Source organism: Microcoleus sp. S36a_B3, assembly GCF_036700745.1.
In the GTDB taxonomy this organism is placed as follows: domain Bacteria; phylum Cyanobacteriota; class Cyanobacteriia; order Cyanobacteriales; family Microcoleaceae; genus Microcoleus.
The window spans coordinates 58,730-116,400 of sequence record NZ_JAUBPN010000014.1 but is presented as its reverse complement, the minus strand read 5'-3'; the positions used below and the strand labels follow the sequence as shown (position 1 = coordinate 116,400).

At 45.4% G+C, this 57,671-nt stretch carries 53 protein-coding genes, 1 pseudogene and 1 riboswitch (2 of these 55 running past the window's edge); of the genes and pseudogenes, 24 read left to right on the top strand and 30 right to left on the bottom strand.

Annotation, left to right across the window (positions count from 1 at the left end; translation table 11 throughout):
* Both panB and QUA01_RS16770 read right to left on the bottom strand, forming a co-directional pair.
* Positions 1–54, bottom strand: partial view of a 3-methyl-2-oxobutanoate hydroxymethyltransferase gene (gene panB, locus QUA01_RS16775; protein WP_333091088.1) — the 5' portion only. 723 nt of this gene lie to the left of the window's left edge; the window shows 54 of its 777 coding nt (coding positions 1–54); its start codon is at positions 52–54; its stop codon lies off the left edge, out of view.
* A gap of 140 nt (positions 55–194) precedes the next feature.
* Complete coding sequence (locus tag QUA01_RS16770; protein ID WP_333091087.1) at positions 195–611, bottom strand: aspartyl protease; 417 nt, start codon at positions 609–611, stop codon at positions 195–197.
* Between the two features lie 392 nt (positions 612–1,003).
* Between QUA01_RS16770 and QUA01_RS16765 the strand changes: the two genes are divergently transcribed.
* The 7 genes from QUA01_RS16765 (at position 1,004) to QUA01_RS16735 (ending at position 7,201) form a co-directional block, all read left to right on the top strand.
* Complete coding sequence (locus tag QUA01_RS16765) at positions 1,004–2,158, top strand: FIST signal transduction protein (protein ID WP_333091086.1); 1,155 nt, start codon at positions 1,004–1,006, stop codon at positions 2,156–2,158.
* Positions 2,058–3,254 (top strand): sensor histidine kinase, encoded by a 1,197-nt coding sequence (locus QUA01_RS16760; RefSeq protein ID WP_333091085.1) that lies wholly within the window; start codon positions 2,058–2,060, stop codon positions 3,252–3,254. Before QUA01_RS16765 ends, QUA01_RS16760 begins: the two co-directional genes overlap by 101 nt.
* A 429-nt stretch (positions 3,255–3,683) precedes the next feature.
* Positions 3,684–4,589 (top strand): D-hexose-6-phosphate mutarotase, encoded by a 906-nt coding sequence (locus tag QUA01_RS16755; RefSeq protein ID WP_333091084.1) that lies wholly within the window; start codon positions 3,684–3,686, stop codon positions 4,587–4,589.
* A gap of 198 nt (positions 4,590–4,787) precedes the next feature.
* Entirely contained in the window at positions 4,788–5,024 is a 237-nt protein-coding gene (locus tag QUA01_RS16750) for a hypothetical protein (protein ID WP_265236273.1), read from the top strand.
* On the top strand, positions 5,021–5,368 hold the full coding sequence (locus QUA01_RS16745) for a type II toxin-antitoxin system PemK/MazF family toxin (RefSeq protein WP_333091082.1): 348 nt from the start codon (positions 5,021–5,023) through the stop codon (positions 5,366–5,368). Before QUA01_RS16750 ends, QUA01_RS16745 begins: the two co-directional genes overlap by 4 nt.
* Before the next feature lie 31 nt (positions 5,369–5,399).
* Complete coding sequence (locus QUA01_RS16740; protein WP_333091081.1) at positions 5,400–6,932, top strand: phosphomannomutase/phosphoglucomutase; 1,533 nt, start codon at positions 5,400–5,402, stop codon at positions 6,930–6,932.
* A 41-nt stretch (positions 6,933–6,973) separates the two neighbouring features.
* The gene (locus tag QUA01_RS16735) at positions 6,974–7,201 is read left to right on the top strand and encodes a hypothetical protein (RefSeq protein WP_194011858.1); all 228 of its coding nucleotides are present in this window, start codon (positions 6,974–6,976) and stop codon (positions 7,199–7,201) included.
* A gap of 310 nt (positions 7,202–7,511) precedes the next feature.
* Here the strand turns inward: QUA01_RS16735 and QUA01_RS16730 are convergent, their stop codons facing one another.
* A complete protein-coding gene (locus QUA01_RS16730; RefSeq protein WP_333091079.1) occupies positions 7,512–8,786 on the bottom strand; it encodes an alpha/beta hydrolase in 1,275 nt (424 codons plus the stop codon).
* Between the two features lie 175 nt (positions 8,787–8,961).
* Positions 8,962–9,106, top strand: a riboswitch (cobalamin riboswitch).
* 519 nt (positions 9,107–9,625) lie between these two features.
* Between QUA01_RS16730 and QUA01_RS16725 the strand changes: the two genes are divergently transcribed.
* Positions 9,626–10,615, top strand: coding sequence for a methyltransferase domain-containing protein (locus QUA01_RS16725; RefSeq protein ID WP_333091078.1), 990 nt, complete (start codon positions 9,626–9,628; stop codon positions 10,613–10,615).
* Between the two features lie 274 nt (positions 10,616–10,889).
* Here the strand turns inward: QUA01_RS16725 and QUA01_RS16720 are convergent, their stop codons facing one another.
* Positions 10,890–12,644 carry a serine/threonine protein kinase gene (locus QUA01_RS16720; RefSeq protein WP_333091077.1) on the bottom strand — a complete coding sequence of 585 codons (1,755 nt, stop codon included), beginning with the start codon at positions 12,642–12,644 and terminating at the stop codon, positions 10,890–10,892.
* A gap of 899 nt (positions 12,645–13,543) precedes the next feature.
* Between QUA01_RS16720 and QUA01_RS16715 the strand changes: the two genes are divergently transcribed.
* The 3 genes from QUA01_RS16715 to QUA01_RS16705 all read left to right on the top strand — a co-directional run bounded on the left by QUA01_RS16715 (position 13,544) and on the right by QUA01_RS16705 (position 15,903).
* The gene (locus QUA01_RS16715) at positions 13,544–14,974 is read left to right on the top strand and encodes a form I ribulose bisphosphate carboxylase large subunit (RefSeq protein ID WP_194012734.1); all 1,431 of its coding nucleotides are present in this window, start codon (positions 13,544–13,546) and stop codon (positions 14,972–14,974) included.
* A gap of 137 nt (positions 14,975–15,111) precedes the next feature.
* Positions 15,112–15,522, top strand: coding sequence for a RuBisCO chaperone RbcX (gene rcbX / locus QUA01_RS16710; protein WP_194012735.1), 411 nt, complete (start codon positions 15,112–15,114; stop codon positions 15,520–15,522).
* A gap of 45 nt (positions 15,523–15,567) precedes the next feature.
* A complete protein-coding gene (locus QUA01_RS16705; protein WP_333091076.1) occupies positions 15,568–15,903 on the top strand; it encodes a ribulose bisphosphate carboxylase small subunit in 336 nt (111 codons plus the stop codon).
* Positions 15,904–16,177: 274 nt separating this feature from the next.
* Here the strand turns inward: QUA01_RS16705 and QUA01_RS16700 are convergent, their stop codons facing one another.
* From QUA01_RS16700 to QUA01_RS16690, 3 genes are all read right to left on the bottom strand, one after another.
* Complete coding sequence (locus QUA01_RS16700) at positions 16,178–16,813, bottom strand: restriction endonuclease subunit R (RefSeq protein WP_333091075.1); 636 nt, start codon at positions 16,811–16,813, stop codon at positions 16,178–16,180.
* 122 nt (positions 16,814–16,935) lie between these two features.
* Entirely contained in the window at positions 16,936–17,169 is a 234-nt protein-coding gene (locus QUA01_RS16695) for a hypothetical protein (protein WP_194065700.1), read from the bottom strand.
* A 9-nt stretch (positions 17,170–17,178) separates the two neighbouring features.
* On the bottom strand, positions 17,179–18,402 hold the full coding sequence (locus tag QUA01_RS16690; protein ID WP_333091072.1) for a hypothetical protein: 1,224 nt from the start codon (positions 18,400–18,402) through the stop codon (positions 17,179–17,181).
* A gap of 252 nt (positions 18,403–18,654) precedes the next feature.
* Here QUA01_RS16690 and QUA01_RS16685 point away from each other — a divergent pair, with 252 nt between their 5' ends.
* Complete coding sequence (locus QUA01_RS16685; RefSeq protein ID WP_333091071.1) at positions 18,655–18,924, top strand: hypothetical protein; 270 nt, start codon at positions 18,655–18,657, stop codon at positions 18,922–18,924.
* 90 nt (positions 18,925–19,014) lie between these two features.
* Here the strand turns inward: QUA01_RS16685 and QUA01_RS16680 are convergent, their stop codons facing one another.
* Complete coding sequence (locus QUA01_RS16680; protein WP_333091070.1) at positions 19,015–19,389, bottom strand: hypothetical protein; 375 nt, start codon at positions 19,387–19,389, stop codon at positions 19,015–19,017.
* A gap of 330 nt (positions 19,390–19,719) precedes the next feature.
* Here QUA01_RS16680 and QUA01_RS16675 point away from each other — a divergent pair, with 330 nt between their 5' ends.
* Positions 19,720–20,289 (top strand): Uma2 family endonuclease, encoded by a 570-nt coding sequence (locus QUA01_RS16675; RefSeq protein ID WP_333091069.1) that lies wholly within the window; start codon positions 19,720–19,722, stop codon positions 20,287–20,289.
* 88 nt (positions 20,290–20,377) lie between these two features.
* On the opposite strand, the gene ruvC is transcribed toward QUA01_RS16675, so the two are convergent.
* A complete protein-coding gene (ruvC, locus tag QUA01_RS16670; protein ID WP_333091068.1) occupies positions 20,378–20,911 on the bottom strand; it encodes a crossover junction endodeoxyribonuclease RuvC in 534 nt (177 codons plus the stop codon).
* Positions 20,912–21,001: 90 nt separating this feature from the next.
* On the bottom strand, positions 21,002–22,111 hold the full coding sequence (bchI, locus tag QUA01_RS16665; protein WP_442921558.1) for a magnesium chelatase ATPase subunit I: 1,110 nt from the start codon (positions 22,109–22,111) through the stop codon (positions 21,002–21,004).
* Positions 22,112–22,645: 534 nt separating this feature from the next.
* On the opposite strand from bchI, the pseudogene QUA01_RS16660 reads away from it, so the two are divergent.
* Positions 22,646–22,792, top strand: a pseudogene (locus QUA01_RS16660) (IS1 family transposase); the annotation flags it as partial.
* A gap of 140 nt (positions 22,793–22,932) precedes the next feature.
* Here the strand turns inward: QUA01_RS16660 and QUA01_RS16655 are convergent.
* Positions 22,933–25,404 carry an EAL domain-containing protein gene (locus QUA01_RS16655; RefSeq protein WP_228050395.1) on the bottom strand — a complete coding sequence of 824 codons (2,472 nt, stop codon included), beginning with the start codon at positions 25,402–25,404 and terminating at the stop codon, positions 22,933–22,935.
* Between the two features lie 370 nt (positions 25,405–25,774).
* Between QUA01_RS16655 and dapB the strand changes: the two genes are divergently transcribed.
* The 3 genes from dapB (at position 25,775) to QUA01_RS16640 (ending at position 28,513) form a co-directional block, all read left to right on the top strand.
* Positions 25,775–26,602: a 4-hydroxy-tetrahydrodipicolinate reductase gene (gene dapB, locus QUA01_RS16650; protein WP_194071140.1), complete on the top strand. Its 828-nt coding sequence runs from the start codon at positions 25,775–25,777 to the stop codon at positions 26,600–26,602.
* 423 nt (positions 26,603–27,025) lie between these two features.
* On the top strand, positions 27,026–27,733 hold the full coding sequence (locus QUA01_RS16645; protein WP_194071134.1) for a phosphate ABC transporter permease: 708 nt from the start codon (positions 27,026–27,028) through the stop codon (positions 27,731–27,733).
* A 225-nt stretch (positions 27,734–27,958) separates the two neighbouring features.
* Positions 27,959–28,513, top strand: coding sequence for a hypothetical protein (locus QUA01_RS16640; RefSeq protein WP_194071136.1), 555 nt, complete (start codon positions 27,959–27,961; stop codon positions 28,511–28,513).
* 190 nt (positions 28,514–28,703) lie between these two features.
* Here QUA01_RS16640 and QUA01_RS16635 read toward each other — a convergent pair whose 3' ends face one another.
* The 5 genes from QUA01_RS16635 to QUA01_RS16615 all read right to left on the bottom strand — a co-directional run bounded on the left by QUA01_RS16635 (position 28,704) and on the right by QUA01_RS16615 (position 38,338).
* A complete protein-coding gene (locus tag QUA01_RS16635; protein ID WP_194071137.1) occupies positions 28,704–29,327 on the bottom strand; it encodes a precorrin-8X methylmutase in 624 nt (207 codons plus the stop codon).
* Positions 29,328–29,367: 40 nt separating this feature from the next.
* Positions 29,368–29,526 (bottom strand): hypothetical protein, encoded by a 159-nt coding sequence (locus tag QUA01_RS16630; protein ID WP_333091063.1) that lies wholly within the window; start codon positions 29,524–29,526, stop codon positions 29,368–29,370.
* A gap of 1 nt (position 29,527) precedes the next feature.
* The gene (locus QUA01_RS16625) at positions 29,528–30,331 is read right to left on the bottom strand and encodes a TPM domain-containing protein (RefSeq protein WP_333091061.1); all 804 of its coding nucleotides are present in this window, start codon (positions 30,329–30,331) and stop codon (positions 29,528–29,530) included.
* Between the two features lie 280 nt (positions 30,332–30,611).
* Complete coding sequence (locus QUA01_RS16620; protein ID WP_333091060.1) at positions 30,612–36,092, bottom strand: nSTAND1 domain-containing NTPase; 5,481 nt, start codon at positions 36,090–36,092, stop codon at positions 30,612–30,614.
* A 914-nt stretch (positions 36,093–37,006) separates the two neighbouring features.
* Positions 37,007–38,338: a P-loop NTPase fold protein gene (locus QUA01_RS16615; RefSeq protein WP_194008789.1), complete on the bottom strand. Its 1,332-nt coding sequence runs from the start codon at positions 38,336–38,338 to the stop codon at positions 37,007–37,009.
* A gap of 338 nt (positions 38,339–38,676) precedes the next feature.
* On the opposite strand from QUA01_RS16615, the gene QUA01_RS16610 reads away from it, so the two are divergent.
* Together QUA01_RS16610 and ftsZ are read left to right on the top strand one after the other, a co-directional pair.
* On the top strand, positions 38,677–39,585 hold the full coding sequence (locus tag QUA01_RS16610; RefSeq protein ID WP_333091058.1) for a cell division protein FtsQ/DivIB: 909 nt from the start codon (positions 38,677–38,679) through the stop codon (positions 39,583–39,585).
* Positions 39,586–39,964: 379 nt separating this feature from the next.
* On the top strand, positions 39,965–41,236 hold the full coding sequence (gene ftsZ / locus QUA01_RS16605; RefSeq protein ID WP_194008792.1) for a cell division protein FtsZ: 1,272 nt from the start codon (positions 39,965–39,967) through the stop codon (positions 41,234–41,236).
* A gap of 103 nt (positions 41,237–41,339) precedes the next feature.
* On the opposite strand, the gene QUA01_RS16600 is transcribed toward ftsZ, so the two are convergent.
* Positions 41,340–42,119 carry an MBL fold metallo-hydrolase gene (locus QUA01_RS16600; protein WP_333091057.1) on the bottom strand — a complete coding sequence of 260 codons (780 nt, stop codon included), beginning with the start codon at positions 42,117–42,119 and terminating at the stop codon, positions 41,340–41,342.
* 233 nt (positions 42,120–42,352) lie between these two features.
* On the opposite strand from QUA01_RS16600, the gene QUA01_RS16595 reads away from it, so the two are divergent.
* Both QUA01_RS16595 and thiD read left to right on the top strand, forming a co-directional pair.
* On the top strand, positions 42,353–43,264 hold the full coding sequence (locus tag QUA01_RS16595) for a hypothetical protein (RefSeq protein ID WP_333091056.1): 912 nt from the start codon (positions 42,353–42,355) through the stop codon (positions 43,262–43,264).
* Between the two features lie 59 nt (positions 43,265–43,323).
* On the top strand, positions 43,324–44,142 hold the full coding sequence (gene thiD, locus QUA01_RS16590) for a bifunctional hydroxymethylpyrimidine kinase/phosphomethylpyrimidine kinase (protein WP_333091054.1): 819 nt from the start codon (positions 43,324–43,326) through the stop codon (positions 44,140–44,142).
* Between the two features lie 82 nt (positions 44,143–44,224).
* Here the strand turns inward: thiD and dndE are convergent, their stop codons facing one another.
* The 5 genes from dndE to dndB form a co-directional block, all read right to left on the bottom strand.
* The gene (gene dndE, locus QUA01_RS16585) at positions 44,225–44,626 is read right to left on the bottom strand and encodes a DNA sulfur modification protein DndE (protein ID WP_333091052.1); all 402 of its coding nucleotides are present in this window, start codon (positions 44,624–44,626) and stop codon (positions 44,225–44,227) included.
* A gap of 288 nt (positions 44,627–44,914) precedes the next feature.
* Positions 44,915–46,912 (bottom strand): DNA sulfur modification protein DndD, encoded by a 1,998-nt coding sequence (gene dndD / locus QUA01_RS16580; protein ID WP_333091166.1) that lies wholly within the window; start codon positions 46,910–46,912, stop codon positions 44,915–44,917.
* Positions 46,913–47,043: 131 nt separating this feature from the next.
* On the bottom strand, positions 47,044–48,759 hold the full coding sequence (gene dndC / locus QUA01_RS16575; protein ID WP_333091048.1) for a DNA phosphorothioation system sulfurtransferase DndC: 1,716 nt from the start codon (positions 48,757–48,759) through the stop codon (positions 47,044–47,046).
* A gap of 22 nt (positions 48,760–48,781) precedes the next feature.
* Positions 48,782–49,750, bottom strand: a complete 969-nt coding sequence (locus QUA01_RS16570) for an HNH endonuclease (protein WP_333091046.1) — start codon at positions 49,748–49,750, stop codon at positions 48,782–48,784.
* A 165-nt stretch (positions 49,751–49,915) separates the two neighbouring features.
* Entirely contained in the window at positions 49,916–51,028 is a 1,113-nt protein-coding gene (gene dndB / locus QUA01_RS16565) for a DNA sulfur modification protein DndB (RefSeq protein WP_333091044.1), read from the bottom strand.
* A 257-nt stretch (positions 51,029–51,285) separates the two neighbouring features.
* Between dndB and QUA01_RS16560 the strand changes: the two genes are divergently transcribed.
* The 3 genes from QUA01_RS16560 to QUA01_RS16550 all read left to right on the top strand — a co-directional run bounded on the left by QUA01_RS16560 (position 51,286) and on the right by QUA01_RS16550 (position 53,616).
* Positions 51,286–52,878, top strand: a complete 1,593-nt coding sequence (locus QUA01_RS16560; RefSeq protein WP_333091042.1) for a DGQHR domain-containing protein — start codon at positions 51,286–51,288, stop codon at positions 52,876–52,878.
* A gap of 93 nt (positions 52,879–52,971) precedes the next feature.
* Entirely contained in the window at positions 52,972–53,223 is a 252-nt protein-coding gene (locus QUA01_RS16555; RefSeq protein WP_333091040.1) for a DUF2281 domain-containing protein, read from the top strand.
* Complete coding sequence (locus tag QUA01_RS16550) at positions 53,224–53,616, top strand: type II toxin-antitoxin system VapC family toxin (RefSeq protein ID WP_333091039.1); 393 nt, start codon at positions 53,224–53,226, stop codon at positions 53,614–53,616. It abuts the gene before it with no gap.
* A 96-nt stretch (positions 53,617–53,712) separates the two neighbouring features.
* On the opposite strand, the gene QUA01_RS16545 is transcribed toward QUA01_RS16550, so the two are convergent.
* From QUA01_RS16545 to QUA01_RS16510, 8 genes are all read right to left on the bottom strand, one after another.
* Positions 53,713–53,979, bottom strand: coding sequence for a hypothetical protein (locus QUA01_RS16545; protein ID WP_333091037.1), 267 nt, complete (start codon positions 53,977–53,979; stop codon positions 53,713–53,715).
* Between the two features lie 29 nt (positions 53,980–54,008).
* Positions 54,009–54,224 carry a DUF6887 family protein gene (locus QUA01_RS16540; RefSeq protein WP_333091036.1) on the bottom strand — a complete coding sequence of 72 codons (216 nt, stop codon included), beginning with the start codon at positions 54,222–54,224 and terminating at the stop codon, positions 54,009–54,011.
* On the bottom strand, positions 54,211–54,399 hold the full coding sequence (locus tag QUA01_RS16535) for a DUF6888 family protein (protein WP_228049914.1): 189 nt from the start codon (positions 54,397–54,399) through the stop codon (positions 54,211–54,213). The genes QUA01_RS16540 and QUA01_RS16535 overlap by 14 nt, the downstream gene beginning before the upstream one ends.
* A 77-nt stretch (positions 54,400–54,476) precedes the next feature.
* A complete protein-coding gene (locus QUA01_RS16530) occupies positions 54,477–55,397 on the bottom strand; it encodes an endonuclease/exonuclease/phosphatase family protein (protein WP_333091035.1) in 921 nt (306 codons plus the stop codon).
* A gap of 148 nt (positions 55,398–55,545) precedes the next feature.
* Positions 55,546–56,016 (bottom strand): DNA phosphorothioation-associated protein 4, encoded by a 471-nt coding sequence (locus QUA01_RS16525; RefSeq protein WP_194067176.1) that lies wholly within the window; start codon positions 56,014–56,016, stop codon positions 55,546–55,548.
* A gap of 80 nt (positions 56,017–56,096) precedes the next feature.
* A complete protein-coding gene (locus tag QUA01_RS16520; RefSeq protein ID WP_333091033.1) occupies positions 56,097–56,417 on the bottom strand; it encodes a nucleoside triphosphate pyrophosphohydrolase in 321 nt (106 codons plus the stop codon).
* A 12-nt stretch (positions 56,418–56,429) separates the two neighbouring features.
* A complete protein-coding gene (locus tag QUA01_RS16515; protein WP_333091031.1) occupies positions 56,430–57,086 on the bottom strand; it encodes a Uma2 family endonuclease in 657 nt (218 codons plus the stop codon).
* On the bottom strand, positions 57,076–57,671 hold the 3' end of the coding sequence (locus QUA01_RS16510) for an AAA family ATPase (protein WP_333091030.1). Its footprint extends 1,471 nt past the window's final position; only the last 596 of its 2,067 coding nucleotides appear in the window; the start codon falls outside the window, past its right edge — the gene reads right to left on this strand; it ends in the stop codon at positions 57,076–57,078. The genes QUA01_RS16515 and QUA01_RS16510 overlap by 11 nt, the downstream gene beginning before the upstream one ends.

Below are 57,671 nucleotides of genomic sequence, written 5' to 3'. Positions count from 1 at the left end.
AATTGCACGTCCTTGCTGTTTCCACTGAATAAGTTGGTGTGTAGTTACTGCCATTTATTGCAAATATATATTGACTTTTTGGGTTAACAGTTTTGAACCCACGCATTCTATTGTAGGGTGCGCGGCGGTACATCTTAGCGCTATGATTAGCACGTAAACTCAATCATTTTTAGCCTTAGTCCTGACTGTTAAAACTACACCCGAATATAGCTTTGATTGCCTTCATTTGGTAAAACAATCAACCGTTGATTTTTCAAATCAGGTTCTAAGCCTAAATCTTCCAAAGGAATTAAGCCTATTAAAGGTTCTTGTCCTGCCGATAGTTCCACGCAATCATACCTTCCTTCTCTTCCCGCTAAGGCAAGACTGACATTTTTAAAGAGGCGAAATTTTCTAGATCCGATTACAGTATGTCCGTCAATTTCTCCAACTAGGGTTAAACCTAGCTGAGCGATAATTTCTTCTGGCAAACAGAGTCTAGTTGCCCCTGTATCAACCAATACGTTATCGAGAGTGATTGAACGTACTTGGTCTGTTGCTATAAACCCTCTCTCTACCAGCATCTTGTCTACTTCGTTGGTGACGGCGATTGTTGCAGTAACTCTGCCCATGTTTTTATCCTTCTGTTATGCTAGATAGTGCGATCGCGCATTTCTAAATGATATTTTTGCGATCCTGCTGGACGGCCATCTTACATTTTAGCAAAATATGTAGCTAAAAGGGCGATCGCCAAAGCTAAATCGTGCTCTGACTTACGCATCACCTAGGTAATTTTGTCATGATTCGCTGCCGTTGACAATCTCCAATCATTAGTCGATGGTTAAGCTGTCGTGCATTTAAATTGTCTGTCAAAAACCCATCAAACTATGAGTGTGTTTCACAGTCTTGGCCCGCCCCGAATATCCCAATTAAATCCACAACAGCTTAACAGTTTGCCCATAGGAATGAATGCGTCTAATTTACGCATTCATCTATTATCTCAACTACTTGATAAAGCAGATTTATGTTAAAAGTTGTCGTAGGTCATAGCAACGATCCTGACTCTCTAGAAGCAATAACAGAAGTCCTAGAACAATGCCATGAATCCCTATCAGGTGAAATTCCTCAAGCAGGCATCTTGTTTGCGGCCATTGATTTCGACTATCTCCTAATTTTGCAGCAAATCAATCAGACATATCCCGAAATTCAACTGATTGGCGGCACAACGGATGGAGAAATGTCTTCTGTTTTAGGATTTGAACAAGATTCAGTTAGCCTGATGCTATTTTGTTCCGATCGAATTACTATCCGTGCCGGCCTTGGACGAGGGATTTCTCAGGACTTGGAGGCGGCGGTTGAAACTGCTATTGTTCAAGCAAAAACCGGCCATCAAGAACCGATTAAACTTTGTATTACCTTCCCAGAAAGTCTCACCGCCAGCGCTGCTTTGATGTTAGATAGCTTGAATCAAGCTTTAGAAAAAAAAGTCCCGATTTTTGGCGGACTCGCGGCGGATCAGTGGCGGTTTCAGCAAACCTATCAATTCTTCGGTACAGAGGTTTTTAGTGATGCGATTCCCATTCTCTTAATTTCTGGAGACATTTTATTTTCTCATGGTGTGGCTAGTGGCTGGAAACCAGTAGGGAAAAAGGGCACAGTCACCAAAGCCTCTCAAAATATCCTGTACGAAATCGATCGCCAACCCGCTCTAGAATTTTATCATCACTATTTGGGGAAATTGCCGCCTTCCTCAGAATATCCCCTGGCCGTGTTTGATGTAGATGAAAGTCATTACTATATGCGAGCACCCAGTGGAGTTTGCGATGGGGTACTCGGAAGCGTAACCTTTTTTGGGGACATTCCCGAAGGGGCGATCGTTCAAATTACCGAAACTACCCACGATCGTATTCTGACTGCATCTCAAGTATCTATGATGCAAGCCTTAGAAAATTATCCGGGTAAAGTACCTGCTGCTGCTATGTATTTTTCCTGTGCTAGTCGGCGACAAATTTTAGGTAGTCGGACTCAAGAAGAATATGCGCTAACTCAAGCCTGCTTAACCGAGGCTTTACCGAGTTGTGGGTTTTACACCAATGGCGAAATTTCTCCTTTCAAGCATCAGAAAATCTCCTGTTTTCATAATGAGACATTTATTACTTTGCTACTGGGAGGAGAATAGAAATATGGAATTTAAAAAAACAGATAATTTAACAATTGAGCAGCTAGAAAAAGAAAACAGAATTTTACAAAAAAAGTTAGCTCGTTCCCAAAAAAACTGTTTGGAACTAGAACAAACTAATCAAAAAAAGGAGTCTTTGCTCCGACAAATCATCCACGAGCTAGAAGATTCACAGAGGGAAGTCAAGGAAAAGCGTCAGTTAGAAGCGACATTGCTCGAACTCAAACGAACTCAAGCCCAACTTGTTCATACTGAGAAGATGTCTAGCTTAGGACAGCTTGTAGCGGGTGTAGCCCATGAAATTAATAACCCTGTTAACTTTATCCACGGCAACCTCACATATATTCAGCAATATTCGCAAAACCTGCTGGAATTAGTGCAACTATACCAGCAGCACTATTCCAATCCAGTCGCTGAAATTCAAGCGAAAGAAAATGAAATAGATCTGGATTTTTTGCAGATAGACTTACTCCAAATCCTGAAATCTATGAATATCGGAACTGAACGTATCAGTCAAATTGTGTGGTCGTTACGGAATTTTTCGCGCATGGATGAAGCCGAGTTAAAGTCAGTAGATATTCACGAAGGGATAGATAGTACATTGCTGATTTTGCAACACCGTCTGAAGGAGAATCGAGGAGGCTCAGAGATTAAGGTGATTCGCAATTATGGCAAGTTACCGTTGGTGGAGTGTTATGCTGGACAATTAAATCAGGTTTTTATAAATATTCTGGCAAACGCTATTGATGCGATTGATGAGGTGAATGCTCAAAAAACTCAACAAGAAAGACAAGAAAATCTTAATCTGATTACTATTTCTACATCTATAATTAATGTAGACTGGGTGCAAATTGCGATCGCCGACAGTGGAGCCGGAATTTTAGAATCAATAAAAAAACAGATATTTAATCCATTTTTCACTACAAAACCTGTTGGTAAGGGAACCGGAATGGGAATGGCGATTTGTTACCACATCATCACCCAAAAACATGGTGGTCAGCTAATATGTTTTTCAACTCTGGGCACGGGGGCGGAGTTTGTGATTCGTATTCCTGTCCGCAAAAATTCTGAAATATCTCCCTTACAATTAGCATAAATCTGCCTCAAGCGCGATAGAGCTTGGAGTATATCAGCATCTCCTGCATTGAAAAAAGCGTTTTTTATTATAATCCTGTCCCTGCTGGCACGACCAAAGCAAAAATGAGATGCTTCCTCAAAAAAATTGACTCGTCGTTGCGATCGCATCTGTACAAGATTTTTGACAGTTAAACGATTATTTCAGTTTGTCTGGGATTTTGAGCTGTTCAATAATCCCAATTAAAAAAATACGATGCTTTTGCACGACTAATTGAGACGTGCTGTATATTGCAATACGGTTCACTTAAGACAGATCACCCTGGCAATAAATAGTGTTAAATGAACCGTATTGCTGTATATTGTACCCAAAAAATAGTGACTCAAGAATATCGTAAAATCTAGCCACATAATATCGGATAATTGTGAAGCAACCAACCAGGCAAATAGCATGAGTATTGACCAATTAAACACAGACTACGGCATTGCAGACAACCTCACCTTCGCTAGCGGAAACGGTGGTTTCCCGATGATTCACATCGACAACGGCCAAGCCAAAGCCGTGATTTCTGTGTATGCTGGCCAAGTGCTCTCCTTCCAACCAGCCACCGAAACCGCAGACGTGATGTTTTTGAGCGAAAAAGCTTACTACGCCGAAGGAAAAGCCATTAAAGGCGGTATACCCATTTGTTGGCCCTGGTTTGGCCCAGATCCCGAAGACTTGGGCCGCCCCAGCCACGGGTTTGTGCGGAATCGCCTGTGGAATGTGGTAGCAACTGCCACCACCCCAGAGGGCGCCACCAAAGTCACTCTAGGACTTCAGGATACCGAGGAAACTAGAGAAATTTGGTCTCAAGCCTTTGAACTGGCGATCGCCATTACCGTTGGCACCAGCCTCACTGTAGAATTAATCACCCGCAATCTGGGCGACAAAGCATTTCCCCTCACCCAAGCTTTGCACACCTACTTCCAAGTCGGCGACATCAACCGCGTGCAGGTTTTGGGTTTAGAAAATAGCCAGTATCTTGATAAAGTTGATGGTGGTGTAGAAAAAACTCAAGTAGGTGCAGTTGTAGCAGTCGGTGAGGTCGATCGCATTTATCTCGATGTCACCAATCAATTAGTAATTGACGATGCCGCCCTCAACCGTCGAATTCGTATTCAATCCTCTGGCAGTAAATCCGCCGTTGTGTGGAATCCCTGGGTGACAATTTCTGCAAACATGGCCGACCTCGACGATGCAGATTATCAGCGCTTAATCTGCGTAGAAACGACCAATGCGGCTACAGATATTGTGGAAGTCCCCGCGCATGGTGAGTTCTGCTTGCAAGCAATTTACAGTGTTGAACGCGACTAAAGAATGAGAGTCTAATCTCAGCGGTGATGGGGCTATAATTTTCATGATTGGATTTAAAAACTCTGTCACCGTAACGACGAAGAATGTCTTACCCTCAGAGATATTGCTATAATGATATCTCAAGAAAAGTTATAGGGAAATCAACAGCGAACATCCGGTATTGTGACCACAAATAAATTTGACGAGGAAATTTTATTTATGTCTTCCACTACTCGCGAACAACTACATCAACAGATTGATAGCTTACCAGATCATATTGTCGAACAAATTGCCAGCTTAATCCTATCTATAACCACCCAACAGAAAATACCAGCATCAGAATACACGGAATGGCAAAGTACCCAGTGGCAAGATTTTGCATTAACGCAACTTTTCGGCGAAAATGATGAAATTGAATATTCCTTAGAAGATGCTCAAGAAATTTATCAACCATGAAACCAGGTGATATTGTATTAATTCGTTTTCCTCAAGCTGACTTGAAACAAGGAAAACTTCGTCCTGCATTGGTAATCGCCATTGCACCCGGTCGCCATCCTGATTTATTACTCGCTTTGGTTTCCTCACGCATCGATCAATCAACAGCAGGATTTGACGAAATAATAGATGTGGCAGATTCTGACTATATAGCTACTGGTCTTAAGGTTGCTTCTATTGTTCGACTAGGACGATTAGCGAGTGTCGAATCATCGGTTGTCAATGGTCGTTTAGGAAGTATTTCAAATGAAAGATTAATACAGATAAAAAAACGTTTAATTGATTGGCTCCAAAATAGTTTATAATCGAAATAGTGAGGATAGTAAAAAAATAATTATGCAAAACTATAACTGGAAAAAACTCCAAAATGGCTCAGATATTCGTGGTATCGCCCTCGAAGGCGTTCCCGGTGAACAAGTCAACCTCACGCCCGAAATTGCCACAATTTTAGGTAAATCCTTTGTCAGTTGGCTGGTGAAAAAAGTCCACAAACCGGCTGCAGCGTTGATAATTGCGATCGGGCGCGACAGCCGCCTATCTGGCCCAACTTTAATGCAAGCAGTCATGGAGGGAATCGCCTCAGTTGGTTCCACAGTCTACGACTTTGAAATGGCCTCAACTCCCGCCATGTTTATGAGTACAATCACCCCCGGTTTTGAGTGCGACGGCGCGATTATGCTCACAGCTAGCCATTTACCATTTAATCGCAATGGCTTAAAGTTTTTTACCGCCAATGGTGGGTTACAAAAAAAAGATATTACCGATATTTTAACACTAGCTCAAGGCAATAATTTTCAGCCAGCCGCAGCGCCCGGTAACATTACCAAGCATGATTTTATCTCTGTTTATGCCAACCAATTTGTCAAAAATATTCGGGAATCAGTCAATCATCCCGATAACTTTGAGCAACCGCTGACAGGGTTAAAAATTGTTGTGGATGCGGGGAATGGTGCGGGCGGATTTTATGTCGATCAAGTCTTAAAACCTTTAGGTGCAGACACTACCGGCAGTCAATTTTTAGAACCAGATGGTACTTTTCCCAATCATGTACCCAATCCCGAAGATAAACAGGCAATGCAGTCAATTTGTCAAGCGGTAATTGAAAATCATGCTGATTTTGGGATTATTTTTGATACTGATGTCGATCGCAGTGCGGCCGTCGATGGAGTTGGCAAGGAACTCAATCGCAATCGCTTAATTGCTTTGATTTCTGCGATAATCTTACAAGAACACCCAGGCTCTACCATTGTCACCGATTCTATCACTTCTGATGGTTTAACGCAATTCATCGAACAGGATTTAAAAGGGATTCACCATCGCTTTAAACGCGGCTACAAAAATGTGATTGACGAGTCGGTTCGCCTGAATCAAGCCGGACAGGAGTCATGGCTGGCGATTGAAACCTCTGGACACGGAGCTTTGAAAGAAAATTATTTTCTGGATGATGGCGCTTACTTGGTGAGCAAATTATTGATTGAATTGGCTAAATCCAAGCTGGCCAATCAATCGTTACCAGATTTAATTGCTAATTTACAAGAACCCGCAGAAAGTGCAGAATTTCGGATTAAAATTAATGTGGATGATTTCAAAGTTCTGGGAGAGGCTGTCATCGACAAACTGCAAGATTTTACTTCAACGCAAGCCGACTGGAAAATTGTTCCCAATAACTACGAAGGCGTGCGAATTTCTTGCACATCAGCTAGCGAATCCGGCTGGTTTTTGTTACGCTTATCGTTGCACGATCCGGTGATGGTTTTGAATGTTGAGTCTAATGTTAATGGTGGTGTCGCTCTCATAGTTGCTCGGCTTTTAGCTTTTTTCCAAATAACAGAATCGCTAGATTTATCTGCTTGGCAAACCCAATTTTAATTGGGATTATTACTAAACCAAACCCTAGGAGGAATTCGATAATGTGGCTTTTAATTATTAATTGTTCTGCAGCAAGCTGGGAAACCCATTCCAAAGCTTTTAAGGCGATCGCAGAAAAATATCCGGCCACGCCTCTTTCTTCCAAAAAGATGAAAGGCGACGGTGAACGCATCATGGAATATAAACTTGAAAATGTCAATGATGTAGAGGATTTCATGGAAGAATGCTTGACTTTGGATGGCTTTACCGCTACTTTTGAATCTCTATAAACCCGGGGTTGGAAGTCGAAAAATTCTCAATCAACTTCTTGCGTAAATCTTCGGTTGTTCGGTCAACTGCGGAGGTAAGGCAGATGATTTAATGAGAGTTTACGAATAAAGCAACTCTGCTTTGAATTTATGGTTTGTAGTGGGTGCGAAAGTCCTCTGTTTAATATAGTCCCCGGTCGATTGACCGATCTCGCGATTGGCTCGCGCGTGCGTCAGTCAGTGTCCGCAACAAATGAGCGGACTCGCATTCCGTACTACGAACCTTTGTTAGATCGGTTAATCGATGGGACAGGGTATGAAACCTTTTGATTTATAGAGCTGCATTGGTTTTTGGGAGTGGGATGAATTGGTAATCGGGAGACTTCAAAGCCCAAGCTAAAAAACGTTCTGTGTAATACAAAGCTAATTGATTGCTAGGCCCATTAAAAACTGCATCAAAGGCGTGTTCTGCCCAAGGAATTTCGAGCAACATAGCACGATTTCCTGTGGCGCGCAATCGTTCGTAGAGCGATCGCCCAAACTTAGCCTGTACGATATGGTCGCGACCTCCATAAACCAGTAGAGAAGGGGGAAGATTCGTTTTAATATAATTGATGGGAGAAGCCTGACGGTAAAGTTCCTTGAGTCTCTCTGGCGTTCCTCCGAGAAAGGCACGCAAGACGGCTCGAACATCGAGCGCATCAGGAAAAGGTGGGTCATTGTATCCGCGAATCAGGTCATTGGGGCCGTAATAATTCACCACTGCTCTGATGGGAAGCACGCTTGAACCGTAAGTAGTTAGCATTGCTAAATGAGCCCCTGCAGACCTTCCCATCAAAGCAATTTTATCGAGATCGATTTCCCAATCACCGGCATTAGTTTTGATGTAGGAAAGAGCGGCTTGCACGTCTTCAAGCTGAGCCGGAAACTTATATTTGGGAGCGTGGCGGTAATCAATTGCTACAACACAATAACCTCGCGCGGCCATGTAGCGGTTGAATTCTTCATTGTAATCGGGATTGCCTCTTTGCCAAGCTCCTCCGTAAAGCATGATTATCGCGGGATATTTGCCAATTTGCATCGGCCGGTAAAGGTTGATTTTAAGTGAAACTCCGTCAGGGTTAGCAAATACAATATCCCGATCGCTCCTGACATCTCTCATGGGAATTCCCCGGAACGCATCTGCTAGGATAAACGGTTGAGGGCGTAGCTGCGCGCGCAGGGTTTGAGGAACGGTGGCTAAATAGTTTGTGCCTAAAACTGCTGGCATTTCGGTAGCTATCGCTGCGTTCGTTGCTGTTAATTGCATCAGCGGAAGCAGGCTCAGAATGAGGGCGAACAGGTTACAAATTAGTAAAGTAATGTAGACTTTGCCTCGATGTCGTTTGAGCAGATTCAGCAAAAGGGCGATCGTATTTAGACCCACCAACCAAGGACTAATTTCTGGTGCACCCACCGCCAAAGGATACAAAAACATCGTCGGTGCTGGTACGACGATCCAGAGACTGAGAAATAGCCCGATCGCGCTGGCGAACCAACGAATAAATCGCGAGACTGAGAACCCTGTCAACAATCGTAACTTTTTGCCGTTATTCTTGGGGAGCATCGGATTTTCGCAACCTAATTTTTAATCAGCTTAAATTAATCGGGCGGTTTTGATTGGTGAGTCGATCGCCCCTGCCACCACCAAACCATAGTAATGCGTTCGGGTGCCGCAATTTGTGAGATTGCTGACATATTTCACAGTTTTTGATGCAAACAAGCCAAAATTGTGATAACATCATATATGTACAAAAATCGGTTCCAACAACAAACCAGCGTTGGAAGAAACGGGGAAAATTCGGTGCAAATCCGCTGCTGTCCCGCAACTGTGATGAGATGATAGAATCTCTCAGTCAGAAGACCCGCCGATCGCAAACCTGTTCTTTTTCGTCTGCGAGGCATAGATGATGGTTAATTCAGTATTATTTAGTCGATCGCCCTTTAGAAGATTGGGGCCTTGAAGATTTACTTGCAGCGCAGTGAATCACTAGAGCTTGAATTTTCTGCTAAAATTTAGTGTCCGGTACGACAAAAGTACGCGGCAAAAAACCGATTGTTGGGGTAAAAATCGCTCTATGGAATGAGAAAGATATTGATTTTACCTCTGGCATTCATTCACAAATTATCTGAAAAGCATCTGCGTTGCATCTGTGTCGATCTGCTTGACATCTGCAGTTGATGTATCGATCGAAGACTTATGCAGCGCAAGTCTATGAAATTTCACCGATTGCTGATAGATGTTCAGTCAGATAATAGCTGATTCGTGACAGTAAAGACTAGGCGATCGCCCATAAATCGCTAACTTTTTCGCTGTAGTCTGTCGCGACAAATAGATATCGTGAATCAAAAACGCACCAAGTTGGATTTTGTGCTAGCTCCTGAGATGATAAGAGAAAGGAAAAAATGAATTTATTTGTGGTATTTGGACTTTTGTTTGGACTGCTGGCGATCGCCCTTCTGATCTATTTAATCACGGCTCGTCCTTATCAATCATCCGACTCTGTGGCCAACTCCTACGACGAGTGGACAGAAGACGGAATTTTGGAATTTTACTGGGGCGAACACATCCACTTAGGCCATTACGGTTCGCCGCCACAACGGAAAGATTTCCTCACAGCAAAATCAGATTTTGTGCATGAAATGGTGCGCTGGGGCGGCTTAGATAAATTACCTGCTGGTACTACTGTTCTAGATGTGGGCTGTGGAATTGGCGGTAGCAGCCGCATTCTGGCGCAGGATTATAAGTTTGCTGTGACGGGAATTACTATCAGCCCGCAGCAAGTTAAACGCGCTCAAGAATTAACTCCCCCAGAACTCGATCTGCAGTTTCGGGTGGATGATGCTATGGCGCTTTCGTTTCCCGATGCGAGTTTTGATGTGGTTTGGTCGATCGAAGCAGGGCCCCATATGCCAGATAAAGCTGTTTTTGCCAAAGAGTTGATGAGGGTAATCAAGCCTGGTGGCCTGCTGGTTGTGGCTGACTGGAATCAAAGAGATTCGCGCCAAATCCCTCTCAATTTTTGGGAGAAACCCGTAATGCGACAACTGCTGGATCAGTGGTCGCATCCGGCTTTTTCAAGCATCGAGGGCTTTTCAGAACTGTTAGAAGAAACGGGGTTTGTGGATGGTACTGTAACCACCGCAGATTGGACGCAAGAAACCCTTCCTTCTTGGATAGATTCTATCTGGCAAGGTATAGTTAGACCTGTCGGATTAGTACGTTTTGGTGTATCGGGTTTTATCAAGTCTCTGCGAGAAGTACCGACACTTTTACTAATGCGATTAGCGTTTGGTGTGGGGCTATGTCGCTTTGGGATGTTTCGCGCAGTGCGATCGCATTCCTTGGCAGAATTAACCGAAATAAGTTCTACCAAAGTTATGACTGGCGTTTAGCCACTCCATCATCAATGGTTGGGAGCATCTTATACCAATTTCATAAATTAGCGCTAGATTTTACCCCCCCAACCCCCCCTTATTAAGGGGGGGCTTCGGAATTCATCTATAGCACATCTTTAGAAAAATGGTATTAGTTTTGCATTATAGTGCGAGCTTAAGAGCTCGCGTATTGTACTCGCGAGCTCTTAAGCTCGCACTATCATAAAAAAATGCTTTTTGCAAAACTGAGATGCTCCCCAATGGTTCGCACTACGAACCGTTTTTGCCCTAATTAGCGCCAGCCCAACCACCTCAGAACGGGCACAACTAAATAATGACTTACTCCCAAACAAAGCCCGATCGTACTTCCCAACAAACCAAAAAATGCGATCGCACCCCAAACTTGCAGCCAGAAATTAGTATTAGACGATTGTGACAAAATCGCAAAGAAACTCCCAGGAAAAATATTCCAAGCATTCAAAAACAGAAGAATTCCTGTAGAACAAACAGCCACCACCAAAGCATGAACTAATTGATGGCTACGCAAACCCATTCCTACAGTCATAGAGGCGATCGCAAAAGCCCCTAAAATAATCCCCTGCACGCCGCTAGAAGTTGTTGCTTCCATCCAGCACAAACCAGCCAATAAATAGGCTTGAGCTCCCATCAATCCCGACAGCCAATACTGTTTGTGCTGGCGAAAACTCCCCGCATCCGTCAAACCGATCGCAGTTCCCCAACCGGCAAAGGCAAACAGCAGCAATTCCGGCCCGACAGTAAAAGTCATGTCATGGATTAATTGGTGCAAACCTTCATTTAAAAAACTGGCAATTTCCTGGCCGACAGGCGCAGAACTCAAAACCAAACCGCCGATCGCCCCGGCACATCCACCAACCCCGCCGAGCACCATTTCCCAGCCGGTATCGAGAGAAGCTACTACGATTTGGGCGATCGCCCCGAACAGCAAAACCGTCAAACTTGCGGTTTTTTGCGCCCCCGCCACCACCACTTGCCGGCAGAATTCCACAATAGCTTGACCGGTTGGGGCGATCGCAATTTTGCCCTTACTCCTAGCATAAATCTCCTGCAAGCGCGATCGAACATCCCCAGCCGCAGCCGGACGCTGCTGCACGTTCGATCGCACCATATCATCCAACAAATTCGCCAAAGCCGGACTCACAGACACAATATGTCGCCACCGCAACTCACCCGTCATCGGATCTTCAATTTCAGCGGGATACTTCCCCGTCAGCAAATGAATGCAAGTCCGCCCCAAAGCATAAAAATCCGTCGCCGGCACCACACCACCGCCCACAATTTGTTCCGGCGGGCTGTATCCGGGCGAAATCAAGCGCGTCGAGCTCGGAGAATCTTTCCCCACCGGTGCGCCACCGCCCATCTGTTTAACTCCCCCAAAGTCGATCGCCACCAATTGCAGTCCGCCCAAACCCTTGCTCAGCAAAACTTGTGGCGATTCCGGGTCTCGCAGCATCAAATTTGAGGGTTTAATGTCGCGGTGAATAATCTGACACCTGTGCAATTCCTCTAAAATATCCACAGCTTGACTCAGCCAACTAAACACCCATTCCTGCGGACACCCCTGAGAGTGTTCTTCGAGAACTGCTTCTAAAGTTTTGCCGTGAATTTTTTCCATGACCAAACAAGGCAAGTGCCTCGCTGTGACATTTCTATCCACGCCTGAAAAATTTTGAGTTTTGACATGAAAATAACCGTCCGGCTCGACTATCGGGACACCGGGATGCCGCAAAAATGCCAAAACCCAAGCTTCTTGCTCGAACAGTTTCAGCGCTTTCGGGGCAGTTTCGAGCAATACTTTCAGGACGCGCTCGGTTTGAGTTTCTGTGTCCCAAACCGTGTATATGGCTGCAAAACCCCCGGAACCGAGAACTTCTAAAGGAACGTAGCGATTTTTTAGCCGCAGCGGAGTCCCGCAATTCTGACAAAAATTGTTGCCCCAAGTCTGAGGGTAAGGCCTTGGGCAATCTGGATTGATGCAGTGGACGGCTTTTGAAGGGGGGTGAGGCACAACCAGAGTAGAAATGGGGCTAGATATCCATATTAGACTTACGCGCAGCTAAGGCAGAAACCCGGTTTTAAGCGAAGTTTAATTGCTGTAACGACGGATTTTGGTTGGAAAAACCAGGTTGCTGCACCAGTCCTGTCCATATTATGTGCTATGCTGTCGATTTTTGACTTTGCCCTCTGAGAGTCAGTCGATTTTAGATTTTCGATTTTCGATTTTCGATTTTCGATTTTGGGAGAGTTGGCGTACAGGGCTTGACAACCTCAGAACCCGGTTTCTTGCTATATTTCTCGTTCAGCACCAATTTTTCGTAGAAACCCGGTTTCTCGCCCACCCACGGGATTTTAGATTTTCGATTTTGGATTTTCGATTGAAGATTGTGCCAGAGTTGGCGCGATCGGGCTTTACAACCTCAGAAACCCGGTTTCTTGCTATATTTCTCGTTAATACACCCAAATTTTTCCCATAAACCCGGTTTCTTGGCCCCCCACGGGATTTTCAATTAAATAATTGCATACTCGATTGCAGTTGAGTTCGATCTCCTACCCTAAAATTAAGTATTTATAACTAACTTTTCCTCCCCCCAACCTAAAATTTACAATCTCAAATTTAATCGATCTCCACCATAAAATTAAGTATTTATGACTAATTTTTCCTGTTTCCTCCATCTAAAATCTAAAATCTAAAATCCAAAATCTCCTCGATCCCCAGCCTTTCCCCCTGCATCCTTTGCCGCTTTTGTTTAATAAGATATGTTACAAAAAATATCTAAATATAAAGAAAAATAAACAATACTTATGAGGATTAAAAGAATATTAAAATTAAAGAGCACCCATTTATTGATATATTTTTAACAGCCTGCGATCGGGCAAAAAAATTAAGCGAATACTAGGAAGCGAGATATGGCTTACGCGCAAACCCAAACTCAATCAAAGGCTGGGTATAAAGCCGGAGTTCAAGACTATAAACTAACGTATTACACCCCGGACTACACGCCGAAAGATACAGATATTTTGGCTGCCTTCCGCGTCACACCGCAGCCAGGAGTTCCCCCAGAAGAAGCTGGAGCTGCTGTGGCCGCTGAATCTTCCACCGGTACATGGACAACTGTTTGGACTGACCTCCTGACCGACCTCGACCGCTACAAAGGTCGCTGCTACGACATCGAGCCAGTCCCCGGTGAAGACAACCAATACATCTGCTTCATTGCCTATCCTTTGGATTTGTTTGAAGAAGGTTCCGTCACCAACTTGCTGACCTCTTTGGTCGGTAACGTGTTCGGTTTCAAAGCTCTGCGTGCTCTGCGGTTGGAAGACTTGCGGATTCCCATTGCTTACCTGAAAACCTTCCAAGGCCCTCCTCACGGTATTACCGTTGAGCGGGACAAATTGAACAAGTACGGCCGTCCTTTGCTGGGTTGTACAATTAAGCCCAAATTGGGTCTGTCTGCTAAGAACTACGGTCGTGCCGTTTACGAAGTTCTGCGCGGCGGTTTGGACTTTACCAAAGACGACGAAAACATCAACTCGCAACCGTTCATGCGCTGGCGCGATCGTTTCTTGTTCGTTCAAGAAGCTATTGAAAAAGCTCAAGCAGAAACCGGCGAAGTCAAGGGTCACTACTTAAACGTAACTGCCCCTACCTTTGAAGAAATGATGGAACGGGCTGAGTTCGCCAAAGAAATCAAAACCCCGATCATCATGCACGACTACCTAACCGGTGGTTTCACTGCAAACACCAGCTTGGCCAAATGGTGCCGCAAAAACGGTATTTTGCTGCACATTCACCGCGCCATGCACGCCGTGATCGATCGTCAAAAAAACCACGGTATCCACTTCCGCGTACTTGCCAAGTGCTTGCGGATGTCCGGCGGCGACCACCTGCACTCCGGTACAGTTGTGGGCAAACTCGAAGGCGAAAAAGGCATCACGATGGGCTTCGTAGACTTGATGCGCGAAGACCACATCGAACAAGACCGCAGCCGCGGTATTTACTTCACCCAAGACTGGGCATCCATGCCCGGTGTCATGCCGGTTGCTTCCGGCGGTATCCACATCTGGCATATGCCGGCTTTGGTGGAAATCTTCGGCGACGACTCCTGCTTGCAGTTCGGCGGCGGCACCTTGGGCCACCCTTGGGGCAACGCACCTGGTGCAGCAGCTAACCGCGTTGCATTGGAAGCTTGCGTCCAAGCTCGTAACGAAGGCCGCAACTTGATGCGCGAAGGCGGAGACATCATTCGCGAAGCTTGCAAATGGAGCCCTGAATTGGCTGTTGCTTGCGAACTCTGGAAAGAAATCAAGTTTGAGTTCGAGGCAATGGATACCGTTTGATGATTTTGGGTTGCAGATTTTAGGTTTTAGGTCGCAAACTTGCTCTTAAGTCTTTATCTTTGAAGAAGATTTACAAGTAAGTTTGCATCTAAAATCTAAAATCCAAAATCTCAAATTTGAGGGAGCTGGGGTCAAAAATGGATCTCAAACAAGTTGCGAAAGACACCGCTAAGGTGCTGGCAAGTTACCTAACCTATCAATCCGTGCGGATTGTGGTCGCTCAGTTGAGCGAAACCAATCCTGCCCAAGCCATCTGGTTGAATGACTTTTCCACGAAGAACAAAATCCAAGATGGAGAAGCTTACATTGACGAGCTGCTGAGGGAAAATCAAGATTTAGGATTTCGGATCATGACTGTGCGAGAATATCTGGCTCACGATGTGACGGAATTTTTGCCAGAAATGGTTTGTACTGGCATTCAACAGTCGAATATGGAACACAGACGCCAGCATTTAGAGCGAATTACGCAACTTAATTGGTCTGTTTCTACCAGTCATCCTGAAGCATCAATAGATTCTGAACCGAATCTGGATAATTTGTCGAGTTAATCGATCGAGAAGTGCGATCGAACACACACCTTAGAGATACAAAAAATGAAGACTTTACCTAAAGAGCGTCGTTACGAAACTCTGTCCTATTTGCCCCCGCTGACAGACTCCCAAATTGCCAAGCAACTCCAATACATCCTGGATCAAGGCTACATTCCCGGCGTAGAATTCAACGAAAGTTCTGCTGCTGAAATGCGCTACTGGACTTTGTGGAAGTTGCCTTTGTTTGGTGCTCGCAGCGTCCAAGAAATCATGACTGAAATTCAAGCTTGTCGCCAAGAAAATCCTCAGTGCTACATCCGCGTCATGGGTTTTGACAACGTGAAGCAGTGCCAAGTGCTCAGCTTCATCGTCCACAAGCCTAACAGCAGAGGCTACTAAGCTTTAACAGCCCTATTTTTTTAGGGGAAAAGTTAGCTAAAAATTGAGGTAGGGAATTCTCCCCGCCTCATTTTTTTTTAGGGCGATGATGATTAGACTTATTAGATAAATCTTTTATTGATAGATATACCGCAGATGATAGGCAGATAAACACATATCAACGCAGATGATTTCAAGAGAGTCTCCGAATCAAAGCAAGATGTTTCTTCATCCTTCATCCTTCATCCTTCATCCTTCATCCTTCTTCCCTCTTCCTTCTTCCTTCTTCCTTCATCTACAGCTTACAAATAGCCTTTAAAACTTGCAGCAACAAAATTGAAGGTTCGGGTTCCATCAAGTTTAGCAAAGGCAATAGCTGATAGCTTGGGGTATTGCCCCCCTGAATATTCACGAACTGATAGTGCATTCCGTTGGTTGTCAAACCCCAGATAGTGTCTTGATATTTTAAATTTTGATAAGCATAGGTTAGCAATTGAGATAAACCCATCAATGCGTTGATTCCAGAATTTTTACTTTCAATTACCAAAACCCAAAAATATGTATCGCTTCTGATGGGCTTTATCCTGTTGACAGCCAAGATATCAAACCGTCCTTTAATGATAGTATCTTCATCTTCAATGCTAATTTCAGCGATGTCTTGTTCTAAACTAATTTTAATCGGGCGGCGGTAGAAGCCAGCCAATCGCATTAAGGGAAAGGTAGTCAGAGCTTTTACCAGTCCTTCTGAAACTCGATCCGTGGAAATATAGTCATCAAAATCATCCCTAATTTGTGTAAGTTCCTGCTGTTCGTGTTCTGTGATATCTTCAAGAGATAACAGAGAGGTAAATGAGTTAGTGTACTGCTTTTGAAAGCCGAACAGACGGTGTACTTCTGATAATGTTAGATTTTTTGCATTAATAACTGTCATAACTTTAAAACCAATTAAATCTCTATTCTAATCCTAACATATTAGGAAAAACAGGTTCGTAGTGAGGACTTTAGTTTTTTATTCCTATGCTTTAATAAGGGACTAAAGTCTTTACTACGAACCTAATCCATCCGCTCCATTACAACTCCGTCAACTATTTCATAACCCCAACTAGAATGTCTAGCTGCAAGCTCTTTCGCCATGCCGTATTCGCCCAAACTGCAAAATTCTATTAACTGCTGAAAACCTAAACTTTTCTCGTGCTGCAATCTTTCCTGTCGCAGCTTTTCTCTTTCTGCATCCGAAGGATTTGCCCGCTCAATTCCCAGCGGATCGATATCGCTAACTCGCTTCACATTCGCCTCCTAAAAAAAAATGGATTCTATAATTTCACCATTAACAATTTCATAGCCCCATTGTGGATTAGCAGCGATTTGTTTTTCAACTATACTGCGACCGAGAGGAGTTTGGTAAGCTTTTTGTAAAGAGGAAATACTGGGGATTTCGTCAGCGGTGATCTGTTCTTGTGGTTCGAGTTTTGGTGGTTCGGCGATAGTTTCAGATGTGGATTGATTCAGGGCAAATTGCGGCCCGATCGCCCCTAATTTTCGCATTACGCTATCCTTGGTGATTTGCGGTTTTTCGTTGAAGGAAGAGGGCAGATATGGTGTGTCAACCCCCTGCAGTTTTGCTTTGAGCGCATCATCCGCAATACGATCGCACTTTCGCAAAAAACCCTCCCACAAATCCTTCCCCAACACCGGATTTCTCAAGTCAGCGCGGGCTTTAGACACTGCTGCTTCCAGCGGTTCGCCCTTGTGGACGTAATACTGAATTCGCTCCTCTTCAAACGCCGGATAAGGCACTTCCGGCTCAATTTCCCAATCCCGCTTAACTTTCTGACTTTCTCCCAAAGAAATTCCCGCGATAAATTCGTCCCAAAAAGTCGAAGTTAACCCTTTTGTCATGCTGTCAATAATTTTAAAAGCCCATCCCGAAGGATTGCCAAATCCTAAGTTGCGAACTCTGGCATATTCTTCTAAAGCCCGCTGAAAGTTGTGCAATTCTTCTTGGGAATTCCAAGGGCCGCTAAATTGGTAATTCGCGTTGACAGCAACCGCTATTTGCTGGCGCGGTTGTCCGAAATATTTGTCGGTTTTAACTGCACGCTGTGGGGGGGAAGTTTCGGATAATATTTCTACAGGGCGATTTGTGCGATCGCGAATTGGTTCTGTTATAGTCTTGGTGTGGTTATTGGCAAAAAAGTTATTAAGTTTTTCCTCAAAAGCGTCAATGTCCGCCCAGAGTTCTAGGGTGTCGGTGTGGGGATTTGTTGATTTTTCTTTCAAGAGCGATCGCACTTTTAGCAAGCGTCTCGCGATTTCTTGTTCTTCGGGACTTAAACCCGTGGCTTTTTCTATTTCGTTGCTGTTAGTTTTCACCCATTCGCTAGAGTTGGAATGTTGCACTTTCCATTGCAATAATTGGCAAAGAAAAATGCTCGCACCAACTCCGCCGGTAATTTGGGCGAGTTTGGGATAGTAGATAGCGGGATTTCCTAAATTTCCTAAAAATATTCCTATTTTCATTTTATAAATTCCTAATTTTCTTGAATCCTAGGGTACCAGTCGGCCTATCTTACCTAATATTAGAGTGTGCCAAATAACACCTTACCTCAACTAAACTAAGATTAAGAAACTTAAGATTTTCTTTAAGCTTCTGTCTATTCCAGACGGAATAAAGATTCTAGAGCAAAGACGGGGATCGCATATTCGATCGCCTGATTGACAGAACAGAATTAAGCGTAATAATAAATTATTTACTGTACCCATCCTCCCAAAATGAATCCAGAACGCCAAGAAGCTTATTTGAACTTGATCGAGCGAGTGCTCACCTGTCCCAACGGCCAAGAACCAGAGGTTTTAAGTTCCTGTTCCGATTTAATAGATGCCGGATTTGTGCAGATGCTAATCCAGATATCAGCTTCAATGGCCGGGGAAGGAGACAGAGATACTGCCAATTTTTTAGTGCAACTGGCTCGTTTGCTGGGGAAATCTTTGGGATTGTCGCCGGATTTAGTGCCGGCTGGGTACAGCAGCGCACAGGGGTAGATAAAAGTCCGCGCGATGTAGCCATCCCTCTTCATAAATCGCCTCGTTTTGTTTCAGAAAATCGGGGCTATTTTAACTGCATCAATGGCTTTACAGTTGATATTCCAGAGGCTCGCAAAAATCATTTACCCCAGTTTTAAATACATAAATAATCACGGAAGTTACCAAAATTTTAGGACAAATTTTGGCAGCGACTAAATCTCTAAATGCTGCATTCAATTGTCCGTTTGTCAAATCTTCTTTAACCTCAGATTTGCAGATAGCAACGCGGCATCTTTTGGCCAATCCGTCCAGCCACTTTTCCGAGATGTTCGGTTCTTGTCCGGCTTGAATTGCCAGAGATATTGCTGCATCTTCGATGTTACCTTCGCAATCTTCGATTTCGTCGAGGGCTTTTAGGGCTTCGGGATATTCGGCTAATTGCGATCGAAATTGGGCAATTTCTTGTGAAGTAATAATCACCATAAAATTTTAGTTTGTGCTTTGTTGACTGGAGAAGTTTAGGAGTTAAATTATATATTATAGCATTTTTTTGATTGATGTTGAGATTGGGCGATCGAACTTAATTATATTGTCACCTGAGATTGGGTACTTCGCAATAGTCCGAATCGGCTTTTAACCCCAGTCGGAAAGCGAAAGTCCTCCCTGGGAGGACTGATTTTAAAATTGATTTGTTTCGTCTGTCATTACGAAGGTCGTGAAGCAATATCACAGAGCAGGCGATAAATTTGTCATTGACAGAAAGCGGCGCTAAAATAGGTTGGCAGAACTCATATTTTTCGGGAGTTAGGAAAAATGACAACCGTTACTTTAAACTTAGATAGTGTCGAACTAACAGATGAACAGTTTTACCGTTTGTGCCAGATGAATCGAGATTGGCAATTTGAACGGACTGCTAAAGGAGAAATCATCATTATGTCACCAGTAGGCGGAGTCAGCGGCAATCGAGAAGCCGATTTAATTACAGATTTGGGCTTGTGGAACCGTCAAACGCAGCTAGGGAGAGTGTTTAGTTCTTCGACAATTTTTAGGCTGCCAAATAACGGAGACCGTTCTCCCGATGCGGCTTGGGTTAGCTTGGAAAGATGGTCGGCTTTGACAGATGAACAAAGGGAGAAGTTTCCGCCGATTTGCCCTGATTTTGTGATAGAATTGCGCTCGCGGACAGATGCGCTGCGGCCGCTTCAGGAGAAAATGCAGGAATATATCAACAGCGGTTTGCGCTTGGGTTGGCTGATTAATCCTCAAGACGAACAAGTGGAAATTTATCGCGCTAATTGCGAGGTGGAGATTGTACAGTTTCCGGTGAGTTTGTCGGGTGAAGATGTGTTGCCGGGATTTGTTTTGAATTTGCCGATGGTTTGAACGGGAATTGGGAACCAGCAATGGGAATCGGATCTTGAAATCGCTTCTACAAAAACAAAGTCCGCGCAACGCGAGACTGAAGATTAGATTAAATTTTTACGGTTTCCAATGGGATTTTTTTCGGACAAATATCATCATCATACCAACCAGTCAAAGCCACCGCCAAAGCATCCGCCGCATCGTCCGGTTTCGGAATATAAGCCAACTCTAACTCCCGCGCTACGGCCTCTTGTACTTCAGATTTATCCGCATTACCGCGCCCAGTTAATGCTTTTTTGATTTGCGCTGGGGTAAACTCGAACAGCGGCACTCCACACTGCGCTAATACCAGTGTCAAAACGCCCCGCGCTTGGGCTACGAGTATGGTATTTCCCATTTTGTAAAAGAACAGTTTTTCAGCAATTGCCAAATCTGGTTTTATTTGTTCAATTACCTCGTGCAAATCATCATAAATTGTTTTCAACCGCTGTCCCATTTCCTGTTTAGGCGTTGTTTTAATCACGCCACAATCAATCATGGAAACAAAGTTTTCATCTTGTTTTCCGGGGATGATTTGACAGCAAATTGCCCCGTAGCCGAGATTTGCTAAGCCCGGATCTAATCCTAAAATTCGTTTTTCCATTGCAGAAATTAGTAATTGGAAATGGGGAATGAGGCATTAAAAATTTGGGAAATGTTTCATCACCACCAATTACCAATTACCAATTATTAATTATCCCTCAGTTGTTTCTAGGCCGAATACCCGATCGAACACTTTAGTCACTTTATAGCCCGAATCGATCGATTCTAACGGGTCTTTCCGCAATCGGTGCCGCAAACATAGGGTCATCACCCGGCGAATATCGTCTACAGTGACCTCTGTGCGACATTCTAGGGCTGTGAAAGCTTTGGCTGCCCGATTTGTGACTAAATCGCCCCGCAGCCCGTCTACGTCCAATTCGGCGCAGACTTGGGAGATTTTTACTCGCAAATCTCGATCGATAGTTACGGATTTTAGCCTTTCCTGGGCTTCCACCAATTTCTCCTGCATATCGTCTTGTTCGTGCTGATATTTCGCGAGAAACTCTGAGGGATTTTGGTCAAAACTCGATCGCTGTTCGACAATTTCTACTCTTAAATTCGGGTCTTTGACAGTCCGAATTTCGGCGTGCATTCCGAATCTGTCGAGCAATTGCGGCCGCAATTCTCCTTCTTCGGGATTCCCGGAACCGATGAGAATAAACTTAGCCGGGTGGCGGATCGAAATGCCCTCGCGTTCGACTGTATTCCAGCCGCTGGCGGCGGAGTCGAGCAAAACATCGACTAAGTGATCGTCGAGCAAATTGACTTCATCGACGTAAAGAATGCCACGGTTAGCTTTGGCTAACAGGCCTGGTTCAAAAGCTTTAACTCCTTCGGCCAAAGCTTTCTCGATGTCGATCGTACCGCAAACTCGGTCTTCGGTAGCGCCGAGCGGCAAGTCTACCATTTGGACTTTTTTGCGGGCGATCGGCATTGTACCGTGATGCAAAGTGCGATCGCGCACCTCATCGCTCATAAAATCCGGATCGGTGGGATGACTGTTAAAAGGATCGTCAGCCACCACCTCAATTTCTGGCAGCAAGTCAGCGAGGGCGCGGATTGTGGTAGATTTGCCCGTACCGCGATCGCCCATAATCATCACTCCGCCAATTTTGGGATCGATGACATTCAACAGCAGCGCCAGTTTCATCTCCTCCTGGCCAACAATTGCAGTGAAGGGAAAAACAGCGCGGCGGGCTGCGGTGACGGTTGGCAGAGCGCCCGCATTTACGGTATTGCTGACTTCGGCAGTAGGACTCACAGGATAACTCAAAATATAATAATTGCCTGTTTATTGTAAGGGATAACCGATTTTAGATTTTAGATTTGCGATTTTAGATTAACGTATTTCTGTCATTTGGAAGGTAGTGAAGCAATCTCAAAGCCTTGCTACACCGTCATAATGCGTCCCTGACTGAGAAACCGAATTTTTGGGCAAAACTGGGCTACAGCTTTTAATCCCGGTAAAAAAACCTGGTTTCTGTGGGAGTGCAGGGGCCTTAGCTGGGGCGGGCGGGGACTGGTGAAACCGGGTTTGATGGATGAAAATCTTCTCTCCTCTGGAAGGAGGCAGCAGTTGAAAGGCAGGAGGCAGGAGGTTGGAAATTGGAAGAGGATTCAGACCCCTCCCAATTTCTGATCCCATTTAAAGGAGAGGCTTGTACCGACTTAGGGGAAAGGGATTAAGCACAAATCCTCCTGCCTCCTGCCTTCAGAGGCAGAAGCGGAGGTCACAGATTAGGTAAAAAACCAGGTTTCTGCGGTACTGATGCGTCCAAGACTGAAACTGCTGGGCGATCGTATTGAAAGATGTAATAATACTTTGCGCCAACGTGTTTCTCGTCTCGCAAGAAAGACTCTTTCATTTTCTAAAAAATTAGACAATCATATTGGTTATATTTGGTATTTTATCGATCATTATAACTATGTTTTGAGCCAATAACCATATCACTCAATATTTATTACTACCAACAACCAATAACCAATAAGCAATAACAACTAATAACCAACAACCAACAACCAATAACCAATAACCAATAACTAATAACCAATAACTAATAACCAATAACTAATAACCCACAACTACCACTGCGGCTCAGAAGCCATCAAAGCAGTCGCAGCCTCGCTCGGTAAAGGCTTAGCAAAAAAATAACCTTGACCGTATTCGCAGCCGATCGCCCTTAACCGAGCTAATTGTGCCGCCGTCTCCACACCCTCAGCAATCACATCCATCCCCAAAGCGTGCGCCAGCGCCACAATCGTCCGCACGATCGCCACATTTTCCCCCTCGCTTTCGAGCTCCATCAGCCCCACAAACGACTTATCAACCTTCAAAGTATCCGTAGGAAACCGACTCAAATAACTCAACGACGAATAACCAGTACCAAAATCATCAATTCCCAACTTGACATTAAGCGCTTTCATCTCCTTTAAAACCGCGATCGCCGACTCCACATCATCCATCACCACACTCTCAGTAATCTCCAACTTCAAACTCTGAGCACTCAAACCCGTTGTTCCCAAAATAGCCCGAATGCGATCGATCAAATCCGGCTGAGCAAACTGCTTCCCAGATAAATTTACACTCATAATCAAAGGTCGATCGAAATCAAACATTCCCTCCCACAGCCGCAACTGCCGACAAGCCTCCTCCAAAACCCACTCGCCCAGCGGCACAATCGCCCCCGTTTCCTCAGCCACCGGAATAAACTTAACCGGCGAAATCAAGCCCCGCTGCGGGTGCTGCCAGCGCACCAAAGCCTCAAACCCAATAATCCTGCCGCTGGCTAAAGACACAAACGGCTGGTAGTAAAGCAAAAACTCCCGACGTTTTACAGCCATCCGCAAATCCGTCTCCAACTGCAACCTCTCCAACGCCAAATCGTGCATCGCAGCATTAAACACCTGATACCTTCCCGTTCCCAAAGCCTTAGCCCGGTACATCGCCGTGTGAGCGTCCCGCAGCAAGTGTTCCGGCTGTTCCCGGGCGGCGAGTGCGGGTTGGCCACCCACCGCAATCCCGATGCTAGCAGTGACAAACACTTCCTGGCCTCCGAGTTCAAAAGGCACAATTAAAGCTTGATGAATGCGATCGGCCAAATCCACCGCACTCTGGGCATCAACATTCCTCACCAAAATTGCAAAATCGTCGCCCCCCACCCGCGCCACAGTATCCGCCATGCTGACACTCGCCTGCAACCGCACCACCACCGCCATCAGCAACTCATCCCCCACCAAATTACCCAAAGAATCATTAATCACCTTAAATCGGTCTAAATCCAAAAAAAGCACCGCAAACAGATAGCTGCGGTGGTGCCTAGTATTGACGATCGCCCGCCCCAAACACTCTACAAACAAATCCCGATTCGGCAAACCAGTCAGAGAGTCGTGAAAAGCATCGTAAAGCTTCCTGTAAGCGCTCAACCCCGCACCAGTCACCACCAAACCCACAGCCGGCGACACCAGCGGCACCCACCCACCCTCAGTAAAAATCAAAAAACTAATCCCCAACAGCCCCACCAAAGCCGCACCCACAACCAATCCCGCCCGCAATGGGTGGTGAATCCGCCAAGCCACAAGCCCGCCCAGCACCGCCCAAGCAGCATTCCACAGAATTTCTGCCCATTCTGGCCACACCCAAAACACCGATCGCCCCTGCAAAACAGCAGTCAATATTTGGCTGAGCATTTGAGCGTGCAGCAACACCCCCGGCATTTTCGGATTTTGCTTTTTAACCGGGCTGTAGGGCGTGAGAAACACATCTCTGGTACTCGGTGCAGTCGTCCCGATCAGCACAATCTTGTCCTTTACCCAACTCGGATCAATTTCGCCCTTCAATACTTGCAGGATACTGACTTGTCGCGCCACCCCAACAGCAGAACGGTATTTGAGCAGAATTTGGTAGCCTCTAGCATCAAGATTTGCATAGCCACCGCTGTCAGATGCTAAAGGCACAAATTTTGCTTTCCCCCAGTTGATTTGATGGGGATTGACACGGCTATCTGTCGGCTGCAGCTTGTCCTTGAGATACAGCGAAGCCACTTGCAAAGAAAACGAGGAAGCAGCAGCAGTATTGTCGGGTTTCGCGACTGAGAGCAAATTGCGGCGCACCACCCCGTCAGCGTCGAGTAAAAAGTCATTAAAACCCACCCGATCCGGCGGCATCCCCGGAGGGGCGGGCACTCCCCCACTGTCTGAATCGTTCAATTTAGTAATCGCCACCAGATTCGGCGCCTTGAGCTCCGCCAGCAATTCTTGGTGTCCGGGGGCTTGAGGCAAATCGCGGTACAAGTCCAAACCGATGACTTTTGGCTGGTACTTTTGGAGTTTTGTCAAGGTTTTGGCGATCGCCCCGTCGGAAATCGGAAACCTCCCCAGAGTTTGAATATCCGCCTCAGAAATTCCCACTATCAGCATCCGCGGATCTGGGCCCGCATCCGGCTCCAAGCGCACCAACGAGTCAAAAGTTCCCAATTCCAAGCTTTGATACCATCCCAACCGCTGAGCTCCCGTATTCAGCAGCGTTACAGTTGCGCCTGCCAACAAAGCAGGCAAAATCCTGACCCGCCGGCCTTGAGAACTCCGGTTCAGGCCAGTTGCGAGAGACAGTACAGAACAAAGATTTCGAGAAAATTTGGCAGTCACAGCAAAGATATACGGGTGCAAATAAAGCTAACCACAAGTTTGTTCTTACAGAATTGAGCTTATTATGAGATTGAGTATAATTTTTTCAGAACTTGTGCCGAAACCGAGTTTATTTAAGCTAATTAATCGATTTGGTTAAGTATTTCTCGGATGGGAAACTGGGTTTGAATCGTATCTGCCGAAAAGTGCTGTCTGGGATTCCTCCGTTTCCCCAAGTTTCCACAAGTTTCCACAAGCGTTAAAATTTAGTCGATCGAACTTTCTGGATATTTTTGAGATTATGGCCAATCAACTTCCGATTCCGGTGATTGTTAACGGTGCTGGCGGCAAGATGGGCCGCGAAGTAATTAAGGCGATCGCCAGTGCTAGCGACATGACCTTATTTGGCGCTGTAGACCGCTCTCCTGAGTCCCTCAACGCCGATGCGGGAGAATTAGCCGGGTGCGGCCCGTTAGAAGTTCCCATCACCGACGACTTGCAAGGAATGCTGGCCTTAGCCGCTCAGGAAAAGCAGTTAGGCGTGATGGTGGACTTTACGCACCCAAAGTCAGTTTACGAAAACGTGCGATCGGCTATTGCTTACGGTATACGGCCCGTAGTAGGCACTACCGGATTGAGTACCGCCCAAATTCAAAACCTCGCGGAATTTGCCGACAAAGCCAGCATAGGTTGTTTGATTGTACCCAATTTCTCGATCGGCATGGTGCTGCTGCAACAAGCCGCCGTCACCGCATCTCAATATTTTGAACACGTAGAAATTATCGAACTCCACCACAATCAAAAAGCCGACGCACCCAGCGGCACAGCCATCCAAACCGCCCAAATGCTAGCAGAAATGGGGAAAACGTTCAATCCCGCCCAAGTAGAAGAAACCGAAAAATTGCCCGGTGCCAGAGGCTCTTTAGCAGACGAAGGAATTCGGATTCACAGCATCCGTTTACCCGGTTTAATTGCCCACCAAGAAGTAATTTTTGGCGGCCCTGGTCAAGTTTATACATTACGACACGATACGAGCGATCGCGCTTGTTATATGCCCGGAGTTTTGTTATCAGTGCGAAAAATCATAGAATTGCGATCGCTCGTTTACGGATTAGAAAAAATCCTGTAATTAGTTGTCAGTTGACAGTTGTCAGTTGTTAGTTGTTAGTTGTTAGTTGTCAGTTGTCAGTTGTCAGTTGTCAGTTGATAGTTATTATTAGTTTTGATAATCGCCTTAAACCTTTGATGAATCTCCCTTATGGCCAAGTCTAGAACCCCCTAAATCTCCCTTAAAAAGAGGAACTTCGATCGGAATCTTGTCCCCCCCTTAAGAAGGGGGGCTAGGGGGGATCGAGTTATTGTAGGGTAATTAACTTATTCCCTCTTCCCTCTTCCTTATGACATTGGACGGAAAGCTCAGCCGGGACAGCACTAATAACCAATAACCCATAACCCATAACCAATAACCAATAACTTCTTCCTTCTTCCTTCTTCCCTCTTCCTTCTTCCTTCTTCCCTCTTCCTTCTTCCTTCTTCCTTCTTCCTTCTTCCTATGCTAATTCCCTTAACCCGCGAAACATTTCAAGAACTAATTCCCGCCGTCGCCACCGGAGTGCAATACAAATATATGTGGGGAAAACCCCCCGACTTTCTCAGGCGAATGTTAATCTCAGCAGTCAGCGTAATTTTGGTGCTAGTCATCTATAGCTTCGTCGGTTCCGATGTCGGGCCCCTAGTTTTAATTACCGGATTGATCGCAGGTTTGTACTGGCTGTGGGGCCCGATTTTGTGGGCAAGTTTGCGGAATGCACAATGCCGCAAACATAAATATTGTGGTTTTTGGCAAGGACGAATTTTGGATATTTATATCACAGATGAAATCACAAGTCAAGAAGAAACAGTCAATCAAAAAGGACAACTCGTAATAATCGACAACCTAGAACCCCGAATCAACTTAGAAATTGGCGACAAAACCGGATTTACTACCACACTGCGAGCTCCCTTACGCAAGGAACATCAGGGAATTGTTCCCGGCCAAGCAGCATTAATGTTAATCATGTCAGATATAGAAGACTTGGGTACAATTGCCAAAGTTTCCGACATTTACATACCCAGCCGCGACGTGTGGGTAAGCGACTATCCTTATTTACGCAGAGATTTGTTTGTAGAAATGAGCCAGCAAATTAAAAAAGGTAGAAAAAAAGGGCGGGATACCAACAATCAAAACAGAGAAGTCAAAAGACGAACCGCCGATTATTAAACAACAAATTCCCCAACCCCAGCCACCCAGAAACCGGGTTTTTCTCCCAAACATTCACCACCAACCCTAAACATCCATAAAAACGCGGTTTCTTCAACCCCAGCCACTCACCCAGAAACCGGGTTTTTACTCCGAAAACCTGTAGTCTCTCTCGCTGATAGCTGATGCTAGATTGCGGGTTTAAAGCCCAAGGAATTAGAGTATCTGGAAAGTCAGACAATTGAGATGCCACCGCGCGCTGTAGAGTATACTCGATTGCCGATCGATCTGGAAAATCGGCAAAATACGATCGCCATTAACGCCCAAAATTACCAAAAAAAATTAGATCGAATAAGTCTTGACATCAAGGCTCAAAAAAATTATAATAATAGTGATGCCGATTTGAGCTTGCTCGAATTATTCAGCAAAGAAACTTGCCCGCAGTTCAGCGAACAAATCAAATTTGACTTAGGCTATTTCAAACACGGCACCGGCTTGCTAGACAAGACGATGGAAGCAATTAGAGGCGTAGTGGCTATAGAAGAAGCCTATCGCGACGCAAAATTAGAAGCAACAATTCAAATAGTAGGTTTTGGTTTAGGAGTTGTGGGCGTAGTGGCTAGCGGCGCGCCTTATTTGATAAAACAAGACCCGCCCGATCGCAAATTTTACATACCATTAAGCAATACAGAAATTCCGCCTTTTGTGATGGTATTGTTAATCAGTTTCGGTGCGGGAATTGGTGTAGGGTTGGTGATTTTGTTGGGCGCAAAATTGAAGAATCTACCAGGAAAAATCTAGCTGCGACTGCCTTGGAGGTAATAAATCTAATAGCAATTAGGCATCAATATCGAAGAAACCAGTCAGGGGTTGAAAACCCCTGTCTCATGGCGCAAGTCCTGTGAAAAAAAACTGAATATCGATCAATTTCTAGGCAGATTTTGGGATAATGACAAGGGCTTGACACTGAGAATTAGTTAATTGTCAACTCTCAACTGTTCCCCTCTTGACCGTAGGCTTGCCAAGCCAAATCCACCAACCCGTTCATAATCGCCACAGCCACCACCGCCGAACCCTTGCGCCCCTCAATCCGAATGTGAGGAACCATCGAATCGTGCAGCCGCGACTTAGCCACATCAACCCCCACAAACCCTGAAGGAGTCCCAATCACCAAAGCCGGTCGAATTTCCTCAGCCTCAATCAAATCGACGAGGGCCGACAAAGCAGTTTGAGCCTGGCCGACGACAAAAATCCCTTCAGGATAGCGTTTAGCCAAAGTTTCAATCCCCCAAGCCGCCCGCGTCTTTTCCTTTTGAGGGCGCGTCAAAGCCTCCATCGAACAATAAACCGGATTAGCAAAGGTACTTTGAATTTGTGGCGTAATGCCCACCTGAACCATCGGCACATCTACTACGATCGTAGTTCGAGCAGCCAAAGCAGCCGCCCCGGCTTGCAAAGCCTGATCGGAAAAACTAATTAAAGACTTGTACTCAAAATCAGCAGTCGCATAGATCACGCGCCGGACTATTTCGTACTCCGCCGCTGAAAAACCGTGGTCGCCAATTTCGCTATCGATTAATCCCAGACTCTGGGCATCGCTTACGTGCCATTCCATTTGTTGGATAGCTGTCGCCTGTGAATTATCAAGTATCAGCTTACCAGCTTTTTGTCAGTTGATAGTTGACTGTTGTCAGTTGACTGTTGACTAAGAGGGCGGGCACGCACCATCCACCGCCCCTACCGACTGCCGACTGCCAACTGCCAACTGCCAACTGCCAACTGCCGACTGCCGACTGCCAACTGCCAACTGCCAAACTAATTTTCCTCAGAAGGAGACTTGCCCAAAACCGGAGTTAAGAATGCTACCAAAGCCCCGATCGCAAAACCGGCCACATTTCGAGTCAAAGGCAACCAGTCAGAAGTCCGAGTCACCACAGGCCCAATTCCGAAAGCCAAAAACAGAATCCCCCACAGCGGCGAAAAAATCAGCGCCCACTGCCAAGCCACAAGCTGTCCGGGTTTCCGGGGCTGAGCGGCAAACCCGCAGATCACCCCGCCGAGCACCGATGAAATTAATGTCAGAACCCACTGTTCCCTCGGCAAACCGGGAACCACACGACACCCGCCCTGACGCAAACAGCCTTGTATCGACTCTAAAGATTCAATGATCGATCGATCTTCGCCATTCTCCCGGACAAAAAACTGATTGCCGTAGCGAGTTTGCAGTTCTACCCAAAAACTGCGCGGCAGCAGCGGATACAGTGAGTCGCCCACATTAAAATTGAGCAAATTGCCACCTCGGGGGTCAGCAACTAGCAGCACGCTTTTGCTATCCAAGCCCCAATAACTTTTGACGGCTAAACCGGGCGTGCGATCGTACTGAGTCAGCACTCGCAGCTTCCAGCCGGTTTCCGTCTCAAATTCATTTAAATTTTTTGCCAAATCCTCTTCTTCAATATCCGTAAGGGCTTTAGCTAGGTCAATGATTGGTGTCTGAATTTCTGGCAACAAATCGGGATTGTTGAAAGCGTGGGCCACAGGTGCGATCGTCCACAGGGACAAAGCCAGGAAAAAGGCAGCAGCAGAGGCTAGAAATTTGCGGGGGAAAAGCTGTGACATAGGAATTTCTAATTCAGGTATCAATGGTAGCTGGCGGTCTTAACCAAGGGATAAGAGAAAACTAATATTTCTTTACAATTATTTACTTTACAGGAAGGCGAGAGCAAGGGGAAGAGTTGGGGGAAGAAAGTGTGGAATCCCTCTTTCTTCTTTCCTCTTCCCTCTTTTCACCCTGAGCGAAGCCCTTATAGCCCTTTTCCATCGGACTGAAATCTGTTACATCCGTTACATCCGTGGAGCGAATCCGTTGCCGAACTTCCCTCTTCCTTCTTCCTTCAGATTAAAACTGAGATTTTGCCACCACCCCCTCGCACAAACGCCGATCGCGCGAGCTCACATTAGGATTAGTTCTGAGATAATCACCAACCCAATCGCAGCCCCTCACCAGCAAATCATCAAGATCCAAATTCCACAAAATCACCCGATTGTCCCGCCCCGCTGAAGCCAGAACCTTCCCATCCGGGCTAAAACTCACGCTCATCACACTATCCCTGTGGCCCGTCAAAGTTTTCAGCAAAGTCCCGCTGCGGCTCCACAACTTCACCTTGCGATCGTAACTGCCCGAAGCAACCAACAAACCGTCCGGGCTAAAACTCACGCTAGTCACGCTATCGCTAGAACCCTTCAGCAGCGTCGCCACCAAAGTCCCGTCCACCTTCCACAGCTTCACCGAATTGTCGTAACCAGCCGAAGCCAGCATTTTGCCATCAGGGCTAAAAGCAACCCCCAAGACAAAACTGTTGTGAGCCCCTTCAAAAGTCCTCAGTAAACCGCCGTCCCGATTCCAGAGTTTGACAGTACCGTCATCGCTCGCCGAAGCCAGCATCTCTCCGTCGGGACTGAAAGCCACCCCAGTCACCCAACCTTTGTGTCCAGTCAAAGTCTTAATCAACCGGCCGTTTCTCGTCCAGAGTTTCACAGTCTTGTCCTTGCTCGCCGAAGCAACAATCTCGCTGTCGGGGCTAAAACTCACACTCATCACACTGTCGCTGTGCCCGTCAAGAGTGAACAGCACAGAAGGCGAACAGGGGAACAGCGGAGCAGAAGGACAAGGGACAATACTATTACTGACGCCATCACCTTTAAGACTCCAGACTTTCACCGTTTTGTCGTAACTCCCAGAAGCTAGTAGCTGTCCGTCGGGACTGAAACTGACGCTGGAGATTTTCTGAGTGTGTCCCTCCAAGGTTTCCAGCAAAACCCCCGTGCGGCTCCAAATTTTGATAGTTTTGTCCGTAGAAGCCGAAGCCAGCCTTTGGCCGTCGGGGCTGAAAGTCACGCTTTGCACCCGGTTTTGGTGTCCGTCGAGGGTTTTTAGCGGCACGTCATCGATCCGCCACAGCCTGACTGTTTTGTCAAAACTTGCCGAAGCCAGGGTTTTGCCGTCTGGGCTAAAACTCACCTGAGTAACTCGATCGGCGTGTCCCTCAAAAGTTCTCAGCAAGCGGCTTTCCGGTTTAATATTGCTAGCATCCGCGAGACGTTTGTCACCCACATTAGCCAGATTCCAAAGTTTGACAGTTGCGTCTGCACTTCCAGAAGCCAGTGTTTGTCCGTCGGGGGAAAAACTAACCCCAAATACCCACTTGCTGTGTCCCCGCAAAGTTGCTAGCAGTTCGCCGCTAGCCTGTGTTGATTTTTTTTTGGTTCCTGGGAGTGTTAGTGCAGCGATGTTCCAGATTTTTACCGTTGTGTCTTCACCGCCACTGGCCAACAATTTACCGTCGGGGGAGAAACTGACGGTGTAAACTTTTGAAGGTTTTCTGTTTTCGCTGTGCCACAGAGTCGCGATTAACCTGCCGTCAGAACTCCACAGTTTAACAGTACCGTCATCGCTCGCCACAGCTACTATTTTCCCGTCCCGACTGAAGCTGAGCCAATTTACCGGAGCTATTTGTTCGATCGTCCGCAGCAGCGTACCGTCAGTTTTCCACAGTTTAACTGTTTTGTCTCTTGATGCACTGGCGATCGTCTCCCCGTCGGGGCTAAAAGCAACGCTAGTAACGCTATCAGTGTGACCTATAAAAGTTGCCAGCAAAGTGCCGTCATTTTTCCAAAGTTTGACAGTTTTATCTAAACTTGCTGAGGCGATCGTTTTACTGTCTGGACTGAAAACGACACTGGCGACGCTGTTAGTGTGACCCTTGAAAGTTGCCAGCAAAGTGCCGTCATTTTTCCAAAGTTTGACAGTTTTATCTACGCTCGCCGAAGCTATTGTTTGACCGTCTGGACTGAAACTCAGACCCCAAACTACATCGCCGTGTCCCTCCAAGCGGTTAAGTTCTTTGACACCGTAAACGGCCTGTTGGAGGGCAGCAGCAATCAGAATTTCGGTGTCCTTGAGCGCGTGTATTTCTTGGGAGTGTTCGATCTGTCTCCACTTTTTACCCGCTCTCAAGCTTTCCATCATCGCGTCAAATTTGTTGTTTGAAAAATAAAGGGCTTCAGAAGCTGCTGTCAGGGTACTGATTTCGGCTCGCTGAGTTTGAGCGACAGCTACCTGTTTTTGACCGACGGCGCGCCACCAAAAGTTTACAGCGGCGATGGTGGAACTCGTCAGCAGCAGTACGCCGATCGCTGCTACTCCCAGCAGTTGTTTCAGAAAAGTATTAGCTCTGTAGAGCTGTGCTTGACTCATCTTTTTGTCGGCTTCTGCTTTGTACAGTCTGGCTTCTAAGCCGAATCTTTGGCGGATCGGCCGCACTAAATAGTCGTGTACCAATTGATAGCGGTCTTCTGGCGCTTCCCGCAGCAGAAATAGTAAACCGTGACCGACTAAAATGTCTAAAATTAATTCGAGATTGTCGGTTTTATTTTGTGTGTTTTTGGGTTTTTCGGCGAATTTTATTTGTAAGGGAATTCGGCTCGTACTGCCGGCCAACAATTCATTTTCTTCGTCTGCTGCGGGCTGCTGGCCTGTCACTAACGATAGTTCGTGTTTGGTTTTAATCAAACGCACGCCTCTTTCATCTGTCAGGGAAAACAAGATTTTCCAAGCTGCATCTTCGTTCACCAGGCCGCAGTCTGAGATGACTCCTTCGAGCGATCGCTTGACTAATTCTGCCTTGGGATTGTCGCCCAATTGCTGGTATTGTGCTAGACTTGTAATCCCTTCTTCTTGCAGTTGCGCTCCTACTACCTGCAATTCGATCGGTCGCACTTCTTGCAGTTCGTCTGCTAAATCTTTAACAAAGGCATCGATCAGTGACGGCTCTAAATAATATTCTGCCCGTTCTGTTAAGTGTCCGATCACGGCTCGCGCGTCTTTCATCGAAAAACTTCGCAGTTGGTAGCGAATACCTTTGTCGAGGATATTATTGTTAATAGCGTCGAGGTCTGGGAAGCGATCGCAATCCAGCAAATAGTGCAAATAATCTTCGCGCAGACACAAAATTATCTTGACATAAGGCAGATTTAAAAACAATCGCAAAAAGTTATAAAAAAGTTGCCTTTGTGCCACGGAAGTCGAAACAAAGAAAAATTCTTCAAATTGATCGAAAATCAGCACGGTCAACAAATTATTTTCCGCATTTTCGCGCAACTGCTCTATAATGAAAGATGAGTTTTCCGATGGGCGATCTGAGACAACCGAGCAACTTTTTTTGTCGATTTCCTGTACCCCTTTGGCGATTAATTTCCTTTCTTCTTCGGCTTGTTTGTCGTACAGAGCGCAGTTCAAAGCCTTTTCTAATTCCATCAGCCAGTCGCTGTAAACTTTGACTACTACGGGCAAGGTATCGCGCGCGCCCGGAGTAATATTTTTCAAAGCCGGTACTAAGCCGGCGTTGACTAGAGAACTTTTTCCGACGCCGCTGGGCCCGTGAATAATAGTTAATTTATGGTCGTCCCTGCTAATTCTTTCTAGCAAGTTATTGATATCTTTTTGGCGGGAGTAAGCTGTCATGGAAGCTGCAATCGCCGCTTGATTTTGAGCTGAGGGGCTCGAAGGATTGACGGCTTGTCGCTGCTGCTGCAATTGGCTGGCTCCGATAAAAGCTCTAAATCCGTATTGATATTCGATCGATCGCTGGTTTTTCTTAATCCGAAAAGCTTTGAGATACTCTCCCTGCTGGAAATAAACCGCTTGCAGTTCGGTCAAAATATCAATATAAAGGCGGGGGTCGTACTTCGGCTCGCTTTGAGTTTGAGCCAACTCCAAAGAATGCACCGCCGCTTCCCACTGGCCTAGCTGCCGCAAACTTTGGGCCAACAGTAAAAGATACGAACTGCGATCGGATTTGGGATGTTGGATTTTAGATTTGGGTTCGTTACTAGACTCGCTAGTACCTACAAATTCTGGGTAATTTCCCTCAAACCCCAATCTCAAATCTTCTATCAACAATCTCAAATCGTTAGGGGTTTGATCCAAAATCGCCAAAGCCAATTCGGCTAGCTGGCGGGCTTGACTCCACCTCGACTGTTGCAGCGCAACTTCCGCCAAAAAGCCGTAATCTTGAGCTAGTTGGCTGGGAGTACCGTAGGTGAAGTGCAACTGCAAAGAATTTTCAGCTAATGCTTGCAACTCTCCCCAAGCTTTCAAGCGCTGCAGCACTTGTCCGAGGTGTGCTGTCACCTCAGCGACTAATTCGGGGCGCGAAGCCAGAGAAAAAGCGTTTCTAGATTGTTCCAGGCTAATCCAAGCTTGTTCCCAGTGGTGGCGGTTGGCTACCGGATTTCTGGCTGCTTGCAGGCGGTGACACAAAGCTATGTGAAACAGCACTATCCCTTCTCTCTCTAAAAATAAGATGTTGGGGACAGGATTCAATAAGGATGAGGGGATGGTTTTTCGGTTTTCGGAATGTTCCCAGTTAGCAAGTTCCCAGTTGCCGGTTTGCTGCTGCCAAAATATTAAGCTTTCTTGGTAGTGAATTAACGCTGTTTCGGTTTTGTCGCTGACATAGTAATCTCGACCGAGAACGAATTGCAGGCTGGCTTTGAGGGCTGGTTCTAGTTCTTGACCGCGATTTTGTAAGTCTCTTAAAGCTAATTCTAGTTCTCGGCGCGACAAAGAGCCGATCGCCAAATCGAGGGTATTGCCGGGACTCAAGGGCGAATAGGAGTGAACCTCTGATTTTCGCGTGTTTTGGGGTTGAGAAGTAAAGCTGAAAAAGCGTTCTGCGGGGCTGATTTTGCTCTCCACCCGTGCGCGTTGTTCCCAGTCGGTTTCGTCGCTGGCAAAAGTAGCGAGGGTGCTGGCGGTGCTGCTGCCCAATTCTCGATCGAGTTCGCCTACTTTAAATATCGTATCGGCTCGCGCAGTCAGGAAATGAATTAATTCATCAACGGCCAATTCAAATTTAATTGTGGCGGCGGCCCAACTTTTGAAATCCGGGGCGAGACGAATCATTTTGGTCACAATGTCATCTGTTACCCACAGGATCACTGGACAGGTAAAGTTTTTGCGAAATTCGTCTCGCACTTGATTGGTAGAGGCCATCAGTTCGTCGATCGCCACGACTGTTTCTAAACCGAATACCATCAATGCCGAGGCGGAACCAACAGCCGAAGACCCGCTCGGTAACGTGTTGGCCACCAGATTAGTGTAGAGGGTTTTGACGGATGCTGGCAGGACAATATCTTGAATTGGAACTGGGGACATTTCTCGCAGCCGCTGCGCCCAGCGCTGCCGCAACTGTTCGTAGTTGCAGCGCACCAAAATTAGCGAAAATTGCTGCTGAGACATGGCGATGGATCGTACCAGAGTTTTGAGCGATCGCTCGTTGTAGCTGGCAGTTTGTTGTAGTTTAAGCAGATCGGTCATGCGTGCACCCCTGTTGCAGAAATCAATTACCTAGCGATCGCCGATCGTGACTGAAACCGTATCTACTTAGAGATGCTCGTTCCTGTCTGGCGCCTTATATATGTAGTAATACGTAGTTTGTCGTACTGCTTTTATGAAAATTTACACATTCTTTATGTTGAATCTAAACACATCATACCTCTGTATCTCCGAGAATGCGAAACTTGACAGTAAAAATTCAAGTTAGCTTAATTTGATTTTTCTCGGCTACAGATAAACTACTATATACCGTAAATATCCACCCTCAATTTATGAGCAAGACCGGCAATCAGCTATTAGCAAACAACCCTACTCAATGTGTAGCACGAATTCAGAAATAAAAGCTATAACAATTGTAGTCCGCGATGGGATTAGTTGGGACTAAGAGCAACAGGTAAAAATAGATATAGCCTTTCTGTGCTCTGTTATGAGGTACTATCCGGGATAGGGCATAGGGCATAGGGCATAGGGCATAGGGCATAGGGCTATAGGAGTGATAACCGCTATATGGCACTTCTCACTCTCGATGAGGTATCAATCCCTCAATCCCTCAATCCCTCAATCCCTCAATCTAAAACTTGTAGTGAGCGAAGCCGAAGTATCTAAAATCTCAACCTCACCTTTTTGAGAGAGGCTATATAGGGGTCTGGCCTTGCAGATATGAGAGTAGAGATTGGAGAAAGTCCTTGGTGGCGGTAATTTTTTTTTGTATCGTCAAAGTCGCGACGCGCACCCAGCAATCAACAAAAATTAGCCAGTGGCAAAAACCGCTGACTGGATGCTTTATTCGATTGCAAAAGTTGGGAGTTTTTAACGGTGAATGAGAAGTTAAAAACTTGATATATCCCTCGCGGGGGAGGGCTTGGAGATTTGGGAAGCAATCTCCAAAATCCCAACTATTTTTGGCGATCGCGCTCCTGCCATTCTTGATATTTTCTGGTTTCTGCTAAAGCTGGATTGATGCCAAACCATCGACCTTCTAAATCGCGGTATTCAAAGACAAACATACTTCGCAACAAGATTTGAGATTCTTCTTCGCCGGTTACACTTTGTCGGTTGACAACTTGAAACAGTAATTCCCATTCTGTGTCATTAATAGCTCCGAGAAGATCGTCGCGATATTCTTGAATGACGCCTTCAAGACATTCGCGAGAGAAGGGGGGGTCTTCGTGCTGCAAACAGCTATACAAAAGCATCAGTAGATTGCGAACGTGACCGCCGCTAATCCTGCAGAGCCGGTCTAAAGTTTCGGGACAATCAAAGACTTTAGAAATTAAATCGATGCGTTGAGCGGGATCGACGGTGGGGAAAGCTCTAGCTAAGACTAACTGTCGCAGCAGTGCCATTCCTTCCTTGTGGTCGTCGCCCGATCGCCGGAGCACCGGTACCATCGGCATTACCTTGGGTTTGACTCCAAATCGACTGGCGAGGCGGCCGAAGTCGTTGGAAAAAATCAAAGTCAGGGGAATCGTGTAGACGACGTGGCAATTGAGTTTTTTCAACTGTTCGCCACGGTCTAAAAAGAGGTATTCTGGCTGGCTGCGCCCGCTGGGTTTGAGGGAGGGGTCGAGGCGATCGAGGTTGTCAACGATGACTGCGAGTCCTTTTTTGCCTTTGTGTTTGAGTTCGGCATTTGCTCTGTCGAGGAGTTCTTCGTTGATCGACTGCAAGATGCTGTTGGTGCGGGGTTCGAGATATTGTCTGAGTTGCGATCGCAGTTTGGGAGAGTCTTTAGTTTTAGCAGTAACTCTAGCAATGCCTACAGATAACTCGGCTTCTGCTGACAAATCGATCGGAGTCTGCAAAAATTCTGCCACTTCTGCAAACAAATTAGAAAAATAGCTCGGTCTGAGTTTGATTTTGGCCGCTTCCATAGTTTCGCTGACTTGGCGCGCAATGCTCAGCAAAATATCGCTGATATCTACATCCCCCATGTCTAAGTCTTGGGAAGACTCGAAGTAGACAACGCAAAAACCCTCTTGTTCGAGTTCAGCTTTGAGTCGAAACAATTCGGTAGATTTGCCGCAGCCGATATGTCCTGTAAATAGCTGACAGGTTGGCTCGTCGGGGGAGATCCGGGTAATTGTTCGCTGTAAAGATTCAATGATTTTGCCACCGCGCACGGAACCAAAATCAATGTAGTATTGATAGTCTCCAGGGTCTCCCGCGACGAGGGTCTTGCTCGGGTTGCAGGCTTTATAAAATCTGTCTAATTCGAGTGCGATCACAATTGAAGCCGACTAAAAGTGATAAAAGTTTATCGAAAGTCTAAACTTTCTTGCCTTGAGTTTAGTTTGATTTGTCACCTTTTGCCCTGTGGGGTAATGCCCTAAATACCCAAACAACCTCTATCTGCTAATCAACCGGGCGGCGCGGGAATTTGGAATTTTTAATTAAGCTGTTTTAATTACCTAGGTAGATCAGTGATTTTACGGAGATTGGCACTTCTTCTGGGTAATTTTGCGGGGATCTGATTAAATGGTAGGGGAGAAAGGGTCTGCAGTGCGCGAGATTAAACAGTTTTGAATTTGTGCTAATCCTTAATTACTAAATTGTCAAGAGGTAGATGGCTAGTTTTGGAGCGGTTTCTCAAACAGAGTTAGGGCGCAGGCGCCAAGAGTTGCGGCGTCTCCGTCGCGATCGAGCGGTGGCTTTGGTGTGGCAAACCCTGGCTGCGAGCTCAATGGCCTCATTTTTGTTGTGGTGGATGGCGCAGCCAACTTGGTTAATTGCCCGATCGGAACAAGTGAATGTGGAGGGCAATCAGTGGCTCTCAGACAAGGCGGTGCGCTCTTTGGTGCCGCTTTCTTACCCGCAGTCGTTGTGGGGGATTCAACCGCAGGCGCTGGCCGAAAAAATGGAGTTAACAGGCCCTATAGCCAAAGCAAAGGTGACTCGTAACTTGTTTCCACCTTCTTTGACTGTGGAAGTGGCAGAAAGGCTGCCGGTGGCGGTGGCGCAGCCGACGGCGATGTTGAGATCCAAAAGCGACAAGGAAAAAGTGGGATGGCTGGACGCTCGCGGGGGGTGGATGCCGTTGGAGAGCTATACTGCAGCGGCGCGATCGCACAATAGTTCGATCGAACCGGGCAGCGATCGAGTCCGGCAGCCCCAGCATTCTTTGCCAACTTTAAAAGTCATCGGGCCTTTGGAAAAGTACCGCGCCTCTTGGCCGAAGTTTTACCAAGGACTAAGCGGCTTGACGGTGAAAGTTTTTGAGATAGATTGGCAAGACCCCAGCAACTTGATCTTGAAAACCGAGATCGGTACCGTACACTTAGGGCCGTACAGTTCCTCCTTGACAGGCACTCAACTGAAAGTTTTAGACCGAATGCGACAATTGCCAAAACAGCTAGATTCGAGCAAAATAGCCTACATTGACTTAAAAAATCCAGCAGCGCCGATCGTCCACTTGCCAGAACCCCCCCCTAGTTTGGAGAGTGCAAGTCCCCCACCAACTCGCGGTCAGAATTGATTTTCTGTCAACAGAAGGTAGAAACTATCTGTCATCCGGCAGAATTTTTACCGCTCTGGATAGATACGCAGGGCTTGACATAGGGACAATTGTTTGATTCGGCCCCTTTAGGAAAAAAAAAATCAGGATTTTTTTCCCATCAAGAAGCGTCTCCGGCTAGTATCGATTTTTTGTTCGTCTGCAAAGCCCTACAAATGCCGAAGGCACGAGCGCCGGAATGGACCAGGGGCGAGGTACGGGCGATCGACACTCCGCAAAATCCGAGATTGCTAACATTCAGCCTCGAACTGTGTTAGTTTTTCGGCAACTTTAGCCTATAGTTGATGTGAATTGGCGTTTAGTTAAGTTAAAAAGCTGTAATCTACTATCCCCGACTCTAATGAAGCTTAATAATAGACAGGGGTCTGACCAAGACAGTCCCCCTTCGGAAGAAGTAAAAAATTTTCCGGTGGCTCTCGATTCCGCCAATCCGTTTAGACGCAAGTCTGGTTATGTAAATGTAGATAGTATTGATATCGATCCTATGGTGAATCCCAAAGACATAATGCCCAGCAGTGCCGCGAGAATCAAAGTAATTGGTGTTGGCGGGGGTGGTGGCAACGCCGTTAACCGGATGATTGCTAGCGAGATTTCTGGGGTCGAGTTTTGGTGCGTGAATACCGATTCCCAAGCTCTGGTGCTGTCAAATGCTCCCAAACGCTTGCAAGTCGGACAAAAGTTGACGCGCGGCTTGGGTGCTGGAGGAAATCCGGCGATCGGACAAAAGGCAGCAGAAGAATCTCGCGACGAAGTTGCTAATGCTTTGAATCACGCGGATTTGGTGTTTATCACAGCCGGCATGGGCGGCGGTACGGGCACGGGTGCGGCTCCGATTGTCGCTGAAGTAGCCAAGGAAATGGGCGCGTTGACTGTGGGCATAGTTACGCGGCCTTTTACGTTTGAGGGACGGCGGCGCACCAGCCAAGCCGAGGAAGGGATTGCAGCTTTGCAAACCCGGGTGGATACATTGATCGTGATTCCTAACGACAAGCTGCTATCGGTGATTTCGGAACAAATGCCGGTGCAAGAAGCTTTTCGAGTTGCTGACGATATCCTGCGCCAAGGGGTTCAGGGTATTTCTGACATTATTACGATTCCCGGTTTGGTGAACGTTGACTTTGCTGACGTGCGGGCTGTAATGGCAGATGCGGGTTCGGCGTTGATGGGCATCGGGGTGGGTTCGGGCAAGTCGCGGGCTAGGGAGGCTGCGATGCAGGCTATTTCTTCGCCGCTGCTGGAAGCTTCGTCTATTGAGGGCGCTAGAGGTGTGGTGTTTAACATCACTGGCGGTACTGACATGACTCTGCATGAGGTGAATGCAGCGGCTGAGACGATTTACGAAGTGGTCGATCCGAATGCGAATATTATTTTTGGAGCGGTGATTGACGAGCGGCTTCAGGGAGAAATTAAGATTACTGTGATCGCTACTGGTTTTTCGGGAGAAGTTCCGCCTCCTCCCGTTCCGGGGCGCACTCAAAATGTGAATGCTCCTTGGCGGGCTGCAACAGTGCCTGTGACTCCTGCTCAACAGACGCAGGATACGAAAATTAAACCGCAAGATTTGGGATTAGATATTCCTGAGTTTTTGCGTAACCGTCGCCCACCCAAATAATTTGAGATTTGAGATTTGAGATTTTGGATTTTGGATTTTGGATTGAATCTCCAATCTCCAATCTAAAAAATCTCAAATCTCCAATCGAACATCAATCTAAAATCTAAAATCTCAAATCCAAAATCTCCAAGGTTTGTCCGGGTTCTGGTTCGAGGAGTTGGGTGGAGAGTTCGGATTTTGCAAGTAAATCGCGAAATTCGGGGATGCTGCCGATCGATCGCACTAACATTGGTAAAATACCGGTGGCTCGGATATCTCCTGCAGTTGTCGGTAAGAAAAACTTCGGTTTGAGAGTTTCGGCGAGTTTGAGGGCTTCTTTGGGGCCGATGATGACTTGTCCGAGGAATGGGAAGATTTGACCGATGACGGGGGCGATGGCTACGTCTACCGTGTCTATTTTCTGTTTGACTTTTTCTAAGGGCGGTAAGTGCGGTTCGTAATAAAGTGTCTCGCCGCTGTTTAAATCTTTTAACAAATAGCCGTTTTCTTCTTGTCCGGGCTGGATTTCGGCTCCGGGTACGGCGATTATTTGTAATAATTCTTTAAATTTAAACTCTTGCCAATTGGCTAAAGATGTGATATTGGTGTATCCCAAACTGCTGAGGACTTTGGCGGCGGTGGGGGAGGCGATGGCGGGAATGGTGCGATCGAGCTTTTCGAGTGTTGGTCTGTGACAGTGGTCGTCTAAGCCTTGGGAAATGAGGATAAGGTCGATCGGCGGTAAGGTGTCGGGCGTGAAGGCGACGGGAGTGTTGTGGTAGGCGGTGAACAGCCAGGGTTGACCGTAAAATACCAGAGGATCGATTAGCCACGGATCGACGAGGATGGTTTGGCCGGCGATGTGGAAAATCCAGGAGTTGAGGTCGATGCGGGTGAGTTTCATAGTTTGCAATAATTCTTTACACTGGTTTTAATAATAGCTAATTTTGCAACCGCAGATGGGGGCGGATGAGCGCTGATGAACGCGGATATGATAAGAGTAGGAAATCGATCTGCGTTGATTTGCGTCTATCTGCGGTTGCAAAGATGATTAATTCGAGGGTTTATATGACACTTAGAGACTCAGGCTTAGAGGAATGTTATATTAAAAATTAGGACTTAGTAAGCTGGATCGAAATGGAAATTAACCTGAATCCGCTCGAATTTATAACGCTCAAATTACAACAAACTGTTGCCGATATCCAAAATTTAGATAACGAAATATCAGGTAAAGTTCAAGAAAGTGCAACGGCAGTAACGGCTTGGGTACAATCAGCACCAAGTTCAATTGTTAGTGCTGGGACGATCGCCGCTCAAGAAGCTTTCAAAGTCTCGCACAACATCCGTTTTGAAAACTTGCCAAAAAATCTGCAATTCAAATTTGCTAGGGCTGGTATGCGTGACGGAATGCGAAATGTTCTAGAAACCGCAAAAGTATTTGAATCCATCCCCGCCCAAATTCGCGCCAGAGGCCCGGAAGCAATTCGCGACTTTTGTCTAGATAAAGATTGGAGTCACATTCAAGCCCGCGTTAATGGAGGGGGAAACGAAGCTGCTAACGGGATTTTTGAATATTTTTGGGTGAATCGCGCTCGCGGTGGTAAAGACATGACGGCGGAAGAATTAGCAACCGCTAAGCAAGTTTTAGAGGCTGCTGCTTTTAAGGCGGCGGTTGCCGAAATCGTTGGGGCAGTAACAAAAGGGGCGATCGCAGCAGCAGTAATTGAATTAGTATTTTCGATCTTAGAAAACTCGCTGCTGTGTGTTGAAGGCAAAATTACTCAGTCCCAATTAATCGAACAAGTGGCGGCAGATACTGCTAAAGCTGGTATTGCTGGCGGTGCAATTACGGGGATTTTGTTAGCGCTTTGCATGATATTTCCTCCCATTGCAGGAGTTTTAGGCGCTGCTGCGGTGCCGTTGGCAGTTGCTGGTATTGGTTTTATGGGAATTCGTGCTTGGGAAATTTTTTGTCATGGCGATCGCCTATTTGGGATAACTGAACAAGCACAAAAAATTCTGGGATTGACTGAAGCGGTAATTGAATAAAACCGTAACAATAAAATCTGATTTAAGATTTCTATGGGTTGTTAATTTTTGAGATAATTATGCCGGCAATCAAGAAATCAAAAATACCAGTTGCAATGACGATCGCCGGTTCAGACAGCGGCGGCGGTGCCGGGATTCAGGCGGATTTGCGGACTTTTGCATTTCACTGCGTCCACGGTACGAGTGCTCTGACTTGCGTGACGGCTCAAAATACTTTGGGGGTGATGCGGGTGGATGCGATGGCTGCGGAGGCTGTGGCGGCTCAAATTGAGGCGGTGGTTGGGGATATTGGGGTGGATGCTGTGAAGACTGGGATGCTGCTGAATCGGGAGATTATGGCGGTGGTGGCGGAGCAGGTGGAGAGTTTGAAGATGGGGAATTTGGTTGTCGATCCGGTGATGGTTTCTCGATCGGGCGATCGACTGATTGACGACGGGGCGATCGCATTTTTGCGGGATAATTTGATTCCTTTGGCGGCTGTGGTGACTCCGAATCGGTTTGAAGCCCAGATTTTGAGCGGTTTACAGATTGTTTCTTTAGATGATATGAAAGCGGCGGCGCAAGAGATTTATCGCAAAGGCGCAAAAGCTGTTTTAGTCAAAGGCGGCGGGATGGCTGGAGATTTGCGCGGGATTGACGTTTGGTTTGACGGTATGAAGTTAGAAGTGTTGAAAACTGAGAATGTTGAGACTGGAAATACTCACGGGACTGGTTGCACCTTGAGTGCTGCGATCTGCGCTAACTTAGCATTAGGTAAAGATTTATTTACCTCAGTAACATTGGCTAAAAATTATGTTACCAATGCTCTGAAATATGCTTTAGATATTGGAGCAGGTCAAGGGCCAGTAGGGCATTTTTTCCCACTTTTACTGAAGTAAATTGTGAACTCTTACCTTCTCTTTCTTCCTACCCTACGGGAACGGCTTCGCCGAACGCGCCCTTAGCGCCTTCGCGGTTCGTTTAACTTCTTAAATTTTCAGGCGAAAGAGCGATCGCCACCAAATCTTCTATTTTCTTAAGATTCGGATCGCCCGCTAAATAGCCAATACCTCGGTGCAAGTGCAGGCGAAATTGTTTAGCTAGAGTTTCCTTTTCCGTGCCCAAATTATCTTGGTGACACCGCTGCTTGAGGGCAACTATCAGGATATCCGCCATGTCGCCGCCAAAAACATCCCAGCTTAGTTCGACGTTGCTGTCGCTCTTAATTGGCACTGGGGATGGTATGCTGGGCTCGGCGAGCGATCGGCAAAACCCCCACCTGCACAGCACGTTCCAGCGATCAATTTTAGTCGATCGTTTGAGTTTTGACAGTTGGTCTTTGGCTGTTTGGGATAAAAGGATGCGATCGACTGGTGGTTCCATAGGTTGAGAGTGTTTTGATATTTTGTAAAGAGTGTTAATATCTAGGAAGCTCAGCCTCTCAAATTACCTTTTTTGACAGAGTTGCAAAACTAAAAGTAACAAATTTTTACACGGCGCGGACTTGATATATTCAGCGTTTTTTGGTATTCTAATTGTAATAGGATATATCCTAATATAATGGGATGGTTGCAAAAATAAAATTTTCGCAACCATCCCATTATGATATATATAGTACCGCAACTCCCCGGCAAAAGTCAAGGGGGTTGCGGAAAATTTTGGCGCGATTTTTTAATCCCAAAAATAGCCTGGTTCGACGGTGGTTTGGCGTTTAGCCGAGTCGTAGTTGAGGAGGTAGCTGCGGGCGATCGCCTCTAATTCTTGCAGCTTATCATATTCTACTTTGCGAATCTCCGTGTCCGTAGAAAGCAGGATTACTTGGTGGCTGGCTGAGGGAAAATACCGTTCGACTAGGTTGTTTCTGTGGGATGAGTCGAGGCGGCCCAGGGGAGTGTCGATCGCGACTGGTAACTGTCTCCCGGATACTCTGGCTAATCCCCACAAAAAGGCGATCGCCAGCAGTTGTTTTTCACCGGCAGAAAGTCGGTGTTTCGGTACAGGTTTACCTTCTGGATCGTAAATGGAGAGGCTAAATGTGTCAGTGTCGATCGCAACTCTGTGCACCAAGTCGGTTTTGTGCAAGAGGTAGCGAAAACAGTCGGTAATTTCTATTTCGAGTTTGTTGAGTTTTTTGAGGGTGAGTTTTTCTTTAAATAGTTTGAGGGTAGCTTGGGCTTTGGCGATCGAACCGATGACGTGTTGGCTGTTTCTGATGGTGATGTATTCGCTGCTATAGCTTTCTAGTTCTTTCTGGGTTTTCTCTAATTCTCTGTTTAATTCCGCGATGCGGTTGTTAGTTGATTCGTGGGCTGCGGCTGCAATTGCAACTAATTTTTGGGCATTCCTCACCTCTGCTTCTAGTTTTTCGTAGGCTTCGGGGGAGGCGGCGGCGGCGATTTGTCTGTCGGTGAAGTCGATTTCGGTTTCAATGTTTTTGATTTCAGCGATTTTTTCGGCCGCTAGGGTTTGCTGGGCTTGGATTTGGTAGCTTAGCAGGTTTTCTAGTTGCTGGATGCTGTTGTTGTCGGCGTTCAGCCAGGGCGGGCTGTCTGGGGCTGCTTGCTGTTCGAGTTCTCGGTTTTCTTGGCGGATGAAGTCTTGTATTCGATCTAGCTGTTGGGGATTTAATGAGATTTCGGCGATGTAGTTCAGGAGGCGATCGCTTCTTTGTTGGATAACATTTTGGGCAATTTGTGCTTGCTGTTGGCTGGCTTCGGTTTCTGCTTGGGTTTTGGCAGCAGTTAACAGGGGCGAAATTAGGGCTAGTGGTAGCGTATTTGATGCCAATTCCATCATGGCTTTGCGGGTTGTTTCTGCCCTGTCTGTGTAGTCGTTTAGCTGTTGGTCTAGTTTACTGCGATCGGCTGCAATTTTCCCACCTTGATAAATGAATTTTTCAGATGCTTGTTTCTGGTTTGTTTCAGCTTTATCTAATTCGTTTTTTAAGCTAGCTTGTTTTTCTTTAGCTAACTCTATTTCATCCGTAATTTTCTTAAAAGTTTGTTCAATTTTTTCTAAAGCGGCTAAATCTTTTTTACCAGCAATTTCTTTGCGCTTGCGACTGGCTAATATTTCTAAATCGACGGCTAGGCGTTCTGCTAATTCTAAGCCTAACAAAGATTTAATCGCCCCGATCACAAATTCCGGCGGTGTTTCGAGTTCTGCGAGTTCTTTTACTTGTTCCCCATCAAACAAAAATAAATTGGATATGCCGACTGGTAAAAGGGTTTCGATGTATTCGTCCCAGGTGTTGGTAATTGCTTTGTCCGACCACCAATCGTTTACTACTTCGCTGTAGATGAGAATACTGAGGCTATCTTTAATATCTAGTTTTTTCCAGTATCTAACGATTTTAAATTGAGTTAATTTGTCGTCTTGTACTTGTTCAAAAATTAATTCTACACGGGTATCTTCTAATGCAGGAGTGTGGCGGTTGATGGATTGATTGAGGAAGTCGCTGTAGCTTAAGTTTCCTCTGGTGGAACATTGGGCGCGGCCGCCGTATAGGGCGAGGCGAATGGCGTCTAGAAGGGTGGTTTTGCCGCCTCCGTTCATGCCGCCAAATAGGATGACTGGGGAAGGATTTCCGTCTTTTTCGGGGCGGAGATTGATGGTTTGGATGCCTGTGTAGGGGCCGAAGTTTTTGAGGACGAGTTCGAGGAATTGCATTGTAGATGTTGTTGAGATGGATGAGTGTTTGTAAGCGCGATCGATTTGTCCGACAGTCGGAGAGTCCGACAGGGATTGAAATCCCCGGCGGAGTGCAGGTAAGCCCGATCGCCCGATCGACATTATTCGACCTAATCTTTGCTATTTCCCTCTTCTGAATTTGGGGTTGAATATTTAAGATCCGCCCAAGACAATTGCCTGCCTTCACTGCTGTTGCTTTCGAGTTCTTGTTTGAGTTTGGCAATATCGGCCGTATCATTTTTAGCAGAAGTGTTGGTTTGGGCGATCGCACTTTTGACTTGCTGAATGTTCTCAGTCGGATTTGCTTTAACAGCTTCCACCGCTGTTTTTAAGTTGCGTTGATAGTGGGCGTTACCAATAGCTTCATCCTGCGATCGCGAACTGGTTTCAAAACACTTGTCCAAATCGGCGTAAATACCTGTACGGCGGGGTTTTGTGTAGTATTGGCGTTCTGTGTCGAGGAGTTTAGCCATCAATTCCAGGTGCATTTTGTCATCGCTGCAAATTTCTTCAATCGCAGTCCATTCGTCGCTACCTAGGAGTTTTCTTTCGGCGGCGGGACGGGAATCTTCAAAGGGTTCGCCCGTGACTTCTTCGTAAATCCGGGGCAAACTGTCGTCAAATTCGTGCTTTTGTTCCAACCAAATGCGGCGGATTTCGCTAAGTTCTTCCGGGGTAATTAAGGTGATGTCGCGCATTTCTTCGGGTGCGGTTTTGCGGATGTGGGTTTGTGCTTCCAAGACTCGTCTCAGCCAGTGTTCCCGCCAGAATTTGGTGTACGGGCCGGGGATGGGTTCGACGGAGGTTTTGTCGTCGCCCATGTTGCGTTCAAACAGTTCTACTCTACCGTAGATGCGTCGGAAGTCTCTTTTTGGGCGATCGTTTTTTATATCTAATTCGTTGCGAATATCGAGGAGAGGCTGCATCCATTCTTTCTCTTCATCGTTTTGAATCATTGCCTCCATAGATTTATCTTGGCTTACCATCGTACAAACCCAGCAGCCAAAGCGAGAACTGCCGCAGCTAGGCGTAGAAGTATCGACAACTAAAGGACATTCATTGTCTGCTGTCGCACCGCGATACATAGTAAATAAATCTTTGTTGCTATTTTCCCAAGGATTAGACCACTGATTCAGATAAATCCAGACTTCATCAGTTCGCCAATCTTCTATCGGACTATAAATTAGGGAATTAGGCAGACTAGGACTCTGATAAAGTAGAGATTTAATGGAACTAGATTTATCATTTAGGCGGTCACTCATGCGACCTATTTCATGTTTCTCCATTGAAGCAGCCCGTCTAATACTTTCAGCTTTGCGAGTACCCAATATGAGAATCACTTCTCCATTGATTCTTACCACATCACGAACGAACCGATTAGAAGGAAGGATTTTCAGGCGTTCAGTACACCAGCGAAATCCATGTCTCGGTGCTGGGTAGCCTTTTCCCATCAAGTTAACCCAGAAAGTATCTTTGACATCTGGATAAAGCATATGAGGCTCTATTGGGAGCTGTTGCTCTATAGCAGCAGACTTCATCTGTTTTAATGACTGACGTACCCAAGTAGAAACTATAGGGTTTTCTACCAGTGTATCGGTTGTGATAATATAGATTTTTTTTGTTCTTTTTTCTGCTGGTAATTCTGCTATTGCATACCAGATAAGCTGCACTACGGTAGTGCTGTCTTTTCCGCCAGAATATCCGACCACCCAAGGAATATCATCTAAACAATATAAATCTCTAATTTCTTGACTTAATTGTTTGATTTCTTCTACTAAATCCCTAACGGTACGGGGTGGAAAAAGTGGTAGCATTGTTTCTGTCATTTATTCAAACTCAGTTACGTAATTAAGCTCTAAATACATTCACCCGATGCCAGTGTAGCGATTCAAGTCTGGGTAGATATTGCTCTAAAGTTGGCAGGAGAATAGTTTCACTATGAAAATCTTTCATACATCTGGCATTTGGCGATTCCTCTTCTAAGTCATTAGCGACGATAATTCTGTAATTATCATCTATAGCAAACCAGCCCTGGTCAAAAGCCCAATGATGATTTTTACACAATGATATCCCATTATTAATTTGATTGTCATAAAATCTTGAAAAAGGCTTGATATGTGATCCATCTACAATATTTTGAGTGAGATTCCTGATAACTTTTAATCTACAAAATGCACATTTGTAATCATACGTATGTACTACGGCTTTCCTAAAAATAGCATTTCTTACAGCCGATTTGGTTAAATAGAACCGAGGTTCTGCATCAATATTTCCTGCTAGGCCTGATATTTCTGTTTCTGCCTGAGCCACATTTTCAAAGTCTTGATTAACTTGTAAAATATTTCCAATATCATCCTTATTAGATGAAAACCAGACAGCTACCAGTGTATCTATTAATTCCGAGCGAGAATTTTGGTCTTGGAGTAAATTGAATAATTCATTATCCCAACTCGCGTATTCTACAGCTTCTCTTAGCTTGTTAGTTGTTTTAGGCTTTGAACCATTGAATCCAGACTTAAGTGTGTTATGCCAGAATCCCTCGCTTTCCAAATGCCAAAATGGATAGTGCAAACCACGCTGATGAGATTCAGAACCTAAGACATCCCAATATTTGTTAAATGTTATAACCAAATCATCAGAAACATAAATTTTATTATCCGTAATTATTCCTTGAGCAATTAGATCGATGATTGACAATAGTAATATTGGCTTATGATGAGCGCTACCACGTTGGCGTGTACGACTTACATTAAGCTCCGCAAAACGTTTGCGATAATAATTTAAATTCTTATTTTCGGACTTTTCTCCTGTAGTCATTTTGTCCTCCCGTTATAATTAAATACAATCGAACCTCAAATTTTACACTATTTGCAACAGAGGGTTAAGCACCGCAAGGCACAATCATAACGCATAAACTAGAGAAGTTAAGCAGTGTCAGCAGACTAACAAGTAATTTTCCAGCCTAAACCGGAGATAATTATATCACTTTCTGGCTGCATCTGCGGTTCCCAAACCCAACCGATTTTTCAAATAATCAGTCATCCAACTAACACTAGCCCTCGACCTAGAAATCCCCCCTTTTAACAAAATCCCTCCCTCCCAATCAGGATTAGAAATCGACCAATCAACCTGCAGCAAAAGGCTCAAACGTTCCTCCCAACTCTCAGGAAAAACCGACAACAAAGCGGCCCCAACTTCCCCCAAACTCTCCAACACAACACTGTGACAGTGCACGCAATTCCGGCGCATTTCCCCCGCCGCAACTTGCTTTTGCAGAACTAATTGCCAATCGGGCATAAAACTGCTAACCGCATTCCAATAATTAACCGCCTGTTGTATTTGTTGAGCCAGTTCTTCCTCTTTTTTCTGTTTTGTAGTGCCAGAATGAGAGGGTTTTGTTTGTTTGCTGCTGTGAATGTTGGACAGCAAAGCCATGATAGCACGATCGATCGCACTTAGCGCAAACAATTTGGGCGATCGCCCGTTCAAACTCCCCTTCTCCATCTCCGTCAAACACCGGAACACATCAACCTGCTTAACAACTGATTTTACAACCAAAGCGCGATCGCCCCGGTGATTGAAAAGTACCCTTAGCGACGACTCCAAAGGAACTTGAAAATTGTTCAAATCGGAAAACTTTTGCTGCGAATTTTCCAACCCAATATCCAGAAACAAAATCAGCGCCACCGTCTCGTATCCCAACTGCGGATTTTCCTGCAAAGCCATCTCAAAAGCCGCCCTGCGATGCTGTCCGTCATTAATAGTAAATTTAGCATCCATCGGCACTCGCAAGCGACCGATTTTGCGTTCCTCCGCCTCATTTCCCACAGCTTCAAAAGTAATATCCGCATCAATCGAAGCGGCGATCGCCCCACAAGTATAATTCCCAGAATTATTGACCAAATAATCAGCAATTTCGGGAATTCTAGCCCAGTTAAGCGCCCGTTTCGCCCGCAGAGACGGCGGCAATTCTTCAGAATCTAAAGGAAACAATTTCGGCAAAAAACGCACCGGACACATCGACACGTAATATTCGCGGCCCGCTTGAATTCCTCGGATGACCGGCAAAATGTATTCAAAGGAAGGAGTGGACATATTTTAGAATTGGGAATTGGGAATTGGGAATTGAGAATTGAGAATTGGGAATTGGGAATTGGGAATTGGGAATTGGGAATTGGGAATTGGGAATTGGAAATTAATATTTATTGACTTTTGGTCTGGTTTGTGATATCTGTCCGGGCTATAGCAAGATAAGTCAAGTATTTCACAAAACTTTTTAAAAAACAAGAGTTGACATCAATTTTAACCCATGATATTTTTGAAAAAATAGCGTAATTATATAAAAACTGCGAATGAATACCAACCCAGCGGCTGACCTCGCTAACCCATTTTTGGAAAAAGAACATCGCGAAAGACAGGAAATCGCACTGTTATTAGATAATTATTTAGGAAAGGACGATCGCATTTTCGTACAAAAAACCCAAATGGGAAACACCGAAGCCTACATCGGTTCAGTCACCCTAGAATGGTTAGATTCCCGCGTCCGTTTCGCCTCACAAATGCCGCTTTTCCGACAAAAATTTGACCTCAAAACTAACAACATTGTCCGCGACGACGAAACCATTGACGAAATTATCCAGCGCCCCTTGGATTGGTCGCGCCAAGCCCCACTAACTCAATATTTAGCAGCCCGAAAAGCCCACAAATTCCCCGCAGTTTTAGTAGTCGTCAGTCCCCCTTGGGTAGACAACCCTCTAGCAGAAGAATGGGATAAAAACGGCGTAGCAACCAAATCGGCCGCTGAATTCACATCCTTTGATAAAAACGAGAATTTAGGGCTATTGAATATATCTAAAGATATTTCTATCTTTGCCTTAGACGGCCAGCACCGGCTGATGGGAATTCAAGGTTTAATGAGTTTAATTAAAACCGGAATTTTGCAAAGATACAACAAAAATAAAAAACCTGTGGGCGCTGCAATTACTCTCGAAGATTTAGCCCAAGAGTATCAAATTGACCCCGACGAAGTACACAAATTAGCTCACGAAAAAATCGGGATTGAGTTTATCCCGGCGGCTGTGACTGGGGAAACCCGACAGCAAGCACAACGGCGCGTGCGATCGATCTTTGTGCACGTTAACCTCATGGCGGTGACGCTTAGTCAGGGCCAGCTAGCATTATTAAATGAAGACAACGGATTTGCGATTTGCGCCCGCAAAATTGCCGTCACCCATCCTTTATTAAAAGAGCAAGATAACAGAAATCCCCGCGTCAATTGGGACAGCGCCACAGTCGCCGCCAAATCAACTGTACTCACCACCTTGCAAGCGCTGCAAGATATGTCGGAACGGTATTTAGAATACAAATTCCCCCATTGGAAGCCGGAAAAAAAAGGTTTAATTCCCATGCGTCCCGAAGATGATGAACTAAAAGAGGGAATTGAAGAGTTTAAGAAGTTGTTCGATAATTTAGCAACTTTACCCAGCTATCAAAGAATTGAAAGCAGCGAAGAAACCTTAGAATTGCGCCGATTTAGTTTTGAAAAGCCGGGGGGCGAGGGAAATATTTTGTTCCGTCCAGTTGGTCAAATTGCCTTAGCTAATGCTTTGGGAATTCTAGCATTTAGAAAGAAAATTTCGCTGAAATCTATTTTCGACAAACTCCGCAGATTCGATGTGGATGAAGGATTTAGCCACATGGACAATCCTGAGTCTGCGTGGTACGGGATTTTGTACGATCCGAATAAAAAGCGAGTGTTAGTTTCTGGAAGGGATTTAGCAGCGAAGTTAATTGTATATTTGGTGGCGGGAATTGACGACGATATGGATCGAGCTCATTTGCGGCAAGCTGTGGCTCAAGCGAGGACTTTTGAGGATAAAGCTGTTAGTTTTAATGGCAGGTTTGTGAATCCGAAAGAGGTGGGATTGCCGCAGGTGCTGAGTTAAGTTTCTATTGGGCAAAGTCCACAGCGACTAACACTGAGCAGGAAGCAAATTAGTTTTGTATAATTGAATCTGCACCTTACCTATAACCAGATTATGACCATCGCTGAACAGATTTATGCGATCGCCAAAACCCTTCCCAAAGACCAAGCTAGCGAAATTCTCACTTTCGCTGAATTCGTCTGTGCTAAGCATTTGAGCGCGAACCAGCAAACAGACACTGTAGACTCTCCGATTCCTTGGGCTGAACTTGTTTTTTCCCTTGCTGGAACTTGGGTAAAAGATTTTCCATCTCTAGAAGATATTCGTGCTGAATCTGGACAAGATGTTTTGCGGGAGAGTCTATAAATGTACGTTTTGGATACAAACACCTTGATCTACTATTTCAAAGGTCAAGGACAAGTTGCTCAAAACATTGCTAATGTTTTACCCCAGGAAATAGTCGTTTCTGCGATCGTTATTTTTGAGTTGCAAGTCGGCATTGCTAAATCCAATTCGCCGGCCAAACGCACTCAACAACTTCAGCAACTTTTGAGCCGAGTTAACGTTATTGCTTTCGATCGCGATGCTGCTGTTGCGGCTGCTACAATTCGCGCACAGTTGGAGCAACAAGGTACTCCTATCGGCTCGATCGATGTTTTGATTGCAGGGACAGCCGTAGCTCTCCAAGCGACTCTCGTTACCCACAATGTCAAGGAATTTTCTAGAGTTTCGGAACTCGCGATCGCAGACTGGTATTGACTACCTTCCCAACTAAAATGTTGTTAAATTCGTACTTTTAAGAGTATATCGTAATCCCCCAATTCATCCGCAAACAGAACCTGGATGCTTGGTGGTTCAGACATCAATACCATCCCAAAGTTCTGCGATCGGGTGAACTTTGCCGTCTTCTACTTCCTGAAGCGCAATCAGGAGACTGTTAAGAATATCTTCTTTAGATTGCTCCTCTTCATCTTCTTCAAATAGTTGACTTAGGGATTGCAAAATCAGGGTTTCGATCGGCAGGTTGAGTTTACCAGATTTCTCAAGAAGCTGCTGTTCTAAATATTCAGGAATGGTGAGGGTAATTTGCGTGGGGTATCTCTTCTTATCACAAACTTTCAAGCGCCGACTGTATTTAACTTGTTAAATGGCTAACTATTACTATTTCTTGCCGCTTCTAACTTTTGCTGAATTGCGGCTTGAACTTTCTCATCAAAATCAGGATCGCCGGGAGTTGCAATAATCCTCAGCGGATGCTGATTTATTCTGTCTAAGTACGCTTGAAATGCGGCTCGATCGCCTCGATGTTTGAGAAAATACTGTTTCAATTCAGTATTCGACATTTCGTTATAGTTAACTTGGCTCATCAGCAAACTCCCCATTGGGTAAAATTTGGAACTCAAGCTCTTCATCATACCCAGCCAATATGTATACGTTACGAGTTCTATCGTCAACACAAACAAGATGTATGGGTTGAAGCATTGTGTAAGTTAGTTGATAAGAAATGCGATATAAACTCTCAAGCTGGGCAGCAGTAGGCATTAGACTTAATCACTCCACCTAAAAGTTATTTTAACAGATAACTCCAGGCAATAATTGACTAATACATTAAGTTTAACTTAAGTATTTTGTGGTTTCAACAAAACCAATTCCGCCCCCACAGGCAAATGATCTGAGCCTGTTGCTTCCAAAACCGAACTCGATTTAGCACCCCAATGCTTTGAATACCAAATATAATCAATCCGACAAACGGGATAGTTTAATTTCAAATTCGATGTTTTCACCAAAAACTTAAGTGGCCAACCATGAGGCCAGGTAAAACCAAATCCAAATCCCGATTTTCGGAAAGAATCTTGCATGACTTTTTGCACGATATCATAGTCTTGACTGTCGTCTGTCATATTAAAGTCACCCGCGACAATTACTGGCAGAGTTTCTTGCTCAACTCGCTGCACTAAATCTTGAATTTCGGGAAAGCGTTTCCCATACGTGTAAACGGGAATTTTGAGAAAACGCAATATTTTATGTTGCTTAAGCCAAGGGCCTGAGCTTTCCATATTATAAACGACTATTTCTCGATATTTAAATTTAATAACGGCCCGCTGCTGCGTTTCTGGATGATCGGCCAAGTGCAGTATTTCGCTGGATACAATGGGATATTTACTGAGAATTCCTACCGGGGGAATGCCTATTTGATAGGGGTAGTCTGCTTTTAACGAGGCGAAAGCTCTTTTGATATGCTTCTGAACTATTTCTTGTAAAAATATAATATCGGGTTTTTCTCGTTCAATCAGTTTAACTAAAGTTGGCGACTGAGTTGAATACCAACCGAGGTTATTGGAGAAGATTTTGATTACAGGCTGCGAATCTGTGCTGTTTATTGGTGTGGGAGAAAAGTATTTTAGGTGCAGCCAACTTATTAGGAAAATGCAGGAGATCGTCGAAATAATCGAGAACCATCTTTTTTTGATAATTGAGAAGCCGACGACGGGAAGTAATAAAGTTGGGAAGAGAATTAAGGGCAGAAAAGTGCTAATCAAGGCAACAATCCACAGTCGATCCCAAAATATTAGTTTTAGAAGGAAATAGCAGAGAAGAAATATTGAGTAGCTATAAGCGAGAATTGTTGCAGATTGCTTGACAACTCTTTTGATTAGATCTATTGGTTTGTGGTGCATGGGGAATCTCTTAAAATAAGAACTTGCTTAAATCGAATTCTTCATTTGACCGATTTTGATTGTCTCTTTGGGAGATTAAGAACAACAAAAGGCGATCGGTATAATCGGCCGCACCCCGAAATTCTTCTCGCAATATTTCCAGTCCGCCATTAGCATATTCTTCAAAAATTTGCAAGCGTTCTGCTTCCAATTGTTCGTCGAGATGGGAGAGGATTTGAGGATTTTTGGTTTCGGCGATCGCAATTAGCTTAATCGCCATATCGTAACCCCTGGATATAAAAATATCAATATCAATGGCACCGGGTTCTCGTTTAGAAATTTCCCCCAAGGGCGATCGCTTTTTCCGCTGATTTCCCAAGGATGCCGCAAAGACAATGACATCGGCGTATGTCTGAAAAGGCCCGGAGTTGTTATCCAATAAAGTTAAGGATTTCACTAAATCGGCTTTGTCTTTAGCAATTCTAATTCTGTTAGCAGCCATTGGGATTAATATGTAATTTTTAAATTGATAGAGTAACCGCAGATGTCAAGCAGATCAACAGAGATTAACGTAGATAGTTTTTAGAATGTTCGTAATAACATAATTTTTTTGGCAAAACTTCCTCTGGCTTCCCGGCGCTTGATTTTTTCGGCTAAAAGCCGATCGCCCGAAATGCCAAAACTGGTCATCACCGCATCTATCACCTCATACAAATCCGCCAATTCCGCCAACAAATCATCCTCATCAGCCACCGCTGCTTCCCCCGCTTCCTCAATCAATTTCTGGCGCAAAGCTTGACGGTATTCGCGATCGGACAAAATGACAAACTCGCATTCACTCCCGCTTTGGCGAATAATTTCAGGAATGCGATCGCGCACCAACTTATGATACTCTTTTTCCATGTCAAACTCCTTTCAACCTTGACTAAAAGTTTGAATCAACCAGCGATTAATTTCCCCATCATCTTGCGTTTGACTCCGATTCAAAGCTTCCTCAACTAACGCGATTTCCAGCCCCGGTAAAACCCGCGACTGTTGAATCCTGCCGCTACCTCCGCCATTAATCGCAAAGGCAAAAACCTCCCCAGTGTTTGCACGATCCACCCAATATTCGCTAATTCCTGCATCTTCATAAAGCAAGCGCTTGCTACCCAAATCATCGTTAAAAGAAGATGCACCAATTTCTATTACCAAATTCGGCGGATCGTATTCATTCAAATCAATGGGTGAATTGTTGTCAGCCGGAGGAACTCTCAAATCTGAACCAATGTAGTAAGCTAGATCGGGTTGAAACTCGCGAATACCTGCTTTGCGAAAACTAGCATTAGTAAATTGAATTATTCTGATATTTTTCAATGTAGCGTACAAAATAACTACATTGGAAACAATCGAATTTTGACGCGCGTGCAATGGCCATACTGGTGACATTTCTACCCTCATGTGCTCTTGATAGTAATAAAACTTGCCTTTTTCCCAAGTTGAATCCTCACCAAAATTTAGAAACTCTTCCCATGTCGCCTTCATCCAAATATCCGTTTCCAAAACCTGTGTAATTGCCGAATTAGAAGCCATAATCCACCTCTACAATTTTCGTATATTCAAATTCATCTGAACTGCGCTTAACTAAAGCATAGCGCGTTCCGCCCAATTCGATCGCATCTTCTTCGCAATCAGCTTTCGGAGAATTGTACTCCAACACGTATTCCCTACCGATGGAACTTTCCATTTCTCTAGCAACTTCTCCGCGCCACTGAGTTTTTGTTACTAAGACTACCAATTGATTCGCCAATTTAGGCAGTTTATTAGCAATTTGTTTGCGATAAATCTCATCCAAACTGCCAAAGGGAGAATCCATCACAATCGGAAATGTACTGCTATCGGGGCCCATCAAAGTATTTTTTTGACTCCACTCGCGCACGCCCTCAATAATTCCGCCGATAAACGACAAACTGAGGATTTGATTTTCTCCTGTAGAAGCGGGGACTAAAGATTCGTTACCCGATGTATTTTCTACTAGCGTCAGTTCGTATTTGTCGCTTAATTTGGGTAGGTAAGGAGTAAAAGAAATTTGACTAAAAATATCTTGCACTCGCTTTTCTAGCTGAGAACAAAACTGTTTTTCTAAGCGCGATCGCACTTCAGTTAGGCGATCGATCG

Coding starts and splice junctions, on each gene's coding strand:
- QUA01_RS16525 (WP_194067176.1), bottom strand. CDS start 56,016: ATGGCTGCTAACAGAATTAGAATTGCTAAAGACAAAGCCGATTTAGTG.
- QUA01_RS16755 (WP_333091084.1), top strand. CDS start 3,684: ATGAGTATTGACCAATTAAACACAGACTACGGCATTGCAGACAACCTC.
- QUA01_RS16595 (WP_333091056.1), top strand. CDS start 42,353: ATGGAAATTAACCTGAATCCGCTCGAATTTATAACGCTCAAATTACAA.
- QUA01_RS16535 (WP_228049914.1), bottom strand. CDS start 54,399: ATGCCTACTGCTGCCCAGCTTGAGAGTTTATATCGCATTTCTTATCAA.
- QUA01_RS16540 (WP_333091036.1), bottom strand. CDS start 54,224: ATGAGCCAAGTTAACTATAACGAAATGTCGAATACTGAATTGAAACAG.
- dapB (WP_194071140.1), top strand. CDS start 25,775: ATGGCCAATCAACTTCCGATTCCGGTGATTGTTAACGGTGCTGGCGGC.
- QUA01_RS16715 (WP_194012734.1), top strand. CDS start 13,544: ATGGCTTACGCGCAAACCCAAACTCAATCAAAGGCTGGGTATAAAGCC.
- QUA01_RS16730 (WP_333091079.1), bottom strand. CDS start 8,786: ATGCTCCCCAAGAATAACGGCAAAAAGTTACGATTGTTGACAGGGTTC.
- QUA01_RS16520 (WP_333091033.1), bottom strand. CDS start 56,417: ATGGAAAAAGAGTATCATAAGTTGGTGCGCGATCGCATTCCTGAAATT.
- QUA01_RS16600 (WP_333091057.1), bottom strand. CDS start 42,119: ATGAAACTCACCCGCATCGACCTCAACTCCTGGATTTTCCACATCGCC.
- QUA01_RS16685 (WP_333091071.1), top strand. CDS start 18,655: ATGAATCCAGAACGCCAAGAAGCTTATTTGAACTTGATCGAGCGAGTG.
- dndD (WP_333091166.1), bottom strand. CDS start 46,912: ATGCAATTCCTCGAACTCGTCCTCAAAAACTTCGGCCCCTACACAGGC.
- dndE (WP_333091052.1), bottom strand. CDS start 44,626: ATGGAACCACCAGTCGATCGCATCCTTTTATCCCAAACAGCCAAAGAC.
- QUA01_RS16515 (WP_333091031.1), bottom strand. CDS start 57,086: ATGGCTTCTAATTCGGCAATTACACAGGTTTTGGAAACGGATATTTGG.
- ruvC (WP_333091068.1), bottom strand. CDS start 20,911: ATGGAAAAACGAATTTTAGGATTAGATCCGGGCTTAGCAAATCTCGGC.
- QUA01_RS16635 (WP_194071137.1), bottom strand. CDS start 29,327: ATGGAATGGCACGTAAGCGATGCCCAGAGTCTGGGATTAATCGATAGC.
- rcbX (WP_194012735.1), top strand. CDS start 15,112: ATGGATCTCAAACAAGTTGCGAAAGACACCGCTAAGGTGCTGGCAAGT.
- QUA01_RS16560 (WP_333091042.1), top strand. CDS start 51,286: ATGAATACCAACCCAGCGGCTGACCTCGCTAACCCATTTTTGGAAAAA.
- QUA01_RS16620 (WP_333091060.1), bottom strand. CDS start 36,092: ATGACCGATCTGCTTAAACTACAACAAACTGCCAGCTACAACGAGCGA.
- QUA01_RS16675 (WP_333091069.1), top strand. CDS start 19,720: ATGACAACCGTTACTTTAAACTTAGATAGTGTCGAACTAACAGATGAA.
- QUA01_RS16645 (WP_194071134.1), top strand. CDS start 27,026: ATGCTAATTCCCTTAACCCGCGAAACATTTCAAGAACTAATTCCCGCC.
- QUA01_RS16700 (WP_333091075.1), bottom strand. CDS start 16,813: ATGACAGTTATTAATGCAAAAAATCTAACATTATCAGAAGTACACCGT.
- QUA01_RS16725 (WP_333091078.1), top strand. CDS start 9,626: ATGAATTTATTTGTGGTATTTGGACTTTTGTTTGGACTGCTGGCGATC.
- QUA01_RS16640 (WP_194071136.1), top strand. CDS start 27,959: ATGCCACCGCGCGCTGTAGAGTATACTCGATTGCCGATCGATCTGGAA.
- dndB (WP_333091044.1), bottom strand. CDS start 51,028: ATGTCCACTCCTTCCTTTGAATACATTTTGCCGGTCATCCGAGGAATT.
- ftsZ (WP_194008792.1), top strand. CDS start 39,965: ATGAAGCTTAATAATAGACAGGGGTCTGACCAAGACAGTCCCCCTTCG.
- QUA01_RS16740 (WP_333091081.1), top strand. CDS start 5,400: ATGCAAAACTATAACTGGAAAAAACTCCAAAATGGCTCAGATATTCGT.
- QUA01_RS16570 (WP_333091046.1), bottom strand. CDS start 49,750: ATGACTACAGGAGAAAAGTCCGAAAATAAGAATTTAAATTATTATCGC.
- QUA01_RS16745 (WP_333091082.1), top strand. CDS start 5,021: ATGAAACCAGGTGATATTGTATTAATTCGTTTTCCTCAAGCTGACTTG.
- thiD (WP_333091054.1), top strand. CDS start 43,324: ATGCCGGCAATCAAGAAATCAAAAATACCAGTTGCAATGACGATCGCC.
- QUA01_RS16680 (WP_333091070.1), bottom strand. CDS start 19,389: ATGGTGATTATTACTTCACAAGAAATTGCCCAATTTCGATCGCAATTA.
- QUA01_RS16555 (WP_333091040.1), top strand. CDS start 52,972: ATGACCATCGCTGAACAGATTTATGCGATCGCCAAAACCCTTCCCAAA.
- QUA01_RS16610 (WP_333091058.1), top strand. CDS start 38,677: ATGGCTAGTTTTGGAGCGGTTTCTCAAACAGAGTTAGGGCGCAGGCGC.
- QUA01_RS16735 (WP_194011858.1), top strand. CDS start 6,974: ATGTGGCTTTTAATTATTAATTGTTCTGCAGCAAGCTGGGAAACCCAT.
- QUA01_RS16550 (WP_333091039.1), top strand. CDS start 53,224: ATGTACGTTTTGGATACAAACACCTTGATCTACTATTTCAAAGGTCAA.
- dndC (WP_333091048.1), bottom strand. CDS start 48,759: ATGACAGAAACAATGCTACCACTTTTTCCACCCCGTACCGTTAGGGAT.
- QUA01_RS16750 (WP_265236273.1), top strand. CDS start 4,788: ATGTCTTCCACTACTCGCGAACAACTACATCAACAGATTGATAGCTTA.
- QUA01_RS16770 (WP_333091087.1), bottom strand. CDS start 611: ATGGGCAGAGTTACTGCAACAATCGCCGTCACCAACGAAGTAGACAAG.
- QUA01_RS16625 (WP_333091061.1), bottom strand. CDS start 30,331: ATGTCACAGCTTTTCCCCCGCAAATTTCTAGCCTCTGCTGCTGCCTTT.
- QUA01_RS16765 (WP_333091086.1), top strand. CDS start 1,004: ATGTTAAAAGTTGTCGTAGGTCATAGCAACGATCCTGACTCTCTAGAA.
- QUA01_RS16705 (WP_333091076.1), top strand. CDS start 15,568: ATGAAGACTTTACCTAAAGAGCGTCGTTACGAAACTCTGTCCTATTTG.
- QUA01_RS16690 (WP_333091072.1), bottom strand. CDS start 18,402: ATGAAAATAGGAATATTTTTAGGAAATTTAGGAAATCCCGCTATCTAC.